Genomic DNA, 44,547 nt, shown 5'->3' with positions numbered 1-44,547 from the left:
GCAGTCCAGTTCCAGAGGTGAACCATGGTCGCATTTGTCGTTTATGATCCGACAGATCCCTATTCGGGCGACGAATATGCCGTGCTGCGCTATGGCGATTGCGCAGCCGAGGACGTGTCGTCGCAAGGCGGATCTGACACCGCCATGGTGGTGCCAGAGGCCTCCATGGTCAATTTCCAGTTTGCGGCCCAGATCCTTGAGAACCCGCCCGAACCCAGCGGGTCATGGACGGCGCTCATGCTGGTGACGCCTGCCACCGGCCATATCGGCTTCATGTTCGGCTCAGCGATCAGCAGCGATGTCGATGTTCTTCAGCAGCGCGATCAGTTGCTGAGCGACAGCGACTGGACGCAGTTGGCCGATGCCCCCCTCACGCCCGCCAAACAGGCCCAATGGGCGACATATCGGCAGGAACTGCGCGATATCCCCTCCCAGCCCTGCTATCAGATGCACGCCGGAAGGCGGTGGCGGAAGGTGTGGTCAACATCACCCCGTCAAAGGCATCTCGCAGCACCGTGCTGAGGGTCGCCCCCTCGCGCCGCCCCTGCGCCAACACGCCCGCGAACTCGCTGATGTCGCACAGGAGGCGCTTGTCCAAGACGCCGGGGTCGTTGTGTTCCTTGTCACCAGTCGTCCACGAATAGGGGTCACGGACCTTCTGGATCAGCCCTTCGCCCGTTGACAGCGCCGTCAGCTTTTCAAGGGGAAGCAGGCCGTAGGGGCAGAGGTTGCGCTCGACTGCCTCGAACAGCCTGTTCGGCATTTCGGAACTGGTGCCTTTGCGACCCTTCGCTGTGGGACCGACGATCAGCGCGAACACCGTTGCTTTCGAGCCTACTGGTTCCAAGGTAGCCGTAAGCGCAGCCGGGGTTAAGATCGACGTCGCCTGGCAGTGGTTGACCTCGCTTGCACCAAGATTAGGCAAACACAGCGAATGCCCGGTTTAACGGGCCGTGCCGCAGTATTGCCTGATGCAGGCGAAGGGCCGATGTGGGTCGTCTTCCACATGGCGCTGAGCATCGGCAACGGAGCCAATGGGGTGTGGAGGCATGCAATTGGAGCATAGCTCTGCCTTCAGTTGCTGGCCCGGTATTTTTGTCGCGCTACAAATCCCCATGCCGATCAGCAAAACGCCCCCGCACCGCTTGGCGCGAGGGCGCTCCGTCACCAGCGTCATGGGCTCGGCGAAGGCCGATGGGCAGGGATTGAGGCGCATCATATCATGGATGCGCCCATGACACCGTTCTGCATGCCCGGGACGGACTTGCAAACCCCGGCAAACCTGTCCCGTCACACGCTTCTGCGAAGCTATCGTGTCGATGAGTGGCCTGCGTGGTTCGCGCAGGCGGGTGAGAGATGTCCCTCACTGACGGGGCCGGTTCTGGACAGTTCGATCGAGCTTGGAGACCTTGCTGCCAGTGGCTTCGGAGTTGCATTGCTTCCTGTGCCGATGTTCGAGCGTCATGTTCGGTCAGGCCGTCTGGTGCGGCCCTTCGCCACGACCGTCACCCTCGGGAGCTATTGGCTGACGGTTCCCAAAGAGCGACGAATGACAGACGCCCTGGTCACCCTGCTGGACTGGATGCGCGAAGCTTCGAGCCGCCAGGTGAGTCTTGAGTGACAGTGTCCGCAATGGGCTCCGAGCACCATGCTGCGCCACAGCAACTGGCAGGTTCGGAGCCCTCAGGGATTTGGTGAAGCCATCGAATTTGAGCGCCGCACCGTAAAGACATTCGACCACGCCAACTGGGCGAAGCGCGTCGAGCCTGCAATTCCAGCCGATTTTGGCCCGATCTGCACCGGGATTGCAGCCATCGGCAAAGGCAGGCGTCCGGCTCTCAGCTGACGCGGAACTCAGGCGTGCCGGAAATCTCGTCGAGGGGCCAGATCGGTCTGCGGACCTTCGTATAGGTGCGGATCTTGTAATCCGGTGAGGCGATGGCGCCGCAGTCACAGACGATGACCTCGGCGGCGATGGGCTCGAAGGCCGCGCGGAAGTGTTGCTGCGACTTCAGACCCAGCACCGAGCATTGCTCGGGGATGATGCCGAAAGCCTTGAACTGTTGCAGGTCATAGGCTTGGCCCCGCTCGGTTACGATCAGGATATCGACCCCGTTCACCCGCAGCACGGCGGTCTTGCCGAACCGGAAGGTGATGCCACCGATCACCGGCCCGTCGCCAACCAGCAGCCCTTCGGCGGAGAGGTGGCGGATCTCGCCGGTCAGCACCAGCGGGTCCCCACCGAAACGCGGGTCGCTTTTGCCACCGACCGCGAGGGTGACCGTGTCACCCTCCTGAGACTGGTGCAGGGTCGCGGCGGCTTCCGGGTCGATCATCGGGCCGAAGGCCGCATTCTCCAGCCCCAGATCCAGCATTCCGGCCAGAAGGTTGGTGGCATCGCCGTAGGCGCCGGCTCCGGGATTGTCCGCGAAATCGGCAATCACCAGCGGGCCGGGGCGGGTGGGCTTGAAGGCGCGTATATAGTCAGCGGTCTCCGGCACGCTGAGGAAGCGGTTCACGCAGGAATCGCGCGCCTCCCAGATCGACTGTGCCAGATCGCGGGCGATCTCCTCTGCCCGCGCAGCAGCACCGGCTGTCAGCTCATCATAGCTGACGAGCACAGAGGGTCCGGCCTCCAGAATATCGGCATCGGCAAAGCCCGCATTGACCGAAACCGCCAGAATACCCGGCTGGGTTTCGTAGCGGCGGGCGCGGTCGTAAAATTCCATCGTAGGCATCACATCCGACCGACCGCCATTCGCCTCGTCCAGCATTGGCAACTTGAGCCGCAGGGTGCGGCCCTTTGCACTGCCCTCCATCAACCGCTTCAGGACGCGGGCTGCCTGCGCGCCGGTCTCGACATGGTCGATATGGGGGTAAGTCTTGTAGGAAACGGCCACATTGGCCCCGGCGGCCATTTCCGGCGTGGTATTGGTATGCAGGTCCAGCGTGATGCCGATGGGCAGATCCGGGCCGAGGATCGCTCGCAAGCGGGTGATCAGCTCGCCTTCTGGATCGTCAAACCCTTCTGCGCCCATGGCGCCGTGCAGGCCCAGCAGAACCCCGTGGATGCGGCCCTTCTGCGCGCGGGCCGCATCGGTGATGATGCCCGCCAGATGCTCGAAGGCCTCGGCGGTGACAATCGGGCCGGGGGTCGCGGTTGCCGAAAGTGCATGCGTCACCTGCCAGCCCTCGGCCTCGGCGACATCAAGAAACCCCTTCAGTTCGGCCCGGCCTTCCCGCCGCTGTGCGATGGCCTCGGTTCCGGTGGCCAGAATCTCCACCCGGTATTCGTCAAGCCCGGTGCGGCCCGTATTGAAGGTGCTGCATTCCTGGATCAGCTCGGCAGTCAGGATATGGAAAGACATGACATCAGGCCTCGATTGGGTTGAAACAGCTCACACGGCCGATGGTGGTGGCCGTGGGTTGCGGCAGTTCGCTGCGGCAGCGGTCCTGCACGCGGGGGCAGCGTGGGGCGAAGGGGCAACCCAGCGGCAGAGCGAAGGGCGAGGGGATCTCGCCCTCCAGTGGCACGATGGTGGCGCGGGCTTCTGGGTCGGGCACGAAGGAGGATTCCATCAGTGCCCGTGTATAGGGATGGCGCGGCGCGGCATGGGGATCTTCCATCACCTCGACCACGGACCCCAGATACATCACCACGATGCGCGAGCAGAAGTAGCGCACCAGCCCAAGGTCATGGCTGATGAACAGATAGGTCAGGTCGCGCTGCCGGTGCAGATCCTGCAAGAGCGCGATGATCTGCGCCTGGATCGAGACATCCAGCGAGGCGGTCGGTTCATCCAGCACCACAAAATCGGGTGCATAGGCCAGTGCGCGGGCGATCCCGACACGCTGGCGCTGGCCGCCGGACATCTGGTGCGGATAGCTTTCGGCAAAGCTGCGCGGCAGGCCCACCTGATCCAGCAGGTCTTCGATCCGGCCGGGGGGAACCAGCTCTCCCAGTGCGCGGAACGGCTCCTCGATGCAGTCGCGCACGGTGTATCGCGGATCCAGCGAGGAATAGGGGTCCTGAAACACCATTTGCAGCTTCTTGCGCAGGGATTTCAGGGCCCGCCCGCCAAGATGGGTCACATCCTGCCCCTCGAAACGGATCGTGCCATCGCTTGGCTCAAGCAGCCGCATGGCAAGACGGGCAAGGGTGGATTTGCCGCAGCCGCTTTCGCCGACCACCCCCACGATGTCACCGCGCGCCACTTGCAGATCGACACCGCGCACGGCTGTCATGCTGCGGGCAGGGCGCAGAAAGCCGCCGCCGGTCGAGAAGCGCCGGGTCAGTCCCGACAGGGCAAGGATCGGTTCAGACATCGAGGGCCTCGGGCTGTGCGGCAGTGCCTTGCGGATGATGACAGGCGACCAGGGCGGCGCCCTGCGAATGCGGCAGGGGCCGGGTGGTGTGGCAGAGCGCATCCGCGCGGGTGCAGCGGCTGGCAAAGCGGCAGCATTCGGCGCCGTAATTCAGCGCCGAGGGCACGGTGCCCGGAATGCCCTTCAGCGCACCGGGCGCCATGCCTTCGCGCGGGATGCAGCCAATCAGCGCCGCCGAATAGGGGTGGCGCGGCGTGTCGAACAACTGCCAGACCGGCCCGCTTTCCGCCACGCGGCCCGCATACAGCACACAGACCTTGTCGCAGATCTGCGCCACCACACCCATGTCATGCGTGATCAGGATGAGGCCGATGTTGCGCTTCTTCACCAGCTCGGAAAGGATCATCACGATCTGGGCCTGCACCGTCACATCCAGTGCGGTGGTCGGCTCATCCGCGATGATGAGATCGGCATCGGCGGCCAATGCCATGGCGATGACCACCCGCTGCTTCATCCCGCCGGAAAGCTGATGCGGATAGGCGCGGGCCACGGTTGCCGCCTCGGGGATGCGCAGCCGCGTCAGGATATCGACGGTATGCGCCCGCGCCGCCTTGCGCGACAGGCCCAGATGCAGCCGCGAGACCTGATCGACCTGATCGCCGATGGTTTTCAGCGCATCCAGCGCCGACATCGGGTTCTGGGTGATGAAGGCGATCCGTTTGCCACGCAGCTTGCGGTAGGCCGGTTCGGGCAGATCCGAAAGCTCCTGCCCGTCAAAGACGATGCTGCCGCCGGTGATCCTGCCGCCGATGCGGCGCACAAGGCCGGTCAGCGCCAGCGCGGTCAGCGATTTGCCCGAGCCGCTTTCACCGACCAGACCCAGCACCTGCCCGCGATCAACCGAGAAACTGACCCGATCCAGCAAGGCGACCTTGCCGATGGACAGCGAGAGATCCTTGACTTCCATCAGCATCAGGCGGTCCTCACCCGTTCGCGGACGTCCAGCTTGTGCAGCAGCGCGTCGCCGAACATGTTGATTGCCACCACCGTCAACGCGATGCAGAGGCCCGGGAACATGATGATCCACGGCCCCTTGAACAAAAGCCCGGACCCCGAGGACATCATGCCGCCCCAGGACGGGGTCGGGGGCTGCGCGCCGAGGCCGAAAAAGCCCAGCGTCGCCTCCAGAATGATCGCATCGCCGGTCGCCAGCATCCCGGCCACCAGAACCGGCCCCAGACAGTTCGGCAGCAGATGGTGGAACAGGATCGCGGCATTCGATGCCCCCATGCCGCGGGCCGCCTCGACAAAGGTTTCCGATTTCAGCGCCATGACCTGCGCGCGGGTCAGGCGGGTAAACTGCGCCAGATAGGCGACGCAGATCGCCACCAGCGTTCCGGTCGTGCCGGGGCCGATGATCGCCACCAGCATCAGCGCGACAAGGATTTCGGGAAACGCCCAGGTCAGATCGACGACGACCATCACCGCGCGGTCGAAACGCCCACCGAAGTATCCGGCGCTGGCGCCCAGAACCATGCCGCAGAACAACGAAATCGCGATAGCCACCGCCGAGACCGACAGCGAGGTCCGCGCGCCGTAAAGAATGCGGGTCAGCACGTCGCGTCCGAATTCATCGGTGCCCATGGGGTGGCTAAGGTTGGGGGCCTGAAAGGCTCCCGGCAGGTTTTGCACGTCAAAGCCGTAAGGCGTCAGCCAGGGTGCGAAAAGGGCGCCCAGCACGACAAGGATCAGGAAGGTACCGGCCACACCGCCTTTCCAGCTTGCAAAAGCCTGGACAGGGGCCGAGCGGCGCAGCGCGGGCAGCAGGCCCGGAACAGGAGCGGTCACGGTCATTTCAGATTGTCCCGGATGCGCGGGTCCATGGCGGCCTGCAACAGGTCTCCCAGCAGGGTGCCCAGCAGAACCGCCATGGCGAGGATCAGCAGCGAGGCCTGAACGACCGGATAATCATGCTGGTTCAGGGATTTGATCAGAAGCGAGCCAAGGCCGGGCCGCGCAAACACCACCTCTACCGTAACGGCCCCGCCCAGAATCCAGCCGATCCGCAGCGCCAGAATGGTGACGACCGGGATCAGGGCGTGGCGCAGGACGTGCCGCAACTGGATGACCACGGGATGCACGCCCTTGGCATGCAGCAGCATCACGAAGTCGCGCCCCTGCGCGTCGATCATCGCCACCCGCGTCACCCGCGCCACCAGTGCGGTGCCGCCCAGACCGATGGTGACCACGGGCAGGATCAGGCTTTCCCAGCCACGGGCACCGGACACCGGGGTCCAGCCCAGCGATACTGAAAAGACAAGGATCAGCAGCAGCCCGATCCAGAAATTCGGCAGCATGGACCCAAAAAGCACTCCGCCCATCAGCCCCTGATCCAGCCAGCTTCCCTTGAAGCTGGCCGCGATGATGCCCACCGTGATGCCCAGCACGGTGGAGACCAGCAACGCCAGCCCGCCCAGTGTCAGCGAATAGGGCAGGGCCTGGCCGATCAGGCTGGCCACGGGGCGGCGTTGCACGATGGCATTGCCGAAATCCCCCTGAACCACATTGCCGATCCAGTAGAGGTATTGCTCGTAAAGCGGGCGGTCGAGGCCGTATTTCTCGGTCAGGGCCGCCCGCTGATCGGGCCCCGCCCCGATCCTGAGCAGATTGTCGATGGGGTCACCCGGCAGCATGTGGATCATCAGGAAGATGATCACCGACACCGCAAGGAACACCGGAACCAGCATCAGGATGCGTCGGATGGCGAAGCCCAGCATCTTGCGCTTATTCTTTCACTTCAAGCTGGAGGAAGCCCAGCGTGTTGAAGCGCGCGGCATGAAGCGGTTCCGGCAGGGTCACACGGTCGGTGTTGTAGCCCATCAGCTGCACCGGCTCGTAGATCGGGGCATAGGGATACAGCGAGTTGATATACTCGTGATAAGCCCTGAAGTTCGCCTCGCGTTCGGCCGAGTTCTTGGCCCCGGTCATCGCCGCCGCCTTCAGCTCTTCTGCCTTGGGATCATTCAGCATCGAGATGTTGGGATAATAAAGCCGCTCGCCGCTGAAGAACCACTCCAGGATGTCGGCATTGTCCCAAAGATAGGTGCGCACTGCCAGCTGCTGTTCGCCGGTCTTGTACTGGTCGCGGATCGCCGCATTGTCGAAGGTCAGGATTTCGGCCTCAAGCCCCACCGCCTTCAGCTGCGCCTGCACCACTTCCGACAGGCGGCGGAAGATGCTGTCCGACTGGGTCCACAGCGTCACTTTCAGCTTCTCGCCGCCTTTTTCGCGGATGCCGTCAGCCCCTTTCACCCAGCCCGCGTCATCCAGTGCCTTGTTGGCGCGCTCGGGGTCATAGGTCATGCGGTATTCCGGCGCGATCTGCGATTCCGGCAGCGCCGAAATCAGGAAGCCATCGGCCGCCTTGCCCCGCCCGCCAAACACCGCCTCGACGATTTCCTGCCGGTTGATGGCAAAGGCCACCGCCTCGCGCACCTTGATGTCATCGAAGGGCGGCTTGGTCACGTTGATCGGCATGTAGACAAGATCGGTGCCCGGCAGTTCCAGCAATTTCAGATTGCCGCTGCCTTCGACCTCGCCCACGAAATCGGTGGGCACGTTCATCAGCATGTCGACGCCGCCGGTCTTCAGTTCAAGGAACGCGGTCGAGGCTTCGGCGATTTCCCGCAGGGTCAGCGTTTCGATCTTGGCCGGATGGCCGGTCGCATCACCCGGTCCCCATGCGTAATCGTCATTGCGCAGCAGAACGGTCTGATTGCCGATCTCGAAGCTGTCCAGCTTGAACGGCCCGGTGCCGACCACCTCGGCCACACCGAATTCCTCGCCCAGCTCGGTGAAGGCGGCCGGATCGGGGATCGAGGCATAGACCGTCGACAGGTTGTAAAGCAGGTTCGGCTCGGGCCGCTTCATCACGAATTTGACTTCGGTATCCGAAACCACCTCGGCGTGGTCGATGGCGTCGAACAGATATTCGTTCTCGGACCCTTTATACAGCGGAAGCCAGTCGACAACGGTCTGTGCGGTGAACGGGGTGCCGTTGTGGAAGGTGACACCGGGCTTCAGCTTGAAGGTCCAGGTCATGCCATCCGGCGCTTCTTCCCAGCTTTCGGCGAGGTTCGGCACATATTGCAGGTTCTCGTCCTTAGCGACGAGACGGTCATACATCAGCCAGGCACCAACCGACAGCAGCGTCGCCGATACCGGATTGTACGAGGTGGCACCCGTCTCGTTCTGCGAGAGGACGGCAACAACGTCCTGTGCCTGTGCGGGCACCATCAGCCCACCGGCAAGGGCCGTTCCAAGCAACAACTTTCCAAGGGATTTCATACGGACTTTCCTTCCTGTTGAGACGCCGGTTCCGGTTCAGGCCGGCCGGCTTTGTTAAAGCGTCACCTCTGGTGACCCACGAATTGCTGATAGTGGCGGCTGATCGCGTTCAGGCGCGCTTCGATACCGGGGCCCAGCTCTCCGAAGATCCGGTCGACGAGCAGGTTGATCAGACCTGCAATCTGGCCGGTGGCATCCCAGTAATGGTTGAAATCAGTCTCGACCCGCAGCACCTCGTCGGCGAACTCGGTCGCCCAGCCACAATAGGGGTCGGTGATCAGAGTCACCGGAATGCCCTGTGCCCTGGCTGCCTTGGCAAGATCATAGGCAAGGCGCGAGTAGCGCCGCGTCTCGATGATGACCAGCGCGGTGTTTGCCGGATCATCCAGAAACACCTCGGCAAAATGGCCGCTGTCCAGGGCCAGCGACGTGACACGCGGGCGCAGATAGCTCAGGTTATGGGCCATGTATTGCGCAAGACCGCGTTCGGTCTGGAAGCCTGCGATCTGCACATGGCCGACCGTGGCAAGACGCCGGGCGCACCGCGCGAACTCTGGCCCCGCCGCCGTTTCATGGTTGCGCATGACGGCATGGATTTCGCGCTCCAGCGCCGCGGTGCCGCCATCGGCCTTGCTACCCTCGCTGCGGGCAAAGCGTTCGGCCAGTGCCACCCCCTTCAGCCAGGGGCTGTCGCTGACGGCGGCAATCGCCTTCAGATCAGCCTCAGCCTTCAGCGCCTCTTTCATCTCTTTCAGGTTGCGATAGTCCAGAGCCCGTGCAAGGCGCCCGATCGACACTTCCGAAACCCTGATCCGGGCGGCGAGGCTGGCTGCGGTTTCAAATGGCAGGTCGGCGATATGGTTCAGCAGATAGGCCGCGATTGCGCGTTCAACCGGGGTGCCGGTGCCAAGAATCGCCTCAAGCCGGGCGTGCAGGCCTGTTCCTTCGGCTTGTTCCATCGGCTTCCCCAAGGCGTTCAAGGGCCGGAGCGTCCCTTTGCCGAAAGGGCCGCGCCTGCGGTTGCTCAGTGCTTCAGTCCGCTTGGAATCGACCATGACAGCAAACTAACAGTCGGTCAATCTTGACCGTAAACTAAAAATGGATTTCTCTGAGCCGGTCGGCGCGCCCGGAGTACCGTGCATCCCGAGTGCCTGAACCCGGCCAAACCCGTCGCGGGAAACCCCGTTTCGTAAAGGAAGACCCATGCCGCTTTCGCCTCTCCGCGAACCTCTGGTGATCGACTCGGCCGAGTTGCGGCTGATTGAATTGCCGCTGTTGCAACCCTTCACCATTGCCACGGGCACCATGGTCCGGAAGGTCATGCCGATTCTGGTGCTGCGCGGCGGCGGACACGAGGGCTATGCCGAGGGCGTCGCCGATGTGCTGCCCGATTACCTGCCCGAAACGCTCGCCTCTTCCATGATGATGCTGCGCGACGTGTTCCTGCCGCAGGTCGTGGGCAAGAGCTTTGCCAATCCGCAGGAAATCGAACGTCTGTTCCGGCCCTGGCGGGATCACCAGATGGCCAAGGCGACGGTCGAGATGGCGTTCTGGGATCTGTGGGCCAAGGTGCAGGGGCTGCCCCTGTGGCAGGCTCTGGGCGGCACCCGGACCGAGATCGAGGTGGGTGTTTCACTGGGCATCAAGGATATTCCGCGCACGTTGCGGGACGTCGAGATTCATGTGCAGCAAGGCTATCGCCGCATCAAACTGAAGGTGATGCCGGGGCATGATCTGAAGCTGCTGGATGCGGTGCGTGCGGACTTTCCCGATACTCACCTGACCATCGACGCGAATTGCTGCTACACGCTGGCCGATATGCCGGTGCTGCGTCGCATGGATGATTATGCGCTGGACTATATCGAACAGCCGCTGGCCTGGAATGACCTGCATGATCATGTGCGGCTGCAGGCGGCGCTGCGAACCCCGATCTGTCTGGACGAATGCATCCGTACGCTGCCCGACTGCCGCAAGGCACTGGTCTCCGACGCGGGCCGGGTGATCAATATCAAGGTCGGGCGACTGGGGGGCCATACCGTTGCCAAACAGGTGCATGACCTGTGCCTGTCCCATGACGTGCCGGTCTGGTGCGGCGGCATGCTTGAGGCCGGGATCGGCCGGGCCCATAACATCCACCTTTGCACGCTGGAACAATTTTCGCGACCGGGCGACACCTCGTCATCGTCGCGCTATTTCGAGCGCGACATTGTGGTCGAAAAGCTTGAAACGGAAAACGGCCTGATGCCGATTCCGCAGAATGGGGCAGGGATCGGCGTCACGATGGACTGGGATTTCCTGGACAGCATCTCGACTTCGGTTCAGGCGTTCCCGGCATGATCACCTATCGCGACCTGCACGGTCTGGCCGAGTTTCAGGCCGCTTATGACCTGCAACATTCTGTCTGGGGGATGGATGATCTGGCGGACCCGCCGGACCTGCTGATGGTGGTCCAATCCGAGGGGGGCATTGTCGCCGGCGCCTTCGACGGGGAGCGGCTGGCCGGGTATGTCTTCGGGTTTCCGACGTCCGATCCCGCCGTGCAGCACAGCCACCGGCTTGCCGTGCTGCCCGAATATCGCGGGCAGGGGCTGGGCGTGGCGCTGAAGGCCTACCAGAAAGACTGGTGCCAGTCGCGCGGCATTCGCCGCATCCGCTGGACCTATGACCCGCTGATGACGCGCAATGCCAATCTCAACATCAATAACCTCGGGGCCTTCGGCACGGGTTATCTGGTCAATTACTACGGATCGGGTGGCAGCTATCAGGGCGGCGTCGAAAGTGACCGCGTGGTCGCCGAACTGTTCGTGACAGGGCGCCCCGAAGTGCGGGCCGAGGACAGGGTTGCCGTGGTGCCGGATTTTCACAGGCTGCTGCGCAGCGACGAAGCTGCCGCCCGCGCTGCCCGCACCGAAGGTCGCCTGGCCATGCAAAGCCGCTTTGAGGCGGGCCTGCAAATCATCGGCTTCGATCCGGGGTGCAGTACCTATATCTTCGGCCGGCTCCTGCCCGAAGTCGCCTGACCGGATCGGCAGTCGCCCACGTGCTTTCCCTTCAGGATGGCACCATAGTCAGCCTGCACTGCCTGACGCGTTTCCTGATGTCGCCGCCCGGTGCAGATAGCCTGGGTGCGCGCGGGGGTTACAGCAGCGGACGGGCGGTTGCACCCGCCATCTCTTCCGTGGCACGCGCCGGTCGCGCGCCCGTGCCGGAGGCGGGCAGGCGCTTGCCCGACGCCGTGTCGAAGAGGTGCAGCGCACCAGGGCGGATCGCAAGATGAACCGCGTCGGACAGTGCCACATCGGGGGCCACGGCAAGCGTCAGCGGCTGGCCCTCGACATGGCCATGCACCAGACGCTGCGCGCCCAGTTCCTCGATGAAATCGATGCGGAAGGGCAGGCCGTCGGCGGCAAGATACAGGTCTTCGGCCCGTACACCGGCGGTCACCTGCCCTTGCGCGGCAGTATTCACGCCCAGGGGCAGATCTGCCCCGCCGATATGAAGCCGCGTGCCTCGTATCTCGGCGTCGATCAGGTTCATCGCGGGCGAACCGATGAAGCTCGCCACGAAGGTCGACGCAGGGGTGTGATAGATGTCCAGCGGGGCACCGACCTGTTCGATCCGGCCCGCATTCAGCACGACCAGCCGGTCGGCCAGCGTCATCGCCTCAAGCTGGTCATGGGTCACATAAAGCGAGGTGGTCCCCAGACGCTTTTGCAACCGCCGGATTTCGCCGCGCATCGAGACGCGCAGCTTGGCATCGAGGTTCGACAGCGGCTCGTCGAACAGGAAAGCGGCGGGTTGGCGCACCACGGCGCGGCCCATCGCCACGCGCTGCCGCTGCCCGCCCGACAGCGCGCGCGGCTTGCGGTCCAGATAGGGGCCAAGCTCCAGCATGCGGGCGGCTTCGGCCACGCGGGTCGCGATTTCGGCCGGGGGCGTGCGGCGGTTCTTCAATCCGTAGGCCATGTTCTCGCGCACCGTCATATGCGGGTAAAGCGCGTAGTTCTGGAACACCATGGCGATGTCACGGTCGGCCGGGTCCACCCCGTTCACCAGCCGGTCACCGATGCGCACCTCGCCTCCGGTAATATCCTCCAGCCCGGCCACCATGCGCAGGAGCGTCGATTTCCCGCAGCCGGACGGCCCGACCAGCACGATGAACTCGCCATCGCGGATCGACAGGTTGATGTCGGACACCGAAGGCGCCGAAGCGCCGGGATAGGTCTTGGACACGTTGCTGATGTCGATGGAGGCCATCACTTGTCACTTTCCGTCAGGCCCTTGATGAACCAGCGCTGGAACACCACCACCACCAGAACGGGTGGGGCGAGGGCCAGAATGGCAAGGGCGAAGGCTTCGTTGTAATCAGGGATCTGGCTTCCGACCCAGACTTGCAGGATCTGCTTGATGCCGCGCATCAGTGTGAAGAACCGCTCTTCCGTGGTCATCAGCATCGGCCAGAGGTACTGGTTCCAGCCGTAGACGAACATGATGATGAAAATGGCCGCCATCATCGTGCGCGACAGCGGGATCAGCACGTCGATCAGGAACTTGAAGGGCCCGGCGCCGTCGATCCGCGCCGCCTCCAGCAATTCATCGGGCACGGATTTGAAGAACTGCCGGAAATAGAAGGTGCCGGTGGCAGAGGCCAGAAGCGGCACGATCAGCCCGGTATAGCTGTTCAGCAGGCCCAGATCGGACATCACCTGATAGGAGGGCATGATCCGCACCTCCAGCGGCAGCAGCAGCGTGGTGAAGATGATCCAGAACAGGAAGCTGGCGAAGCGGAACCGGAAATAGACCAGCGCATAGGCCGCCGCCATCGACAGCACGATCTTGCCGACCGCAAAGCCGATGCCAAGGATCAGCGAGTTCATCATCATGCGTGTTCCGGTCACCTGCCCGGTAAAGCCGCCCTGCCGGGTCAGCACGGTCGCATAGGTCTCGGCCCCGTGGCCGCCGGGGGTCAGGAACAGGCCGTGGCTGTGGATCTCGACCGCCGTATGGGTCGAGGTCATCACGGCCACGGCAACCGGCAACACCATGAACAGCGTGCCGAGGATCAGGACGAAATGGTCGAAGGGGCGAACGCGGTTCATGGGGTCATCCGTAATGCACGCGGCGTTCCAGCCAGCGGAACTGCACCAGTGTCAGCCCCAGCACGACCACCATCAGGATCACCGATTGCGCCGCCGATCCGCCGATGTCATTGCCGCGGAACCCGTCGTTATAGACTTTGTAGACAAGGGTGATCGGGTTGTTGGCGGGTTTGTCCTTCACCATCACGTCGATCACGGCGAAGGTGTCGAACAGCGCATAGGTGATGTTGATGATCAGCAGGAAGAAGGCGGTCGGCGCCAGCAGCGGCAGGATGGCGGTCCGGAACCGGGTGAAGCCGTTCTTGCAGTCGATCACCGCCGCCTCGCGAACCGAGGCCGGGATGCCCTGAAGCCCCGACAGGAAGAAGATGAAGTTGTAGGGCACCTGCTTCCAGACCGAGACGAGGATCATGGCGAAGGCGGTATCCCAATAATTGATGCCGACCTGCATGTTCCAGCCGAACTGTGCGGCCAGCGTCACGAAGGGGCCGATATGCTGGTCGAACAGCATCATCCCCATCAGCCCGGCAACAGGCGGCGCCACCGCATAGACGGAAATCAGCGCCGTGCGGTAGGTGGACCGGCCCCGGATCACCTTGTCGGCCTTGACGGCGAACAACAGGCCCAGCCCCAGCGACAGGGCGGTGATAAGGGCGGTGAACAGTGTGGTGAAGCCAGCAATGCGGCGATATTCGGCGGACCCCAGCGCGTCGCGGTAATTGTCCAGCCCGACAAAGCTTGCGCCAAAGCCGAACGGGTCTTCCAGATAGAAGGACGAGGTGATGGCCTGCGCCGAAGGCCAATAGAAAAACACGAAGATCACCGCCAGTTGCGGCAGAAGGAACAGCCAGGGCAGCAGCGGCCGGTCGAACTGCACACGTTTTGCCAGCTCGGCCGGGCGCCGGGGTTTGCGTCGCGGGCGGGCGGTGCCGGTCGGTTGGGTCACATCGGTCATCGGCGCTTTCGCAGGGTCATCAATGCGGAAAGCCGGGCCCATCGACTTGGGCCCGGCAAGAAAGCACGGCGGGCCTTAGCCCGAGGTCTTGGCGAAACGGGCCAGCAACTCGTTGCCTTCAGTCTCGATGGCCTTGAACGCGTCCTCGACAGTGGTTTCGCCCGAGAACAGCTTGTTGAACTCGCGTTCCTCGATCACGCGGATCTGCGGATAGAAGCCAAGACGATAGCCTTTCGACCATTCACCTTGCGGCAGCATGAGCTGCTTGATGCCCACTTCGGCCTGCGGATGCTGGTCATACCAGCCGTCGGCCTTCGATTTTTCGTAGGCGGCGGTGGTGATGGCGACATAGCCGGTGGCCTGATGGTAGAAGGCCTGAATCTCGGTCGAGGTCAGGAAGCTGAAGAAATCAGCGGTACACTTGTTCTCAGCCTCCGGCTTGCCCGAGAAGGCGAACAGGGCGGCGCCCCCGATGAAAGAGGATTTGTTGCCATCGGCGACGGTTTCGTCATAGGGCATGAAATCGGCCGAGAACGGCATGGTGGCGGTCTTCGACAGCCCGCCGAACGACCCGGAAGAGCCGATCCAGAACGCGACCTTGCCTTGCTCGAACGGCTTCTGGTTGTCCGACCAGCCCGCGCCGTAGAAGCCCAGCCAGCCCTTGTTGTGCCAGTCTTTCACGCGGGTCCAGAAGGCGATCATTTCCGGCGCGGTGGCGCGCAGTTCGGTGCCGTCAAAGCTGTCGTAGCCATTGGCATTGGTCGCCATCTGGACATTGTTGCGCGAGAAGAAGTTCTCGAAGAACATCCAGGTCAGCTGGCTGGCGGTCAGCGGGATATAGCCCGCCTCTTTCAGCTTCGGCGCCACTTCCTCGAACTCGGCCCAGGTCTTCGGCGCGGTCACACCGGCCTTGGCCAGCGCCTCGTCGTTCACATACATGATCGGCGCGGAGGAATTGAACGGCATGCCGATGAACTTGCCGGAGGCATCGGCATAGAACCAGCGCACGCCCGGAATGAAGGCATCGCGGTCGAAGCTGTGGCCGTTCTGGGTCAGGATGTCCTCGGCCGCAATGGTCGCACCCTTGGCATTGATGATCGTCGCGGCGCCCGCGTCGAAGATCTGGATGACGTTCGGCTGCTCGCCCGAGCGGAAGGCCGCGATACCCGAGGCCAGCGCCTCTTCATAGGTGCCCTTGGAAACCGGGGTGATCGCGCAGCTTTGCTGGGCCGCGTTGAATTTCTCGGCGATCTGGTTGATCACCTGCTCGTTTGCGCCGCCCATGCCGTGCCACCAGGTGATCGGAGTCGCATCAGCCAGTGCCGCCTGTGCGGCAAGGCCCAGCGCCGCCGCCATCGCAAAAGTCGTTTTCATCGGGTGTCCCCTGTCTTGTCGGTTTCACCGCGTCCTAAGGCCTTTGTGTAATGGGATGTTGACGGCTGTGTCCGAGATTTGTGACAGGCCGCTGAACCGCCAGGGCCGCGCGGGGCGCGGGATGACCCTTGTATCCGGGCCTCTGGCGGGGCAAGCATCAGCCATGCAGCCCCCTGTCCTTACCGTCGCCACCTACAATGTGCAGAAGGGAATCGGCACCGATTTCCGGCGTGACCCGCATCGCACGGCGCGGGTCATTGCCACGCTGGGCGCCGATATCGTGGCCTTGCAGGAGGCGGACCGGCGGTTCGGGCAGCGTCGCGGTGTTCTTGATACGGCGGCGCTGGCGGCGGAAACCGGGCTTTTGCCGGTGGATGTGCCGCAGCGGCTGGGCGGTGCGGCACATGGCTGGCACGGCAATATCCTGTTGGTCCGGGCGGCGCGGATCGAGGCGGTGCATGTTCTGCATCTGCCCGGCCCCGATCCGCGTGGGGCGCTGGTCGCGGATCTGGAGATGGCGGGCCTCGGGCCATTGCGGGTGATCGCGGCGCATCTGTCCCTGCTGGCCTCGGCGCGGCAGCGGCAGGCGCGGCTGCTGGCCGAACTGGCCACGGATGCCGACCGGCCGGTCATCGCGCTGGGCGATATGAATGAATGGCGCCGCTGGCCCAGCCGGTCGCTTGCCGCCCTGGACGAACAGCTTGGGCCACCCGGCATGGCGGCCAGCTTCCCCGCACCCTTTCCGCGTCTGGCGCTGGACCGGATCTATGCGGGGCAGGGGCTGGAACTGCTCGGGGCTGCGGTGCATGACACGCCGCTGGCGCGCCGCAGTTCCGATCATCTGCCTGTGGTCGCGCGGGTCAGAGCAGCCACTCGATCGGCAGACGCCCCGCCAGACGCAGCAAAAGACGGCTGAGCGCCGATGTTCCGGGGTCGCTGTCATGTTCGGCCACCCCGCCCTCCGGAAGATCCTCGCGCCAGATCAGCCGGTGCCCGCGCGGTGTTGCGCGCAGGCCAAGATGATAGACGCTTTGCCGCATCTCGCTTTCCAGAAGCCGGGTGAACTCGGCCGCCAGATCGGCGGCGTCGATGATCAGCCCGATTTCGGTGTTCAGATACATGGACCGCTGGTCGAGGTTGAATGATCCGACGAACAGCCGACGCGCATCCACAACGAAGGTCTTGGCATGCAGGCTGTTGCGGCTTGGGGTGCCGCGCAGCCGTTCACCCAGCCGCCGCCTTTCAGGCTCCAGCCCCTCGCCGCCCTTCAGTTCAGCAATCTCGACCCCTGCCATCAGAAGTCTGCGGCGATAGCGCGCGTAGCCGCAATGCACCATGGTCACATCGGTGGATTGCTGGCCGTTGGTCAGAATGCGCACCCGTACCCCGCGCCGCGCCAGCGCCTGAAGCCGCCGCAGGCCCGCGCCGCCGGGCACGAAATAGGCCGAAACGATATCGAGACTGCTCTGTGGCTGTGCCAGAAGCTCGCTGATCCGGTGAATGGCCAGCCGCCGCAACCCTGCGCGGCCCAGAACCTTTTCAGGATCGTCGCTGACAACCTCGACCCCGCCGATAGCGGGGACGAGTGCCCCCGACAGAAGTGCGTCCACCGGCGTGGCCTCTCCCGTGGCGGCGTCGGAACGGGCGGCGGGCGGGGGCATCGGCCGGGCGGAGACCAGATGCCGCACGGGGATTGCCGCGCGTGCGGTCCAGTAACGTTCGAAATCCTCGGTCACCATCTGTCCGACCGGGCCGACCCCGAACACGTCGAAGTCGATGAAGTGATACTGCCCGTTCCCGGCGAAATACTCATCGGCGATGTTGCGCCCGCCGAGGATGCAGCAATCCCCGTCAGCCACCAGCGCCTTGTTGTGCATGCGCCGGTTCAGCCTGCCGAAATCCAGCGCGAGGTTCACATTGCGCCAGCGCCGCAGCCGCGCGGGATTGAACAGCCGCACAGCCACGCCGGGCGACGAGGCCAGCGCGGCAAGCGCCGGGTCCAGCCCCTGTGCGCCAAAATCGTCGATCAGAAGGCGGATGCGTACGCCGCGATCTGCCGCCGCCTGCAAGGCGTGCAGCAGATGGCGACCCGAGTCATCATCGGCCCAATGGTAGTATTGCAGATCGAGACTGCGCCGCGCGGCCTTGATCAGGGCCAGCCGCGCGTCAAATGCCTCGGTTCCGTCCCTCAGCAGGGTGAAGCCGGATCGTGCCTCCGGCAGGTGCAGCGCCGCGACCTGGTCCGCCAGGGGGGAGGCGAAGGTGCCGACCGGGGGATCAGTCTCGTGACCCCGGCGGGCCAGCCGCGCGAAGGACAGGCGCAGCCAGAGTGTGGCCAGAACCAGCAGTGCCCCGAAACTGGCCACGACCGGGATAAGCATAGGTGTCCCTCCGATGCATCTGGCCGGTGGTCCGGGGTCCGGTGCCTGGCCCGCAGCCCCGGCATCATGTGGCGAACCCCTGCGGATGTCGAGCATTGCCGTTCCGGGCCCCGGCCAGGGCACCCGTGCGGTCTGACTGACCTTAAGTATGGGTTGGCCTTTTGGGGCTGCCGGACTTTCCTTGGGGTTGATATGATCGGTCGGATTTTGCTTTCGGATTGGAACCATGACCCGGATGTTGCCCGCGCGAAACGTGCTGTTGGGGGCCAGCCTGTCGCTTTGTGCCTTCGCTGCCGTGGCGGCCGGGCAGGAAGATGTCTTGCTGACGGTGACCGCTGCCGATGGCGCGCAGCACGATTTCGACCGCGCGGCGCTGGAGGTGCTGCCGCAGGTCAGCTTCACCACCAGAACCATCTGGACCGAAGAGCCGACCACCTTTACCGGGCCGCCGCTGAAGGCTGTTCTGGAACAAAGCGGAATCGAGGGCGGGGATGTGCAGCTTCTGGCGCTGAACGATTACGCCATTGACCTCAAATGGGCCGAGATCGAGGAAAAGGCACCGATCATCGCAACCCGGATCAATGGCGCGGAATTTACGGTGCGCGACAACGGCCCTTTGTGGGTGATGTATCCGTTTGACAGCGACATCCGCTATCAGGATGAAATCATCTATGCCTCAAGCGTGTGGCAACTGATCGCCATTTCTGCTGTCACGCCGTGAGCGAGGGGCAGGAACCCCCTGACGGGCGGGCCCCGCGCTGGCTTCTGGCTGTGGTGCTGTTGCCGCTGGTGTTGCTGGGGCTGGGCCTGCTGTCAGTGAACGCCTATCAGATCAGCCTGCGGCTGGACGATGCGCGTGTGTCGCAATCTGACAATACCAGCTGGCTTTTCGCGCAGCTTGAGGTCGAGGAACTGAAAGCCCGCATGGCTCTGAACCGGGCCATTCGCTTTCCCGATGATCCCGAAACCCTGCCGCAGTTGCGCAGGGCGTTTGACATCTATCTCAGCCGGTTGAAGGTGATCGACGGGTATCTGCGCCAGTCGGCGGCGCTGAACCAGATGCGCCAGAGCAGGAACTGGCGCATGATCGTGCGCGAAAGCGCCAATCTCACGCGCCAGATCGACGTGCCGGATTATCTGTTGCGACCGTCGCTGACCCGGATCGAGCCGATGGCGGACCGCCTGGCCGGTTTCATGCGGCCCTTCGTGGTCGAGGCACTGGCCGGAATCGTTGAGGCCAATACCCAGCGCCGGGCCGAACTGGGCGCGCTGATGACCCGCAGCGCGCTGCTCGCAATGGTACTGATCGTAATTCTGTTGGGTGTCAGCGCCATGATGATGCTGCTGTCCCAACAGCTTTATACTCAGCGCCGGGCCGAATGGCGGACGCGGTCGACCCTGGAAAAGACGCTGGCTGCATCGCTTGACGGGGTGATCGCCGCGCGACCGGACGGGGGCATCCTGCGCGTCAATCCTGCGGCAGAGCGTCTGTTCGGCCTGCCGCGCGACCGCATTGTCGGCACCGATCTGCAAAGCCTGTTGCCGAGGGCGCGCTCTGTCCGAGACGACGGGGACGAGACCGCAACGCTGGTCGATCCGGTCGGGCAGATGCTGCGGGGCGAGCTGCCGCCCGGCCGGATCGCGCTGGAAACCCGCCGCCCCGATGGCACGCCGGTCACGCTGGAACTGGCCGTCGCGCAGGACCGCGACAGTGACGGCGCGCCGGTGCTGTTTGCCTTCCTGCGCGACATCTCGGATCTGGTGCGGGCCGAGCGCGATCTGCGCGAGGCGCATGATGCCGCTGTGGATGCGGCAGAGGCGAAGTCGCGTTTTCTGGCGGTGATGAGCCACGAGATGCGCACGCCGCTCAACGGGGTGATTGCCGCGCTGGATCTGCTGCACCAGACTACCAGCCTGACCCCGGTGCAGGGCAGGTATCTGGGCATCGCGGAATCAGGGGCACAATCGGCGCTGGACCAGATCAACAACGTTCTGGAACTGACCCGCCTCGATGCCGAGGCGCTGCGCGCGGAAGAGATGACCTTCGATCTCAACGCGGTCATCGAGGATCTGGCCGAACAGATGGGGCCACTGGCGCAGCGCACGGGCAACCGGATCGTGCTTGACCTGCCGCCCGCCGATGTGGCGCAGGTCTCCGGCCCGCGGCGCATCTTCGTGCAGACCCTGCGCAACCTTCTGGGCAATGCCACCAAGTTCACCTGTCAGGGCACGATCCACATTGTCCTGCGGGTGCATATCGCAGGCCCGTCGCGGCTGGTGCGGGTCGAGGTGCACGATACCGGCTCGGGCATCGCCGCCGACAAGCTGGGCCGCATCTTCGACGTGTTTGAAACGCTTGACGGCGGATATGACCGGCGGGTCGAGGGGACCGGGCTTGGCCTTGGTATCGCGCGCCGGTCGGTCGAACTCATGCAGGGCGAGATCGGCGTGACCAGCCGCGAAGGGGCGGGCAGCACCTTCTGGTTCACCGCCCGGATGCAGGCGCCGCAGCGGGGCGGCGTGATGCCGCTGCCGCCTGTCCAGCCAGATACGGCGGATCTGCCCGCGTCGCATGTCCTGCTGGTCGAGGACCATCCCACCAACCGCGCGGTGGCACGGGCGATGCTGGAACATCTGGGCCAGCGCGTGCAGGAGGCGGAGAGTGGCGAAGCCGCCCTGCAGGCCGTGCGCGAAGGCGAGTTCGATCTGGTCCTGACCGACGTCAGCATGCCGGGCATGGACGGGCTCAGCATGGCCAGCCAGATGCGGGCGATGGGGGTCACATCGCGCATCATCGCCGTGACCGCCCATGCCCTGCCGGAAGACCTGCGCCGCATTCGTGCGGCGGGTCTGACCGAAATTCTGGTCAAACCCATCACCATTGCCCGGCTGACCGATATCCTGCGGGCCGGTGTCGGCCCCGAGGCCGAAAGTGCGCTGCCCACACTCGATCCCCGCATCGCGTCAGAACTGCGCGGTTTCCTGACGCCCGAAGCCTGCCGGGACACGCTGGATCAGCTTGATGTTGAAGCCCGGCAGCTGTTCACCTTGCTGGACGGGCCAGTGGGCGAAGGTGCCCGTCTGGCAGAGGCCGCGCATCGCTTCAACGGGGCCTGTGCCCTGCTGGGGGCAAAGCGGATTTGCGCGCAACTGACCGAGGCCGAAGGCGCCGCGCGGTCTGGCGGGCGCATGGCGGTGCATCATGCGCGGCTGACAGCCGAATGGGCGCGTCTGAGGCGACAACTCGTCACGGCCTTGCTTGCGGAGACCGCGCAAAAGGCAGATACTCCACCGGGCAAGCCGCCAGCCGGATATTAGGCGGTCGACACTGCTGCGCAGTAATCAGGAGGAGCTGTCTTGGCTGAAACGCCGCGCGTGAGCCTGCTTATTGCCGACGATCACCAATTGATCCGGGATCTCGTCGCCACGCATTTGCGCGCGCAGGGCTTTGACGAGGTCGTGGCCGTCGAAAGCTTCGAGACGGCCCGCACGGCCATCGCCCGCCATGGCTGCTTTTCGCTGGTGCTTCTGGATCTTTCGATGCCCGGCGTTCACGGCATGGATTCCGTGGCGGCACTGATTGCGGAAAATGCGGGCGGGCGCCTCGCGGTTTTCTCCGGTCAGGCGCAACCCGAGATGGTGACTGCCGCGCTGGCGCGCGGGGCCAGCGGTTTCATCCCCAAAAGCACACCGGCGCAGGAGCTGGCGGCCGCGATCCACCGCATTCTGGGGGGCGAGATCTATCTGCCCGAAGGCTTCGATCCGGTTGCCCCCCGGCCCTGGCAACCCGATCTGACGCCGCGCGAACGCGAGACTCTGGGCTTTCTGCGCGACGGGCTGATGAACAAGGAAATTGCCCTGCGCATGGGGCTCAGCGAGGTGACGGTCAAGATGCACGTCAAGTCGATCTGCGCCAAGCTGAACGCACGCAACCGCACGCATGCGGTCATCCTCGCCTCGGCGATGATGCTGGACTAGGGACTGTCCGCGCCGGGTCTGCCATGGCCCACGTTTTCCTGCGCGACAGAGACCGCCTTCAGCACAGCATGAATCTGCTGACCGGGCTTCAGCTCCAGTGCGGCGGCAGAGCGGCGGGTGATCCGGGCCAGCAGCATCTCGTCCCCCGCTTCCAGCTGCACCAGCGCACCCGGGCCTTCGCCCAGCCTGACCTCCCGCACAACGGCTGGCAGGATGTTCAGCGCCGAAATCCCTTCGGGGCGGATGGTCGCCAGCATGACATCCTGTGCGAGGATGCGCAGGCGAAAACTGTCGCCCGCCCGGCCCGCCACGCGCGGCAACCACAGCGGACCTGCGCTACAGTCCAGACGGCTGAGGCCGTCCTCGTCCGGCACCGCCAGCCGTGCGGAGAGGATCGCCCCGGCCTCGCGCAGTCCCAGCGCAGGTGCGGCAGCGGGGTCGGACAGGAGTTCGGTGGCCGGGCCTGCGGCGGCCACGCGGCCCGCCTCGATCAGCACCAGCGTGGTGGCCAGCCGCGCCACCTCGGGCATGGAATGGCTGACGTAGAGGATGGGCAGATGCAACTCATCCCGCAGCCGCTCCAGATAGGGCAGGATTTCGGCCTTGCGCGCCTCGTCCAGCGCCGCAAGCGGCTCGTCCATCAGCAGAAGGCGCGGTTCCGACAGGATGGCACGGCCCAGGGCGACACGGCTTTTCTCGCCCCCTGACAGCGCGGCGGGACGCCGGGCGAGCAAGGGGCCGATCCCCAGCATATCGACCACGCGGGCGAAATTGTCCGGTCCCCGGCGGTGCGCGAACCAGCGGCCATATAGCAGGTTCTGCCGCACGGTCAGATGCGGGAACAGCCGGGCGTCCTGAAACACATACCCCACCCTGCGCCGATGTGGCGGCAGGAAGGTGCGGGTTTCGGTATCCAGCAAGACCTCGCCCCCTGCGATGATGCGACCGTGGTCAGGGCGCAAGAGACCCGCAACAGCATTCACCACCGTCGTCTTGCCGGAGCCGGAACGTCCGAACAACACCGTCACACCCGGCGGTGCTTCGAACGCCACATCCAGCGTGAAGTCGCCAAAGCGATGGGACAGGTTCACCGACAGCGTCATGTCCCGGCGATCCTGCGCGCGACGGCCCGGCTGATCCATTCGGACAGCATCAGCGCGGCCATGGCGATGCCCACCGCCACCAGCACCAGACGCGCGGCCTCCTTCTCTCCGCCGGGCACTTGCAGAAAGGCATAGATGGCGGAAGGCAGTGTCTGCGTCTGGCCGGGGATGTTTGACACGAAGGTGATGGTGGCGCCGAATTCGCCCATCGCCTTGGCGAAGGCAAGGATCGTGCCCGCCAGAACGCCGGGCAGGATCAGCGGCAGCGTCACGGTCAGGAACACCCAAGGGCGCGAGGCACCCAGCGTGCCTGCTGCCTGTTCCAGCTTGGGGTCCACCGCCTCCACCGCCAGCCGGATGGCCCGCACCATCAGCGGGAAAGCCATCACGGCGGCGGCCAGCGCCGCGCCGGTCCAGCGGAAGGCCAGCACGATGCCGAACCACTGGTCGAGGATCTGGCCCACCGCGCCCTTGCGCCCGAAGGTCAGCAACAGCAGATAGCCCGTCACCACTGGCGGCAGGATCAGCGGCAGGTGGACGATGCCGTTCAGCACCTGTTTGCCGCGAAATTCCCACCGAGCCAGCGCATAGGCAGTCAGAATGCCAAAGGGCAGGCTGGCGGCCACGGCCCAGAGCGAGACGCGCAGTGACAGCGCCACGGCGCGCCATTCGTCGGGGGAAAGCCAGTCTGTCATATGCCGCCGGTCAGGCCCTTACTTCAGGATCGCGAAGCCCTGCGCGCTGAAGGCCGCATGCGCTGCCTCGCCCGAAAGCGCCTCGTAAAAGGCTTTGTCCGCCGCATCTGCCGCCCCGGTCAAGAGGGCAGCGGGATAGACGATGGCCGGATAGCTGTCGGCGGGGAAGGTGCCGACCACGGTCACATTGTCATCAGCGGCAGCATCGGTGGCATAGACGATGCCATAGGGTGCCTCGCCGGTGGACACCAGTGCCAGCGCCGCGCGCACGTTGTCGGATTGCGCGACGGCGGGTTCCACCTTGTCCCACTGACCCAGCGCCGTCAGCGCGGCTTTGCCATATTGCCCGGCAGGCACGGAATCGACCATGGCCATCGCCAGTTTCCCGTCGCCCAGCAACGCGGACAGATCGAAGCCCGCCCCGATCTCAACCGGCGCCGCATCCTTGCCATGCGCGATCAGCACCAGCGTATTGCCCAGCAGATCCTCGCGCGTGCCCTCCACGACCAGCCCGGCGTTCTGCACCTCGTCCATCCAGTTCGGGGCGGCAGACACGAAGATGTCGGCGGGCGCCCCGGCAACGATCTGCTGCGCAAGCTTGCCCGAACCCGCATAGCTGATCACCACCTGATTGCCGGTTTCCGCCTGCCACTGCGAGGCCAGGTCATCCAGCGCGTTCTTCATCGACGCGGCGGCGAAGACCACGACCTCCTCGGCGGCGGCAGGGCTGGCAGCGAGGGCGAAAGCAAGCGTAAGGGCAAGACGGCGGGACATGGGAGACTCCGATATGTTTCGGAAAACATATCTGGCAGGCACCTCCCGGTCACGCAAGCGTTATTTTTTTTCAGACATATCCGCCTTGGTCGCAGGGGCAAGCAAGGCCTCCAGCGCGGTCACCTCTGCCGCCCCCGCCTGTTCGGCGGCCTCCAATACCGCAAGGTAGCGGCGCAGCACCTCTTGCCCGGTCTCTGTCACCTGCGCCCCGCCGCCGCCCGCCCCGCCCCGCGCACTGCTGACCAGCGGCTCACGGAAGGCCGCGTTCATTTCCTCCACCAGCGACCACGCCCGCTTGTAGCTCATCTGCATCTGTCGCCCGGCTGCGGCGATCGAGCCGGTCTCGCCAATGCGCTGCAACAGCTCGGCCTTGCCGGGGCCAAGCATGGCGGTGTCGAACAGGATGCGCAGCTTCAGCTTGGTCATCGGCGGGCCTTTCCGGGTGTCTCGGGCAATCATCGCCGCCGGCGCGCCGACAGGCAAGGGTGCGCCGCTTGTCGTGCCCGGGCTTGACGGCGGCGCCGAGTCATGCGCTTCTGGCCGCCGATGGTTCCCGGCAAATGCGACGCTGGGTGAAAAGGGAACACGGTGCGGTGTAGCCATCAGGCGCCAATTCCGTGACTGCCCCCGCAACTGTAAGCGGCGAGCGACCCCCAATGCCACTGGACCCCGAACTGCGGGGCCGGGAAGGCGGGGCAAGCTGCGACCCGCGAGTCAGGAGACCTGCCATCGAGAACCGCAACAACCACCGGGCGGGGTGCCCCGGGAAGGAGATCGTATGGACAGATCCCCGCGCAGGCCGATGGCCGCGCTTTCCACCGAAACCGGCGCGCGCCCCGCGCCGCATCAGATGCTTGTCTGCCAGTCCTGCCCACATGTCGGGCGCGAATGCAGACCCGGCCTGAACCTGTTGATCCAGCTGCGCGGCGCCCTGGCGCTGGCGGGTGTGGGGGCAGAGTTCGAGCTGTCGGGAACGCTGTGCGTCGAAGGCTGCCAGCGGCCCTGCACCCTGGCCTGGCGGGTCGCCTCGGGCGAGACCTGGCTGTTTGGCGATGTCGAAGATGGCCAGGATATCGACGCGCTGGTGGCCGGAACCGTGCGCCCTGCGGCTGCGGTCATCCGCACGGCGGCGGGGGCGATCCAATGACCCCGGCGCTGGAGTTCCGCTCGGTCTGCTGGGGTCCGAAGGACCGGCCCGACATCCTGACCGATATCAGCTTTTCCGTTCCGCAGGGGCAGATCATGGCGATCTGCGGCGCGAACGGGGCGGGCAAGACCTCGCTTCTGCGGCTGATCTATCGCCACCAGCCGCCCCGGCGGGGCACGGTATCGGTTACAGGGCGCGACCTGTGGCTCATGTCAGCGCCCGAGGCCGCGCGCATCGTGGCTGCCGTGGTGCAGGAGCAACCCACCGATTTCGTGCTGAGTGTGCGGCAGATCGTGGCTTTGGGCCGCTTGCCGCATCGCAAGGGCTGGGGCAGCGGGCTCGCTCTGCCCGGTGAGGCTGATTGCGCCATCATCGACGCCGCCATGGCCCGGCTGGACCTGACAGCCTTCGCAGACCGCAGTTTCGGCACCCTGTCCGGGGGTGAAAGGCAGCGTGTCATGGTTGCCCGTGCCCTTGCGCAAGAGCCGCGCATTCTGGTGCTGGACGAGCCGACCAACCATCTGGACATCCGCCACCAGCTTGATCTGTTGCGGCTGCTGCGCGATCTCGGCCTGACAGTGGTGACCACGCTGCACGATCTGCCGCTGGCGGCGGAATTTGCCGAACGCATGCTGATCCTGCATGGCGGCCGTATGCTGGCGGATGGTCCGCCCGATCAGGTGCTGCACGAGGATCTGCTGCACACCGCCTTTCAGGTGCGGGGCCGGATCGACCACAGCGGCACCGGCCCGCGCCTGTCCTTTCACCTCTGATCCGATCAGGAGTTTCCGATGATCCGTCTCGCCCTTGCGGCGCTGCTGCTGTCTGCCAGTGCGGCTGCTGCCTTCCCCGTCACCGTCAAAAGCTGCGACCGTGATGTGACCTTCGACGCCGCACCCACGCGCGCAATTTCCAATGATGTGAACCTGACCGAAATGATGCTCGTGCTCGGCCTGCGCGACCACATGGTCGGCTATACCGGCATTTCCGGCTGGAAGACGCTGGACCCCGAAATGCGCGAGGGCGTCGCCGAATTGCCGGAGCTTTCGGCCAAATACCCCAGCAAGGAAGTTCTGGCTGCGGCGGAGGCTGATTTCTTCTTCGCGGGCTGGAATTATGGCATGAAGGTCGGCGGCGAGGTTACGCCCGAAACGCTGGAACCTTTCGGCATCAAGACCTACGAACTGACCGAAAGCTGCATCCATATCGGGCCGAAAGCACGCAGCACGATGCAGGACATGTATCAGGACATGCTGAACCTTGGCCGCATATTCGGCGTCGAGGATCGGGCAGAGGCGCTGGTCGCAGGTTACAAGGCGCGGCTGGCCGAGGCGACGAAGGGCGTGGACCACGACCATCCGCTGCGGGTCTTTGTTTACGATTCGGGCGAAGAGGCGCCGTTCACTGCCGGCAAATACGCCATGCCGACCGCACTGATCGAGGCGGCGGGCGGCGTCAACATCATGGATGATCTGGACAAAAGCTGGGCCGAAGTGGCGTGGGAGCCGGTGGTGGCGCGCAATCCGCAGGTCGTGGTGATCGTGAACTACGGCGATGTGACGGCGGAACAGAAGATCGCCTTCATGAAGGGTAATCCGGCCTTCGCGGATATCGACGCGGTGAAGAATGATCGCTTCGTCGTGCTGGAATATGTCGAGGCGACGCCGGGGCCGCGCAATATCCGCGCGGTCGAAAAGCTGGTCGCCGGGTTCGCGGGCCAGTGACGATGCGGCTCGCCCTGCGTCGCGCCCTGCCGCGCCGGGCGGGCCTTGCCCTTGCCGTGCTGCTGGGGCTGGCGCTTTCGGTCAGCCTTGCGGTTTCGGTTGGATCGGTCGCCATCGCGCCGGGCACCGTCTGGGGGGTATTGCTCGACCGGCTGCTGCCCGGGCTGGTGACGCCCGACTGGGGTGTGGGGCAGGCGAATATCGTCTGGCAGATCCGCCTGCCGCGCGTGCTGCTGGCGGCTCTGGTCGGCGGCGGGCTGGGTCTGGTGGGCGCGGCGCTTCAGGCCGTTACCCGCAACCCGCTGGCCGATCCGCATTTGCTGGGCATTTCCTCGGGCGCCGCGTTCGGTGCGATTGCGGCTCTGTTACACACGGGCATGTTCCTTGGCCTGCTGACCGTGCCGCTGATGGCCTTCGGCGGGGCGCTGGCGGCCACGGCGCTGGTGCTGGGCGTTGTGGCGCTGACCGGCGCGGGGGCGGCGGACCGGCTGGTGCTGGCGGGGGTTGCGGTCAGCTTTATCATCATGGCCGGGGCCAATATCCTGATCTTCCTCGGTGACCCGCGCGCCACGCATACCGTGGTGTTCTGGATGCTGGGCGGGCTGGGCCTTGCGCAATGGTCGCATCTTCTCTGGCCGCTGGCGGTATTGCTGCCGGTGGGCCTGTGGCTCTGGTCGCGGGCGCCGGTGCTGAACGCGATGAGCCTTGGCGACGAAACCGCCGTAAGCCTTGGGGTCGAGGTCACGCGATTCCGGCTGGCGATCTTTGTCGCCGCCGCGCTGATCACCGGGGTGATGGTGGCCTTCTCCGGGTTGATCGGCTTTGTCGGGCTGATGATGCCGCATCTGGTGCGGATGCTTGTCGGGGGCGACAATGCCTGCGTGCTGCCCGGATCGGCACTGGCGGGGGCGGTGTTCCTGATCGGGGCTGACGCTGCGGCGCGGGTGGTGCTGGCGCCCGAAGATCTGCCCATTGGCGTCGTGACCGGCCTGTGCGGCGGGCTGTTCTTCATCTGGCTGATGGCGCGACGGCGCTAACCACGCCGCCAGCGCGCCGCGCGGCGTTCGGCGGGCTGGATCAGCGCAAGGTCGATCACCAGCATCACCGCGACGAAGGCCAGTGCATAGGCCAGGACGCCCGCAATCTCGAAAAGCTGGAATTTCAGGTGGATCTGAAAGCCGATGCCGCTGGAGCGGCCCAGAAACTCCACCACCAGCACGATCTTCCAGATGATCGCCAGCCCCGCCCGCGCGCTGGCCACCAGAAAGGGCGCAAGCTGCGGCAGCAGCACATGCCGCGCCCAGATCAGGCGCGACAGGCGAAAGACGCGGGCCATGTCGTTCAGCTCGGGTGACAGCGTGCGCGCGCCTTCCCGCATGGTCACCAGCACCATGGCGGTCTTGTTGATGGTCACGGCGGCAATGGCGGCCACCTCATTCAGCCCGATCCACAGATAGCACAGCACGATGACGACCAGCGCGGGCAGATTGAGGAAGATCAGCACCCAGGGGTCCAGCCAGCGGTTCAGCCGGGGCAACCGGCCCAGCGCCACCCCCAGTACCGTGCCGAGCGCCATCGACAGGCCGAAAGCAAGTGCCACCCGCACCAGCGTCGCCGTCATGTGATGCCACAGCCGCCCTGATCTGGCCTCCTCCCACAGGACCGCTGCCACTTCGGGTGGGGCGGGCAGGATGCGCGGCTCGCCCCGCAACAGCGACAGCGCCCACCAGAAGGCCACAAAGCCGGTGAGCGACAGCAGGAAGATCAGCCGGTCGGCCGGGGTGCGGGCGGAAGGCTCCATCCTCCGACCATAGCGCCGCCCACTGCCGCCCGCGCTGCGACCTTCGTCCAATTTTCGGGCAGGCGCGCGAATGCCTAGTCTGGCGCATGCGTATCCTGCACCTTGTTCTTTGCTGGGTTATGATGACCGGCGCCGCCCTTGCCGCGCCGCTGGACCGCGACCAGATCGCGGCTTTCGTCGTGCCGCCCTATGCGCTGGGCGAGCCGGTGAATGACAAGGGGGTCTGGAGCCTTCTGAACTCTGGCGGGGCCGAGGCGGGCTATGTGTTTGAAACCGCGATCATGGCGCCGCTGCCCGGCTTTTCCGGCGGGCCGATCAATATGCTGGTGATGCTGGATCTGGATGGCCGCTTTATCGACGTGCGGCTGATTTCGCATAACGAGCCGATCTTCGTCTCCGGTCTGGGCGAGGCGCCGTTCCGCAAGTTTCTGGAACAATATCGTGGCCATTCGATCAATACCCCGATGGTGGTGGGTGTGCCCTATGGTGATGCCGGTGCGGGCAGCGGGCTGGTCTATCTGGACGGGGTGCTGAAGGCCACGGCCTCGGTCCGCATCGCGCACGAATCGATCCTCGCGGCCACGCTGGAGGTCGCGCGGGAAAAGATGCAGGGCATCAAGTCCGTGCCCCCCGCCACCCCCGACCCCGCGCATGACGAGGCGTTGGACTGGCAGGCACTGGTGGATCAGGGCATCGCGCGGCACTTGCGGGTTACGAATGCCGAACTGGACGCGGCCTTCGCTGGAACGATCTGGGCAGATGACGACCCGGAGGCGCAGGCCGATCCGCAGGGATTGTTTCTTGACCTCTGGCTGGTGGACATCGGGCCGCCCAGCATTGCGCGGGCCGTGCTGGCGCCGGATGCGCTGACCGATCTGAACCGTTTCCTCAGCCTTTCCCCGACCGAAGAGCCGTTGTTGCTGATCGACAGCGGGCGGCACGGGCTGGTCAGCGCGGATTTCGTGCGCAACACCGCGCCCGATTTGCTGGGCGCCGAACAGGACGGGCTGCCGGTGGCGCTGCGCGATGCCGACATGATCTTCGACACCCTGCCCGGCGTGCCCGAAGGCACCGCGATGATCCTGCGCAGCGACCGGCGGCTGGGCTTCGATCCGGCGCGCGACTGGACCCTACAGGTCAAAGCGGTGCGCGAACACGGCATGTTCCAGCCCGAGATCGGATCGACCACCTTTACTCTTGCCGCAGGCACGCCCGAACGGTTCTTCCTGCGCGCCAAGCCTGTCGAGGCTCTGCCGCAATGGCTTGAGGCCGCGCGCAACCGGGCGCCCGACCTGATCGCGCTGGCGCCGCTGCTGCCGGTTCTGCTGCTGGCGCTGGGGCCGGGGATGAACCGCCTGTCGGGGCATCGCCATTTTACCGCGATCCGGCTGGCGGTTCTGGCCGGAATGGCCGGTTTCGTGGGGTTCTGGGGGCAGGGGCAACTGTCCATCGTAACGCCGCTGGCGGCGCTGCGCACCGCCATCGATGGCGGCAGTTTTGCCTACCTGCTGTATGATCCCTTCTCGCTGGTGGTATGGGCGGCGGCGGTGCTGGGGTTCGTGCTTTGGGGGCGCGGGCTGTTCTGTGGCTGGCTTTGCCCCTTCGGTGCCTTGCAGGAATTCGCCCATCACCTTGGCCGCCTGCTGCGCCTGCCGAAGATCGAGCTTTCGGTGCTGTGGGATGCACGGCTGAAACGGGTGAAATACCTTCTGCTCGCGGGGCTGGTGCTGACCGTTTTCATCGCGCCCGACCGGGTGGATACCGTGGCCGAGGTGGAGCCGTTCAAGACCGCGATCACCACGCATTTCATGCGGGAATGGATCTTTGTCACCTATGCGGGCTTCTGGCTGGTGCTGGGTCTGTTCACCTTCAAGGGCTTCTGCCGCTATATCTGTCCGCTTGGGGCACTGATGGCGATTGGCGGGCTGCTGCGCGGGCGCGACTGGATCGCGCGGCGCAAGGAATGCGGCTCACCCTGCCAGTTATGCAAGGTGCGCTGCAATTACGGAGCAATCGCGGCGGATGGGAAGATTGGCTATTCTGAATGTTTCCAGTGCCTTGATTGTGTGACGATCCATAATGACGCGAAACAATGCGTGCCTTTGGTGCTGGCCGCGCGTGGCCGTGCGATGCGGAAACGCGCGGCGCTGGTGGCCGCGAAATGACGGGGGCGTTGCGATGATCAGGCGGCGGCGGTTCCTTCAGATCATGGCGGCTGCGGCGGCGTTGCCGGTCCGGGCTGGGGCCGGGGCGCGCTGGCAGGGGCAGGCTCTGGGGGCTGACTGCGACGTGCTGCTGGCCGGACCGGGGGCTGAGGCTGCGCTGGCCGGGATCCCACCGCTGTTGGAGCGGGTAGAGGCGGCCTTCAGCCTGTACCGCGAGTCCGAACTGACCCGGCTGAACAGCACAGGCCAGCTTGAGCCCTCCGCCCTCTTTGCCGAAATGCTGCCGCTGTGTGACCGGCTGCACGGATTGACTGACGGTGCATTCGATCCCAGCGTGCAACCTGTGTGGCAGGCGTTGCGGGACGGGCGCGATCCGGTTGCGGCACGGGCGATGGTCGGCTGGAGCCGGGTTTCCCGGCGCGATGGCGGGGTGCAACTGGCACCCGGCCAGGCGCTGACCTTTAACGGCGTCGCGCAGGGTTTTGCCAGCGATCTTGTCCGTGATCATCTGGCGCGGCAGGGCTTTGACCGGGCGCTGGTCAACATGGGTGAATATGCAGCCCTGGGCGGGCCGTTCCGGCTGGGCATTGCCGATCCGGTGGCGGGAGAGCTTGCCGAATGGCATCTGCGCGGCACCGCCATGGCCCTGAGCGCGCCGGGCGCCACGCTGATCGGCGGAGCGCCACATATTCAGCATCCGCAGGGGCGCGCGCCGCTGTGGTCCAGCGTCGCGGTCGAGGCGGACAGCGCCGCGCTGGCCGACGGTCTGTCCACCGCGCTGGTGTTCCTGGACCGCGCAGCGATTGCAGACCTGAAGTCCCGGCTGCAGGGTCTGCATCGTGTGGCGCTGGTTGATCGGGCGGGTAATCTGACAAGCCTTTGACCCGCAGGGCGGCCGCGTTGCCGAACCGCCATCGCGCCCCTTGCCATCGGACCCGCGCCAGCCGACTGTGGCCGGATGCCAGAGGAGGCCCCGATGTTCGACCTGTTAGCCCTGATCCCCGCGCCCGAGCTTGCCGCCTTTCTGGCGGCGGGTATCGTGCTGAACCTTACCCCCGGTGCTGATGTGATCTTTGCCACCGCCTCGGGTATGGCAGGTGGACCGAAAGCCGGGGCGGTGGCCGGGCTCGGGGTCGGGCTGGGCGGGCTTTGGCATGTCGGGCTGGCGGCCGCGGGCGTCAGCGCGCTGGTGGCGGCGCATCCCGGTGCGCTGGTGGCACTGAAATGGCTGGGCGCGGCCTATCTTCTGTGGCTGGCGTGGAAAAGCTGGCACGCCGGACCAGCCACCGAGGCGGGGCGTGGTATCGCCAGCCCGCTGCGCGCGCTGTGGCGCGGGTTCCTGACCAATGCCTTCAACCCGAAGGTGGCGCTGTTCGTCATCGCCTTCCTGCCGCAGTTCACCGATCCCGCGCGCGGTCCGGTCTGGCAGCAGATCGTTCTTCTGGGTGTGCTGTTCACTTTCACCGGCACCTTGATTACATGCAGCTATGGCGCGCTGGCGGGCTGGGCCGGTCAGGCACTGGGCCACCGCATGGGCGTCCTGAACAAGGTGGCGGCCGTGATGTTCGGCGGACTTGCCGCCCGGCTGGTATGGGAGTGAACAATGGCTAAGATCGCGCTGCTTGACGGCGGTATGGGGCAAGAGCTTGTGGCGCGTTCGGGGGACGAGCCGACCCCGCTGTGGGCCACGCGGGTGATGCTGGACCATCCGGGTCTGGTGCGGGCCATCCACGACGATTACTTCGCCGCCGGGGCTACCATCGCCACCACCAATACCTATGCCATCCACCACGACCGGCTGGAACGTTTCGGGCTGGATGGTCAGTTCGCCGCCCTCCACTTGGCGGCGCTGGAGGCGGCAGAGGCCGCCCGCGCCGCGCATGGGTCCGGGCGGATCGCCGGGTCCATCGGCCCGCTGGTCGCCACCTACCGCGACGACGTGGTCCTGCCTGTGGACGAGGCCGCGCCGAAAGTGGCCGAGATCGCGCATCTTCTGGCCCCGAAGGTGGATTTCATCCTGCTGGAAACGCTGTCGACCGTGGCACAGGCCGAAGGGGCGCTGAAAGGCGCGGTGCAGGCGGGCAAGCCGGTGTGGTTGTCGGTTTCGGTCCATGATCGCCAAGGCGACCGCCTGCGTTCGGGGGAGCCACTGGCTGATCTGGCGCCGCTGGTGGCGCACTATGGTCCGGCTGCCGTCCTGGCCAATTGCTCCGTCCCCGAGGCGATGGGCGACGCGCTTGCAGTACTGGGCAGCTTTGGCCTGCCCTTCGGCGCCTATGCCAACGGCTTTACCCATATCTCTGACGGGTTTCTGGAGGATGCGCCGACGGTGGCGGCACTGACCCACCGGCATGACCTGACGCCCGAGAAATATGCCGATTTCGCAATGGGCTGGGTGGGGCAGGGTGCCAGCATCGTGGGCGGCTGCTGTGACGTCGGCCCCGCGCATATTGCCGAGCTTGCACGCCGCCTGCGCGAGGCCGGTCACGAGATCGTCTGATGCCGCCCTATGAATACAACCCGCCCGATGTGCCGCTGTCGATTCTGCACCATGACAGTGCCATTCTGATCGTGGACAAGCCGGCGGGTCTGCTTTCGGTGCCGGGAAAAGATCCCGGCAAGGAAGATTGCCTGATCGGGCGCCTGCGACGGGTCTTTCCCGAGGTGCTGTTGGTACATCGGCTGGATTGTGACACGTCGGGCGTCATGGTCTTTGCGCTGAACAAGGCGGCGCAGGGCAATCTGGGCCAGCAGTTCGAAAAGCGGCAGACGAAGAAAGTCTATATTGCGCGGCTCTGGGGCCATCTGGAGCCGAAAGAGGGCACCGTGGACCTGCCGCTGTGTGTGGACTGGCCGAACCGCCCGCGGCAGCATGTGAACCACGAACAGGGCAAGCCTGCGATCACAGACTGGCGCGTGCAGCGCCATGACGGCAAGACCACCCGCGTGCGGCTGATGCCGCAGACCGGGCGCAGCCATCAGTTGCGCGTGCACATGCTGGAGCTTGGCCACCCCATTCTGGGCGACCCGATCTATGCCACGGGCGAGGCACTGGATTATCCGCGTATGATGCTGCACGCCGAAAGCCTGCGCATTCGCCATCCGGAAACCGGGAAAAGCCAGACCTTCAGCGCGCCCGTTCCGTTCTAGTCTAGCGCCGCAACTTCAGCGCCAGCAACAGACCGGCAATGAAAGCCCCGCCAACGGTTGCCATCGGCGCTTTGGCAAGCACATCGGCGCCGGTGCCCATCAGGGCCGCCATTTCCGCCTGTCGCATCTGCACTTCGGCTTCGGCCCGCCGGAGACGCCGGTTCCTGCCGCGCAGGGGTGCCATCAGGGCCGTGGCAAGCGCGAGGATCAGAAAGCCCGCCGACATCAGCAGTGAAGCGATGATCGGCCCCTGCCAATGGGCGAGGCCAAGCCAGGCTGCGGCGGCAAGAAACCCCAGCGCGACGAGCGCCAGAAGCCCGGCCAGAATCAGCAGGGCCGCGCGGCGCAGCGCGTGAGATGCCTGCGCCGCCGCATTGGCCGAAGCCGCCCCGGCGGCGAGCCGCAACAATCCCAGCATCAGCGACGGCCCAGCAACAGGCCGAGGAAAAGGCCTGCCAGCGCGGCGATCCCGGCGGATTTGAGCGGATGGGCGCGGATCTCGTCTTCCAGATCGGCCAGACCCTGTTCGGCCTGAGCCTTTGCGGCGCGGCCCTGCTCTGCCAGCTTCGACGCCGCTGCCTCGCCCTTGGCACGCAGTTTATCGGCTTCTTCCTTTACCACCTCGCCGACGGCGGCCCCCTGAGCCACACCAAAATCGGCAAGGGTCTGGGCGATGCGGGCAAGATCGTTCCGCAGATCGGCGATCTGGCCTTCCAGCCGGGCGCGTTCCGACCCGGCCAGCGCATCTTCGGCGCTGGTGGCGGCTTCGTTCACGGCATTGGCGGCGGCTTGGGCGGGGTTACGGGCCATGGCTGGCTCCTTCTGCTGAAACATCTGGTATGCCCACGCTGATCTTGCGATTGCGCGGGCGCGATCTGGCACGCGCCGTTTCGGGCAGGGCGCGCGCCTCTTCCTGAGAAACGGCTCCGGCGACGGCTGGTTCCATTGCAGTGGCGACAAAATCGGCGCCGATCTCCTCCGCCTCCCGCAGTTTTGCGGGATCGACCTTTTCGATGATGCGCCAGCCTGCCTCCGGCGAAGGCGTGGTGTCCGGCATCTGCCAGAGAACCACACCCACGCGCAGGCGCAGATGCGCCCTCTTGAGCCGTCGCACATGCAGAAGCGATGCGCGCGAAGGGGCGGGGTCCAGAAAACACAGGATCACGCAATCCTGCGCGCCGGGGTCCAGCGCCTGCAGGCGGGCGGGCGAAAGATCGCTGTGCGGGTGGTGGCGGGCATCGGCCCCCTCTGCGGCCAGCGCCTGTGCCAGCATCGCCGCAGAGACATCGTCCAGCGCCGAACGCCCGCCGATGCACAGGATGCGGCGGCCTTCGGCGGGCAGCGGTTCCGTCTCCGCGCGGGCCTCGTCCAGCTCTTCGTCGATGACGACATGCAGATCGCCGATCATCGTCATCGCCACACGCGCCAGCCGTACTTCCTGTTCCCCGGACAAGACGCCGCGCGACCAGTCTGCCTGCGCCATCATCAGGGCTGGCAGGCCGACGTCGCGGTAGTAATCGGCGAGCCAGTCCTGCTCCAGAGCCTCTTCGGCGCGGAAGGTGGCCTCGATCGCGTCACCCGCCAGCCAGCGCTGATACAGCCGCGCATGGGGCGCCAGCACGGGTTCGTCACCGAACAGGATGTCGAACAGCTCGAATTGCGGGATATGGCGGCCCAGCACCACAAGGCACACCGTCAGCGGTGTCGACAGCACCAGCCCCAGCGGCCCCCAAATCCAGGTCCAGAAGATCGCGCTGACGATGATCGCCAGCGGCGACACCCCGGTGCGCGAGCCATAAAGCCATGGCTCGATGACATTCGAGGTAATCAGCTCCACCGCGATGAACAGCGCGGCGGTCCACAACAGCGCCGACCATTCAGGGCTGACCGCGAAGGCCAGAAACAGCGGGAAGGCGGCGGAGAGGATCGAGCCGATATAGGGCACGAACCGCAAGACCAGCGTCAGCAGCCCCCAAAGCAGGGCATTGGGCACGCCGATCAGCCAAAGCCCGATCCCGATGGGCAGGGCGTAGATGATGTTCACAAGCAACTGGATCAGCAGGTAGCTGGCGACGCGCGATCCGGCATCCTCCAGTACCTGCGTTGTACGGTGCAGGTCGTTGGAGCCGATCAGCCGGATGAATCGGTCGCGCAGTTCCTCGCGCTCCAGCAGCATGAAAACCACGACGACGATAACGAGGCCGGTGGTGGCGATCGGGCTGACGAGGGGGAGCACCAGATCCTGCAACATGGCGACCGGGCTTTGCGGCTCTACCACCTCGACCTTCAGGGGTTTGCGGTCAGCGGTTTCGGCGGTCGTATCACCCGGCAGTGCCGTGCTGATTTCGGCGTTGATGGCCGTCACCATGCCGGTCACGCGTCCGATGATGCCGTGGCGATCCCCCTCTGCCTGCAATCCCTCCAGCTTGGTGATGATATTGGCCTGAAATTCCGGCAGATTACGCGCCAGAGTCGATAACTGGCTGGCCACGACCAGCGAGAAGGCCCCGATGAGGGTAAAAGCCAGAAACACCACAACCAGAACCGAGGCCGTGAGCGGCACGCCCCGGCGCCGGATGCGGTTGACAAGGGGCGACAGCGCGAAGGTCAGAAGGACGGCAATGGCAAGCGGCAGAAAAACCGTCTGTCCGACGTACAGCACCGCTGCGACCGCGGTGATGGTGGCCAGGCCGGGCAGGGTAATCCTGCGGGCCTGGGGCACCTCTTCCGCGTCTGACGGTGGCGTGGCCGCGGCAAGCCGCAGCGCGGTATTCGGCATGGGGCACCTGAAAGACGACGGCTACCAGTCTCAACGCCGAGGCTGGCGTGGTGGTTCCCGTTCGTCAAGCGCCGTCAGAGCGTCAGCGCCACCTTGCGCCCCTCGTGGAAGGCATAAGCCGCCAGACGCGGTGCGGCGCAATCGCCGATCCGGTGCAGGCGTTTCCCCGGCAGGGCTTCGGGGAAAGGATCGAAGGCGATATTGGTTGTCGCCATCACAAGGGCCGAGGCGGGCAGAGTGACTTCGGCCCCGGTCAGCAGGCTGCGGATCGTCGCGCCGTTGCCGAGCCAGCGGGCGATGACGTGTTCGGTATGGAACTCTGCCCCCGCCCGCGCCAGCCGTGCCCGCGCCGGGCCATCGGCGGAGGTGCGGGTGACCTCTTTCCCGACATAGGCATCGGGGGTGACTAGGATTACCTTCTTCCCCTGTTCCGCCAGCGCCAGCGCCGTACCGACCCCGCGCCAGTTACCGCCCTCGTCATACAGCATCACCGTATCCCCGAGCCGCGCCTCACGCCGCATCACCTCTTCCGGGGACCAGACATGGCCCGCCTCCAGCCCCGGCAACTGTGGCTCTGCCGGAAGCCAGCGCTGTCGCGCATCGGTGTCGGGCAGCGAGCCGGTGGCAAGGATCACCTCGGTCGCCGGATGGGCGGCAAGGTCATCTTCGTCCAGATAGGTGTTCAGCCGCAGGCGCACGCCCAGTCGGTCGAACTGGCGTTCATACCACTCCATCAGGTCAAGGATCTGCGCGCGGCGCGGCTGCATTCCGGCGAGCCGGAACTGCCCCCCGATCTGGCCGGAGGCCTCAACGATTTCGACCCGGTGGCCACGCTCTGCCGCCGCCCGCGCTGCTTCCAGCCCCGCCGGACCGGCGCCGACCACCAGAACGTCGCGCGGCGTCTCTGCCGGGGTGAAGCGGTCGCCGCCCCATTCGAACTCGCGTCCCGCGGAAGGGTTGATGAGGCAGGAAATCCAGTAGTCCCGTGACCGCCGCCCCCAGCACATCTGGTTGCAGGAAATGCAGCCCCGCACATCACTCGCCCGTCCCTCGGCTGTCTTGCGCGCCAGATGCGGGTCGGCGATCTGACCGCGCACGATCGACACCAGATCAGCCTGCCCGGAGGCTATGACCGATTCCGCATTGTCCGGCGTGCGGATATGCGCCTCCGACGTGATTTTGGCGTGTTTCACCAGTGATTTCAGTTGCTCGGTGACCGGCGCGGTCATCTTGTCGGCGAAGAAGAAAGTCGGGATCAGCCGTTCGAAATCCAGATAGCCGCCATGGCCGACGGTAACGTAATCGACATGGCCGGTCGCATCATGCAGGGCGATGATCTCGCACAGCGCTTCGTTCGACAGCGTGACGCTGTGGGCGTCGGAACTCGACACCGCAAGCCCGATGATGAAATCCTCGCCACAGGCACGGCGGATGTTCTCGATCACCAGCCGCGACAGGCGGGTACGGTTTTCAAGGCTGCCGCCCCATTTGTCATCGCGGGTATTGGACCAGGGCGTCCAGAACTGATCCAGCAGCGAGTGATAGGCTGCCCAGACCTCCACACCCTGAAAGCCCGCTTTCTGACAGCGGATCGCGGCGGCGGTATGGGCCACGATGATCTCTTCGATCTCTGTCTCCGTCATGCGGTGCGAGCCGTCACTGTCGTGATAGCTCGGCCCGCCCGACGGAGACCAGTGCGGCGAAAAACTCAGGTCGGAATCGCCATGCGCCCCGACATGGTAAAGCTGTTGCAGGATCACGGAGCCCGCAGCCTTCACGTCCTCGGTGATGCGGCGGAACGGGGCAATGACCTCGTCCGAGTCATGCAGGAAATTACCACGCGTCAGCACCCCGGTGCGATGCAGCGGCACCGGCTCGCACACGACCATCGCGGCGCCGCCAAGCGCGCGTTCCAGCAGATAGCCATGGGTGCGCGGGCCGGGCAGGCCCATCTCGGCCATGTTGTTGGTATGGGCACCAAAGACGATGCGATTGCGCAGGGTCTGCCCCCGCAGGGTCAGCGGCGACATCAGGCGGGGGTGCTGGGTCATGGCGTGGCTCCTTGGCTGGGATCAGCCTAGCCGCCCCGATTTCCGCCTGCGTCTGCCGGGGGCGACATCAGAAGGGCGCAAATGCGACCTCAGGACCGCAGGGCGGCCATTCCGCCGGTTTCCAGCGCCTGTGCCAGCAAGCCGACCGCCTTGGCCAGCCGCTCGTCAACGACATGCAGGTACTCGTGCCAGTCGTGCACACCCTCCAACTCCTTGTCGCCATCGGAAATCCCGCGCAGTGCGATCAGCGGCAGGTCAAAGCCCTGACAGGCCCGCAGCGCCGCCCAGGTTTCCATATCCACCATATCCTCGGGGATGGTCTGATAGGCGGCGCCCGAGACGACATTGGCGCCTGTCGACAAGCTCGCCTCCGGCACGCCCGGAATGCGCAGGGGCAGAGGCAGCGTGGCGGGCAGGCCCGAAAGCGGGGTGATGCCCTTCGGAAAACCCAGCGCCGAAGCGTCGATGTCGCGCCAGCTGACACTGCTGGCCTGATACACGCCCGTCTTGTGCAACCGCGCCGATCCGGCGGAGCCAAGCGAGACCACCAGTTCCGGCAGCGCGTCCTGCGCCAGAAACACCCCCAGCGCGCGTGTCAGTGTCACCCCCGCCTCCACCGGACCGATGCCGCACAAAAGCGGACGGAACAACCCGGCCAGATGCGGGCCATATTCCGCCTCGGCCGCCATCACGAACAGCACGTTGAGCCCGGCAATACGGGTCAGCTCGACAGTCTGGCCAGAGGGGCCGGGCAGGGGATGGATCATGGCAGGAACTTTCTGAAACGGCCCCCGGAAGGTGGCCGTTTCAACGCGCGCGGTCAATCAGTCGGCGTCACTGTCCCAGCCGGAGATTGCCTTGACCTCAAGGAATTCCTCGATCCCCCAGTGACCGCCTTCACGCGCGCGCCCCGAAGCCTTAACACCCCCGAAAGGTGACCCGGCACCACGCGATTTGCCGTTCATCTCGACCATGCCCGACCGCAGGCGCCGCGCGAGACGGTTGCGCCGTGCGCCATCGCCGCTTTGCACATAATTGGTCAGGCCATAGGGAGTGTCATTTGCAATGCGCACCGCATCCTCTTCGGTGTCGAAGGGGATGATGCTCAGCACCGGACCAAAGATTTCCTCGCGCTCGATGGTCATGCCGGGAGTGACATCGGCAAAGACGGTGGGCTTGACGTAGAAGCCGCGGTTCAGATGCTCGGGCCGGCCAAGACCCCCCGCGACCAGCCGCGCGCCTTCCTCGATGCCCTTCTGGATATAGCCCTGAATCTGCTCCCACTGGCGTTTGTTCACCACCGGGCCGATGTGGCGGCCCTCGGCCGAAGCCGGGCCGACCTCGATCGAGGCCGCGACTTCCGCAGCCTTTTCCACTGTCCGGTCATAGATCGACCGTTCCACCAGCATGCGCGAGGGCGCGTTGCAGGACTGGCCCGAGTTGTTCATCATGTGCCGCACGCCGCGTTCCACCGCCTTTTCATCGGCATCGGCGAAGATCAGATTGGCACCCTTGCCACCCAGTTCCAGCGTCACACGCTTCAGCGTCTCGGCAGCGGCCTTGCTGATGGCGCGGCCCGCACGGGTAGAGCCCGTGAAAGAGATCATCTCGACATCCGGGTGCTCCGACAGGCGGGTGCCCACACCCATGCCATCACCGTTCACCAGATTGAACACGCCCGCAGGCAGCCCCGCATCATGGCAGAATTCGGCGAACAGCATCGAGGACAGCGGCGCCTCTTCCGAGGGTTTCAGCACGCAGGTGCAACCCGCCAGCAGTGCCGGAATGACCTTCAGCGTCACCTGGTTCATCGGCCAGTTCCACGGCGTGATCAGGCCGACGACGCCAATAGGTTCCAGCGCGATCCGGTCATTCGGCGCATGCGGACCCAGCGGGCGCACCCATTCGATTTCGTCGAAGGCCGTCAGGAAATTCGACAGGTGCCACGGCAGGCAGGGTGCCTGGCTTTCGCGCGCGAGTTTCATCGGCGCGCCCATTTCCATGCTGATCGCCTGCGCCATTTCCTCGGCGCGCTTTTCGTATTCGGCAAGGATCTTCGCCACATAGGCGCGACGCTCGGCCGGGGGGGTGACCGACCAGCCTTCAAAGGCGGTTTTCGCAGCAGCCACCGCGCGGTCGCAATCGGCCGCCGTGCCCAGCGAGATCACCGCACAGGGCTCTTCGGTGGACGGGTCGATGACCGCACAGTCATTGGGGGCCAGCGGGGCGACCCAGCCGCCATTGATATAGAAGTCGCGTTTCTCGATCATCGTATCCTCCGGGTGGTCGCCGCGATCATAGGCCGGGCGCGCGGATCAGCAAGGAAAATTTGATCAAATCATCCAGTGCCCTTCGCGCCAGTCTAGCAGGCCACCCGGCGGGCGAAAGCCCCGGCGCGACAAATCCTGTCGCTCGCAGGGTTTTGCACCGGGCTGCGCGGGCTGATAGGAAGGGCCATGTTCGGATTCCTGTCACGCACACGCAGCATCACCAGCCTCGGCCTCACGCCGCCCGCCCCGTTGCCCGGTCGGCAGGGGCTTGCGCTTGTGCTGATCGTGCGTAACGAAGCGCGCCACATCGGCGAATGGGCGCGCTTTCACCAGCGCGCGGGCGTGGCGCATATCCATGTCTACGACAATGGCTCCACCGACGGCACGCTGTTGGCGCTGGATCAGGCGGTCGGCGATCTTGCCAGTGTCATCCCCTGGGATCAGAAGCTGCGCGACACCCGCCGCGGGCTGGAGATCCACAATCAGGTGCTGGCCTATGCCCATGCCGTGCGCAATTTCGGCGGCCGCTATCGGTGGATGAGCTTCATCGACGTCGATGAATTCCTCGTGCCGAAACAGGCCGCCACACTGCCCGAGGCGCTGGCGCATCTGGAAGGCTGCGCCAATATCAGCCTGCCCTGGCACATGTTTGGCCGTTCCGGCCATGTTGAACCGCCGGAAGGCGGCGTGGTGCAGAACTTCAACCTCCGCAATCCCGACCCGATGAGCGAGGCCAAAGGACTGCGTAACTTCAAGATGATCGTCGATCCCTGCGCGGTGACGGCGCTGAAGGTCCACGAGATTGAAACCGGCGGTGGCATCACCTGCAATGACCGGGGTGAGGCCTTCACCAACCGCAGCCGCACCGACCGCAGTTTCTATTCCGCCGATCACATCCAGCTTAATCACTACTACACCCGATCCGACAGCGAGTTGCGCGCCAAGATCGCGCGCGGCCCCAACCTGACCACCCCCGACGCTGATCATCTGCGTCGGGTCATGCGCAAGGTTGCGGCCATCGAGGCCGACGAGGTGCCCGATACCGCCGCCGCCGATTTCCTCGCCCGCAGCGGTGGCGCGCTCTGAACCGCAGAACAATGTGACGCTTCCCGCCGCCCGGCCTGAACGGGGCAGGGCAGGCGCGCACGCTGCCGGATTGATGTTCTGAAACCCTGCCGGATCTGCAACCGGCAGTCCTTTTTGCCGCAGATGCGGAAAAGGGGGTGTATCGGCGGGGCGAATCTCCTATCTCACATTCAGCAAATGTCATGTGAGGAAATCATGTCCGTCCGCATCAACGACACCGCCCCCGATTTCACTGCCGAAAGCACGGCCGGAACGATCAGGTTCCACGACTGGCTGGGTGACAGCTACGGCATCATCTTCAGCCACCCGCGCGACTTCACCCCGGTCTGCACCACCGAATTTGGCGCCGTGGCGCAGCTTTCGGGCGAGTTTGCCAAGCGCAAGACCAAGGTGATCGGCGTTTCGGTCGATTCGGTCGAAGAACACCAGAAATGGAAGCGCGACATCGAGGCTTTCGCCGGTTCGCCCGCCGATTTCCCGATCATCGACGACACGTCGCTGACCGTCGCCAAGGCCTATGACATGCTGCCGGCCGATTATTATCTGCCCACCGAAGGCCGCACCCCGGCGAACACCGCCACCGTGCGCACCGTCTATATCGTGGGGCCGGACAAGAAGATCCGCCTGACCATGTCCTACCCGATGTCGGTGGGCCGCAACTTCGCGGAAATCCTGCGTGCGCTGGACGCCGTGCAGGCCACCGATGGCGTGCCGGTCGCCACCCCCGCCAACTGGGTGCCCGGTCAGGATGTCATCGTCGCGCTGAGCCTCAATGACGCCCAGGCGAAAGAGAAGTTCGGCGATCTCGACATCAAGCTGCCTTACCTGCGCTTCGCCAAGCCGCAGAACTGAGCCTGAAAAAGCCTCGCAGCGATATCCTGCTGCGGGGCTTTCCCTTGCTTCTTGCCCAAATACTCAAAAAAGCCGCCGCCGCATGCGCCCGCTCAGGCAGTGGCGCCCAGATCCAGCCAGCCACAGCGCCGGGCCAGATCTTCGGCAGCCATTTCCGTCCCCACCGCCATGCCAGCCCGGAACCCGGCAGATTGACGGGCGCGCCACAGATCGCGCCGCAGATGCAGGCCCGACCGGCTGATCTTGGTGATTGGCGTCAGTAATGGCAGTCGCGCCGCCCATTTCCGCTGCACCGCACGGTAGCATTCCACATAATCCGGCCCCAGCGCCTCGTGGAAGCGATCATTGTGGATACAGGGCAGGCCGACAGCCCACGCCCCCAACCCGCGTGCGCGGGCCTGCGTCACGATATCGGTGCCATACATGTGCCAGCCGGGCAGCGTCTCGTCGAACCGCAGGCCCGAGGCGCGGTTCAGCACGATCACCATTT

The 44,547-nt window shown here is 65.2% G+C and carries 44 protein-coding genes and 1 riboswitch (1 of these 45 running past the window's edge); of the genes, 20 read left to right on the top strand and 24 right to left on the bottom strand.

The genetic code is table 11. From position 1 onward, the window contains the following. The first annotated feature begins 24 nt into the window (after positions 1 to 24). The 3 genes from IE126_RS17765 to IE126_RS17755 all read left to right on the top strand — a co-directional run bounded on the left by IE126_RS17765 (position 25) and on the right by IE126_RS17755 (position 1,846). Entirely contained in the window at positions 25 to 522 is a 498-nt protein-coding gene (locus tag IE126_RS17765; protein WP_211317733.1) for a phage tail assembly chaperone, read from the top strand. Positions 523 to 1,078: 556 nt separating this feature from the next. After that, positions 1,079 to 1,621 (top strand): LysR substrate-binding domain-containing protein, encoded by a 543-nt coding sequence (locus tag IE126_RS17760; RefSeq protein WP_268245823.1) that lies wholly within the window; start codon positions 1,079 to 1,081, stop codon positions 1,619 to 1,621. A gap of 27 nt (positions 1,622 to 1,648) precedes the next feature. After that, a complete protein-coding gene (locus IE126_RS17755; RefSeq protein WP_189381759.1) occupies positions 1,649 to 1,846 on the top strand; it encodes a hypothetical protein in 198 nt (65 codons plus the stop codon). On the opposite strand, the gene IE126_RS17750 is transcribed toward IE126_RS17755, so the two are convergent. From IE126_RS17750 to IE126_RS17720, 7 genes are all read right to left on the bottom strand, one after another. Then, entirely contained in the window at positions 1,839 to 3,368 is a 1,530-nt protein-coding gene (locus IE126_RS17750; protein ID WP_189381758.1) for a M81 family metallopeptidase, read from the bottom strand. The genes IE126_RS17755 and IE126_RS17750 overlap by 8 nt on opposite strands. Positions 3,369 to 3,372: 4 nt before the next feature. Then, positions 3,373 to 4,326, bottom strand: coding sequence for an ABC transporter ATP-binding protein (locus IE126_RS17745; protein WP_189381757.1), 954 nt, complete (start codon positions 4,324 to 4,326; stop codon positions 3,373 to 3,375). Continuing rightward, positions 4,319 to 5,299 carry an ABC transporter ATP-binding protein gene (locus tag IE126_RS17740; protein ID WP_189381756.1) on the bottom strand — a complete coding sequence of 327 codons (981 nt, stop codon included), beginning with the start codon at positions 5,297 to 5,299 and terminating at the stop codon, positions 4,319 to 4,321. Before IE126_RS17740 ends, IE126_RS17745 begins: the two co-directional genes overlap by 8 nt. After that, on the bottom strand, positions 5,299 to 6,180 hold the full coding sequence (locus tag IE126_RS17735; protein WP_189381755.1) for an ABC transporter permease: 882 nt from the start codon (positions 6,178 to 6,180) through the stop codon (positions 5,299 to 5,301). The genes IE126_RS17740 and IE126_RS17735 overlap by 1 nt, the downstream gene beginning before the upstream one ends. Next, a complete protein-coding gene (locus IE126_RS17730) occupies positions 6,177 to 7,103 on the bottom strand; it encodes an ABC transporter permease (protein ID WP_054301908.1) in 927 nt (308 codons plus the stop codon). The genes IE126_RS17735 and IE126_RS17730 overlap by 4 nt, the downstream gene beginning before the upstream one ends. Before the next feature lie 7 nt (positions 7,104 to 7,110). After that, the gene (locus IE126_RS17725; protein WP_189381754.1) at positions 7,111 to 8,673 is read right to left on the bottom strand and encodes an ABC transporter substrate-binding protein; all 1,563 of its coding nucleotides are present in this window, start codon (positions 8,671 to 8,673) and stop codon (positions 7,111 to 7,113) included. 62 nt (positions 8,674 to 8,735) lie between these two features. Next, positions 8,736 to 9,632, bottom strand: coding sequence for a MurR/RpiR family transcriptional regulator (locus IE126_RS17720; protein ID WP_189381753.1), 897 nt, complete (start codon positions 9,630 to 9,632; stop codon positions 8,736 to 8,738). 244 nt (positions 9,633 to 9,876) lie between these two features. On the opposite strand from IE126_RS17720, the gene menC reads away from it, so the two are divergent. Together menC and IE126_RS17710 are read left to right on the top strand one after the other, a co-directional pair. Next, positions 9,877 to 11,010 (top strand): o-succinylbenzoate synthase, encoded by a 1,134-nt coding sequence (gene menC / locus IE126_RS17715; protein ID WP_054301905.1) that lies wholly within the window; start codon positions 9,877 to 9,879, stop codon positions 11,008 to 11,010. Then, entirely contained in the window at positions 11,007 to 11,693 is a 687-nt protein-coding gene (locus IE126_RS17710; protein ID WP_054301904.1) for a GNAT family N-acetyltransferase, read from the top strand. The genes menC and IE126_RS17710 overlap by 4 nt, the downstream gene beginning before the upstream one ends. A gap of 118 nt (positions 11,694 to 11,811) precedes the next feature. Here IE126_RS17710 and ugpC read toward each other — a convergent pair whose 3' ends face one another. The 4 genes from ugpC to IE126_RS17690 all read right to left on the bottom strand — a co-directional run bounded on the left by ugpC (position 11,812) and on the right by IE126_RS17690 (position 16,101). Further along, positions 11,812 to 12,930 (bottom strand): sn-glycerol-3-phosphate ABC transporter ATP-binding protein UgpC, encoded by a 1,119-nt coding sequence (ugpC, locus tag IE126_RS17705; protein ID WP_189381752.1) that lies wholly within the window; start codon positions 12,928 to 12,930, stop codon positions 11,812 to 11,814. Further along, positions 12,930 to 13,772, bottom strand: a complete 843-nt coding sequence (locus tag IE126_RS17700) for an ABC transporter permease subunit (RefSeq protein WP_108129671.1) — start codon at positions 13,770 to 13,772, stop codon at positions 12,930 to 12,932. Before IE126_RS17700 ends, ugpC begins: the two co-directional genes overlap by 1 nt. A gap of 4 nt (positions 13,773 to 13,776) precedes the next feature. Continuing rightward, a complete protein-coding gene (locus IE126_RS17695; RefSeq protein WP_189381751.1) occupies positions 13,777 to 14,727 on the bottom strand; it encodes an ABC transporter permease subunit in 951 nt (316 codons plus the stop codon). 75 nt (positions 14,728 to 14,802) lie between these two features. After that, positions 14,803 to 16,101: an extracellular solute-binding protein gene (locus IE126_RS17690; RefSeq protein WP_189381750.1), complete on the bottom strand. Its 1,299-nt coding sequence runs from the start codon at positions 16,099 to 16,101 to the stop codon at positions 14,803 to 14,805. A gap of 163 nt (positions 16,102 to 16,264) precedes the next feature. On the opposite strand from IE126_RS17690, the gene IE126_RS17685 reads away from it, so the two are divergent. Then, complete coding sequence (locus IE126_RS17685) at positions 16,265 to 17,017, top strand: endonuclease/exonuclease/phosphatase family protein (RefSeq protein ID WP_054301900.1); 753 nt, start codon at positions 16,265 to 16,267, stop codon at positions 17,015 to 17,017. Here the strand turns inward: IE126_RS17685 and IE126_RS17680 are convergent. Beyond that, the gene (locus tag IE126_RS17680; protein ID WP_189381749.1) at positions 16,962 to 18,482 is read right to left on the bottom strand and encodes a phospholipase D-like domain-containing protein; all 1,521 of its coding nucleotides are present in this window, start codon (positions 18,480 to 18,482) and stop codon (positions 16,962 to 16,964) included. The genes IE126_RS17685 and IE126_RS17680 overlap by 56 nt on opposite strands. A 226-nt stretch (positions 18,483 to 18,708) precedes the next feature. Here IE126_RS17680 and IE126_RS17675 point away from each other — a divergent pair, with 226 nt between their 5' ends. From IE126_RS17675 to IE126_RS17665, 3 genes are read left to right on the top strand one after another with little or no spacing between them, the layout of a single operon-like run. Further along, the gene (locus IE126_RS17675) at positions 18,709 to 19,203 is read left to right on the top strand and encodes an oxidoreductase (RefSeq protein ID WP_158640716.1); all 495 of its coding nucleotides are present in this window, start codon (positions 18,709 to 18,711) and stop codon (positions 19,201 to 19,203) included. Then, entirely contained in the window at positions 19,200 to 21,800 is a 2,601-nt protein-coding gene (locus tag IE126_RS17670) for a hybrid sensor histidine kinase/response regulator (protein WP_054301897.1), read from the top strand. Before IE126_RS17675 ends, IE126_RS17670 begins: the two co-directional genes overlap by 4 nt. A gap of 39 nt (positions 21,801 to 21,839) precedes the next feature. Continuing rightward, positions 21,840 to 22,460 carry a response regulator gene (locus IE126_RS17665; RefSeq protein ID WP_082400770.1) on the top strand — a complete coding sequence of 207 codons (621 nt, stop codon included), beginning with the start codon at positions 21,840 to 21,842 and terminating at the stop codon, positions 22,458 to 22,460. Here IE126_RS17665 and modC read toward each other — a convergent pair. Genes modC through IE126_RS17645 form a run of 4 tightly spaced genes read right to left on the bottom strand, consistent with a single transcriptional unit; the run spans position 22,457 to position 25,458 of the window. Next, the gene (modC, locus tag IE126_RS17660; protein ID WP_189381766.1) at positions 22,457 to 23,563 is read right to left on the bottom strand and encodes a molybdenum ABC transporter ATP-binding protein; all 1,107 of its coding nucleotides are present in this window, start codon (positions 23,561 to 23,563) and stop codon (positions 22,457 to 22,459) included. The genes IE126_RS17665 and modC overlap by 4 nt on opposite strands. Continuing rightward, positions 23,560 to 24,258 (bottom strand): molybdate ABC transporter permease subunit, encoded by a 699-nt coding sequence (gene modB / locus IE126_RS17655; RefSeq protein ID WP_054301895.1) that lies wholly within the window; start codon positions 24,256 to 24,258, stop codon positions 23,560 to 23,562. Before modB ends, modC begins: the two co-directional genes overlap by 4 nt. Positions 24,259 to 24,276: 18 nt before the next feature. Next, on the bottom strand, positions 24,277 to 25,032 hold the full coding sequence (gene modA / locus IE126_RS17650; protein ID WP_108129679.1) for a molybdate ABC transporter substrate-binding protein: 756 nt from the start codon (positions 25,030 to 25,032) through the stop codon (positions 24,277 to 24,279). Positions 25,033 to 25,092: 60 nt separating this feature from the next. Next, entirely contained in the window at positions 25,093 to 25,458 is a 366-nt protein-coding gene (locus IE126_RS17645; RefSeq protein WP_229825623.1) for a winged helix-turn-helix domain-containing protein, read from the bottom strand. A 104-nt stretch (positions 25,459 to 25,562) separates the two neighbouring features. After that, a riboswitch (cobalamin riboswitch) is annotated at positions 25,563 to 25,777 on the top strand. A 33-nt stretch (positions 25,778 to 25,810) separates the two neighbouring features. Here IE126_RS17645 and IE126_RS17640 point away from each other — a divergent pair. Genes IE126_RS17640 through IE126_RS17625 form a run of 4 tightly spaced genes read left to right on the top strand, consistent with a single transcriptional unit; the run spans position 25,811 to position 28,940 of the window. Continuing rightward, positions 25,811 to 26,179 (top strand): DUF1636 family protein, encoded by a 369-nt coding sequence (locus IE126_RS17640; RefSeq protein WP_082400769.1) that lies wholly within the window; start codon positions 25,811 to 25,813, stop codon positions 26,177 to 26,179. After that, entirely contained in the window at positions 26,176 to 26,952 is a 777-nt protein-coding gene (locus IE126_RS17635; RefSeq protein WP_108129681.1) for an ABC transporter ATP-binding protein, read from the top strand. The genes IE126_RS17640 and IE126_RS17635 overlap by 4 nt, the downstream gene beginning before the upstream one ends. 18 nt (positions 26,953 to 26,970) lie before the next feature. Further along, positions 26,971 to 27,903 carry an ABC transporter substrate-binding protein gene (locus tag IE126_RS17630; RefSeq protein ID WP_108129682.1) on the top strand — a complete coding sequence of 311 codons (933 nt, stop codon included), beginning with the start codon at positions 26,971 to 26,973 and terminating at the stop codon, positions 27,901 to 27,903. Positions 27,904 to 27,905: 2 nt separating this feature from the next. Beyond that, positions 27,906 to 28,940: a FecCD family ABC transporter permease gene (locus IE126_RS17625; protein ID WP_108129683.1), complete on the top strand. Its 1,035-nt coding sequence runs from the start codon at positions 27,906 to 27,908 to the stop codon at positions 28,938 to 28,940. Here IE126_RS17625 and IE126_RS17620 read toward each other — a convergent pair. Further along, positions 28,937 to 29,704, bottom strand: coding sequence for an ABC transporter permease (locus IE126_RS17620; RefSeq protein WP_108129684.1), 768 nt, complete (start codon positions 29,702 to 29,704; stop codon positions 28,937 to 28,939). The genes IE126_RS17625 and IE126_RS17620 overlap by 4 nt on opposite strands. 122 nt (positions 29,705 to 29,826) lie before the next feature. Between IE126_RS17620 and IE126_RS17615 the strand changes: the two genes are divergently transcribed. The 5 genes from IE126_RS17615 to IE126_RS17595 all read left to right on the top strand — a co-directional run bounded on the left by IE126_RS17615 (position 29,827) and on the right by IE126_RS17595 (position 35,019). Beyond that, on the top strand, positions 29,827 to 31,869 hold the full coding sequence (locus IE126_RS17615) for a 4Fe-4S binding protein (RefSeq protein ID WP_229825620.1): 2,043 nt from the start codon (positions 29,827 to 29,829) through the stop codon (positions 31,867 to 31,869). A 13-nt stretch (positions 31,870 to 31,882) separates the two neighbouring features. Next, positions 31,883 to 32,752, top strand: a complete 870-nt coding sequence (locus tag IE126_RS17610; RefSeq protein WP_108129686.1) for an FAD:protein FMN transferase — start codon at positions 31,883 to 31,885, stop codon at positions 32,750 to 32,752. Positions 32,753 to 32,845: 93 nt separating this feature from the next. Then, complete coding sequence (locus IE126_RS17605) at positions 32,846 to 33,469, top strand: LysE family translocator (protein WP_189381747.1); 624 nt, start codon at positions 32,846 to 32,848, stop codon at positions 33,467 to 33,469. Positions 33,470 to 33,472: 3 nt separating this feature from the next. Continuing rightward, positions 33,473 to 34,369, top strand: a complete 897-nt coding sequence (locus IE126_RS17600; protein WP_054301885.1) for a homocysteine S-methyltransferase family protein — start codon at positions 33,473 to 33,475, stop codon at positions 34,367 to 34,369. Continuing rightward, entirely contained in the window at positions 34,369 to 35,019 is a 651-nt protein-coding gene (locus IE126_RS17595; protein ID WP_189381746.1) for an RluA family pseudouridine synthase, read from the top strand. The genes IE126_RS17600 and IE126_RS17595 overlap by 1 nt, the downstream gene beginning before the upstream one ends. A gap of 1 nt (position 35,020) precedes the next feature. On the opposite strand, the gene IE126_RS17590 is transcribed toward IE126_RS17595, so the two are convergent. The 6 genes from IE126_RS17590 to IE126_RS17565 form a co-directional block, all read right to left on the bottom strand. Continuing rightward, complete coding sequence (locus tag IE126_RS17590) at positions 35,021 to 35,437, bottom strand: hypothetical protein (protein ID WP_189381745.1); 417 nt, start codon at positions 35,435 to 35,437, stop codon at positions 35,021 to 35,023. After that, entirely contained in the window at positions 35,437 to 35,829 is a 393-nt protein-coding gene (locus IE126_RS17585; protein ID WP_054301882.1) for a glycine zipper domain-containing protein, read from the bottom strand. Before IE126_RS17585 ends, IE126_RS17590 begins: the two co-directional genes overlap by 1 nt. Then, entirely contained in the window at positions 35,819 to 37,798 is a 1,980-nt protein-coding gene (locus tag IE126_RS17580) for an AI-2E family transporter (protein ID WP_189381744.1), read from the bottom strand. The genes IE126_RS17585 and IE126_RS17580 overlap by 11 nt, the downstream gene beginning before the upstream one ends. Before the next feature lie 74 nt (positions 37,799 to 37,872). Beyond that, the gene (locus tag IE126_RS17575) at positions 37,873 to 39,849 is read right to left on the bottom strand and encodes an oxidoreductase (RefSeq protein ID WP_189381743.1); all 1,977 of its coding nucleotides are present in this window, start codon (positions 39,847 to 39,849) and stop codon (positions 37,873 to 37,875) included. 89 nt (positions 39,850 to 39,938) lie between these two features. Beyond that, the gene (locus tag IE126_RS17570) at positions 39,939 to 40,616 is read right to left on the bottom strand and encodes a 5'-methylthioadenosine/S-adenosylhomocysteine nucleosidase (protein WP_189381742.1); all 678 of its coding nucleotides are present in this window, start codon (positions 40,614 to 40,616) and stop codon (positions 39,939 to 39,941) included. Between the two features lie 57 nt (positions 40,617 to 40,673). Further along, on the bottom strand, positions 40,674 to 42,119 hold the full coding sequence (locus tag IE126_RS17565; RefSeq protein WP_189381741.1) for an aldehyde dehydrogenase family protein: 1,446 nt from the start codon (positions 42,117 to 42,119) through the stop codon (positions 40,674 to 40,676). Between the two features lie 186 nt (positions 42,120 to 42,305). Between IE126_RS17565 and IE126_RS17560 the strand changes: the two genes are divergently transcribed. Together IE126_RS17560 and IE126_RS17555 are read left to right on the top strand one after the other, a co-directional pair. Continuing rightward, positions 42,306 to 43,205: a glycosyltransferase family 92 protein gene (locus tag IE126_RS17560; RefSeq protein WP_189381740.1), complete on the top strand. Its 900-nt coding sequence runs from the start codon at positions 42,306 to 42,308 to the stop codon at positions 43,203 to 43,205. Between the two features lie 195 nt (positions 43,206 to 43,400). Further along, entirely contained in the window at positions 43,401 to 44,057 is a 657-nt protein-coding gene (locus IE126_RS17555) for a peroxiredoxin (protein WP_054301877.1), read from the top strand. Between the two features lie 92 nt (positions 44,058 to 44,149). On the opposite strand, the gene IE126_RS17550 is transcribed toward IE126_RS17555, so the two are convergent. Continuing rightward, positions 44,150 to 44,547, bottom strand: partial view of a glycosyltransferase family protein gene (locus tag IE126_RS17550; RefSeq protein WP_054301876.1) — the 3' portion only. It continues 391 nt past the right edge of the window; the window shows 398 of its 789 coding nt (coding positions 392-789); its start codon lies beyond the right edge, outside the window — the gene reads right to left on this strand; it ends in the stop codon at positions 44,150 to 44,152.

It is taken from the genome of Gemmobacter nanjingensis, from assembly GCF_014652195.1.
Classification (GTDB): domain Bacteria; phylum Pseudomonadota; class Alphaproteobacteria; order Rhodobacterales; family Rhodobacteraceae; genus Gemmobacter; species Gemmobacter caeni.
The sequence above is the reverse complement of the archived record's forward strand: the minus strand, read 5'-3'. Positions and strand labels throughout refer to the sequence as shown.

Excerpts from the sequence above, each read along its gene's own strand:
- IE126_RS17765 (WP_211317733.1), top strand. The coding sequence starts at position 25 with ATGGTCGCATTTGTCGTTTATGATCCGACAGATCCCTATTCGGGCGAC.
- IE126_RS17755 (WP_189381759.1), top strand. The coding sequence starts at position 1,649 with ATGCTGCGCCACAGCAACTGGCAGGTTCGGAGCCCTCAGGGATTTGGT.
- IE126_RS17750 (WP_189381758.1), bottom strand. The coding sequence starts at position 3,368 with ATGTCTTTCCATATCCTGACTGCCGAGCTGATCCAGGAATGCAGCACC.
- IE126_RS17745 (WP_189381757.1), bottom strand. The coding sequence starts at position 4,326 with ATGTCTGAACCGATCCTTGCCCTGTCGGGACTGACCCGGCGCTTCTCG.
- IE126_RS17740 (WP_189381756.1), bottom strand. The coding sequence starts at position 5,299 with ATGCTGATGGAAGTCAAGGATCTCTCGCTGTCCATCGGCAAGGTCGCC.
- IE126_RS17735 (WP_189381755.1), bottom strand. The coding sequence starts at position 6,180 with ATGACCGTGACCGCTCCTGTTCCGGGCCTGCTGCCCGCGCTGCGCCGC.
- IE126_RS17730 (WP_054301908.1), bottom strand. The coding sequence starts at position 7,103 with ATGCTGGGCTTCGCCATCCGACGCATCCTGATGCTGGTTCCGGTGTTC.
- IE126_RS17725 (WP_189381754.1), bottom strand. The coding sequence starts at position 8,673 with ATGAAATCCCTTGGAAAGTTGTTGCTTGGAACGGCCCTTGCCGGTGGG.
- IE126_RS17720 (WP_189381753.1), bottom strand. The coding sequence starts at position 9,632 with ATGGAACAAGCCGAAGGAACAGGCCTGCACGCCCGGCTTGAGGCGATT.
- menC (WP_054301905.1), top strand. The coding sequence starts at position 9,877 with ATGCCGCTTTCGCCTCTCCGCGAACCTCTGGTGATCGACTCGGCCGAG.
- IE126_RS17710 (WP_054301904.1), top strand. The coding sequence starts at position 11,007 with ATGATCACCTATCGCGACCTGCACGGTCTGGCCGAGTTTCAGGCCGCT.
- ugpC (WP_189381752.1), bottom strand. The coding sequence starts at position 12,930 with ATGGCCTCCATCGACATCAGCAACGTGTCCAAGACCTATCCCGGCGCT.
- IE126_RS17700 (WP_108129671.1), bottom strand. The coding sequence starts at position 13,772 with ATGAACCGCGTTCGCCCCTTCGACCATTTCGTCCTGATCCTCGGCACG.
- IE126_RS17695 (WP_189381751.1), bottom strand. The coding sequence starts at position 14,727 with ATGACCGATGTGACCCAACCGACCGGCACCGCCCGCCCGCGACGCAAA.
- IE126_RS17690 (WP_189381750.1), bottom strand. The coding sequence starts at position 16,101 with ATGAAAACGACTTTTGCGATGGCGGCGGCGCTGGGCCTTGCCGCACAG.
- IE126_RS17685 (WP_054301900.1), top strand. The coding sequence starts at position 16,265 with ATGCAGCCCCCTGTCCTTACCGTCGCCACCTACAATGTGCAGAAGGGA.
- IE126_RS17680 (WP_189381749.1), bottom strand. The coding sequence starts at position 18,482 with ATGCTTATCCCGGTCGTGGCCAGTTTCGGGGCACTGCTGGTTCTGGCC.
- IE126_RS17675 (WP_158640716.1), top strand. The coding sequence starts at position 18,709 with ATGACCCGGATGTTGCCCGCGCGAAACGTGCTGTTGGGGGCCAGCCTG.
- modC (WP_189381766.1), bottom strand. The coding sequence starts at position 23,563 with ATGACGCTGTCGGTGAACCTGTCCCATCGCTTTGGCGACTTCACGCTG.
- modB (WP_054301895.1), bottom strand. The coding sequence starts at position 24,258 with ATGACAGACTGGCTTTCCCCCGACGAATGGCGCGCCGTGGCGCTGTCA.
- modA (WP_108129679.1), bottom strand. The coding sequence starts at position 25,032 with ATGTCCCGCCGTCTTGCCCTTACGCTTGCTTTCGCCCTCGCTGCCAGC.
- IE126_RS17645 (WP_229825623.1), bottom strand. The coding sequence starts at position 25,458 with ATGACCAAGCTGAAGCTGCGCATCCTGTTCGACACCGCCATGCTTGGC.
- IE126_RS17640 (WP_082400769.1), top strand. The coding sequence starts at position 25,811 with ATGGACAGATCCCCGCGCAGGCCGATGGCCGCGCTTTCCACCGAAACC.
- IE126_RS17635 (WP_108129681.1), top strand. The coding sequence starts at position 26,176 with ATGACCCCGGCGCTGGAGTTCCGCTCGGTCTGCTGGGGTCCGAAGGAC.
- IE126_RS17630 (WP_108129682.1), top strand. The coding sequence starts at position 26,971 with ATGATCCGTCTCGCCCTTGCGGCGCTGCTGCTGTCTGCCAGTGCGGCT.
- IE126_RS17625 (WP_108129683.1), top strand. The coding sequence starts at position 27,906 with ATGCGGCTCGCCCTGCGTCGCGCCCTGCCGCGCCGGGCGGGCCTTGCC.
- IE126_RS17620 (WP_108129684.1), bottom strand. The coding sequence starts at position 29,704 with ATGGAGCCTTCCGCCCGCACCCCGGCCGACCGGCTGATCTTCCTGCTG.
- IE126_RS17615 (WP_229825620.1), top strand. The coding sequence starts at position 29,827 with ATGACCGGCGCCGCCCTTGCCGCGCCGCTGGACCGCGACCAGATCGCG.
- IE126_RS17610 (WP_108129686.1), top strand. The coding sequence starts at position 31,883 with ATGATCAGGCGGCGGCGGTTCCTTCAGATCATGGCGGCTGCGGCGGCG.
- IE126_RS17605 (WP_189381747.1), top strand. The coding sequence starts at position 32,846 with ATGTTCGACCTGTTAGCCCTGATCCCCGCGCCCGAGCTTGCCGCCTTT.
- IE126_RS17600 (WP_054301885.1), top strand. The coding sequence starts at position 33,473 with ATGGCTAAGATCGCGCTGCTTGACGGCGGTATGGGGCAAGAGCTTGTG.
- IE126_RS17595 (WP_189381746.1), top strand. The coding sequence starts at position 34,369 with ATGCCGCCCTATGAATACAACCCGCCCGATGTGCCGCTGTCGATTCTG.
- IE126_RS17590 (WP_189381745.1), bottom strand. The coding sequence starts at position 35,437 with ATGCTGGGATTGTTGCGGCTCGCCGCCGGGGCGGCTTCGGCCAATGCG.
- IE126_RS17585 (WP_054301882.1), bottom strand. The coding sequence starts at position 35,829 with ATGGCCCGTAACCCCGCCCAAGCCGCCGCCAATGCCGTGAACGAAGCC.
- IE126_RS17580 (WP_189381744.1), bottom strand. The coding sequence starts at position 37,798 with ATGCCGAATACCGCGCTGCGGCTTGCCGCGGCCACGCCACCGTCAGAC.
- IE126_RS17575 (WP_189381743.1), bottom strand. The coding sequence starts at position 39,849 with ATGACCCAGCACCCCCGCCTGATGTCGCCGCTGACCCTGCGGGGGCAG.
- IE126_RS17570 (WP_189381742.1), bottom strand. The coding sequence starts at position 40,616 with ATGATCCATCCCCTGCCCGGCCCCTCTGGCCAGACTGTCGAGCTGACC.
- IE126_RS17565 (WP_189381741.1), bottom strand. The coding sequence starts at position 42,119 with ATGATCGAGAAACGCGACTTCTATATCAATGGCGGCTGGGTCGCCCCG.
- IE126_RS17560 (WP_189381740.1), top strand. The coding sequence starts at position 42,306 with ATGTTCGGATTCCTGTCACGCACACGCAGCATCACCAGCCTCGGCCTC.
- IE126_RS17555 (WP_054301877.1), top strand. The coding sequence starts at position 43,401 with ATGTCCGTCCGCATCAACGACACCGCCCCCGATTTCACTGCCGAAAGC.